The sequence below is a fragment of the Kitasatospora sp. NBC_01300 genome (assembly GCF_041435235.1).
GTDB lineage: Bacteria > Actinomycetota > Actinomycetes > Streptomycetales > Streptomycetaceae > Kitasatospora.
The window spans coordinates 5,380,172-5,437,842 of the sequence record NZ_CP108408.1 but is presented as its reverse complement, the minus strand read 5'-3'; the positions used below and the strand labels follow the sequence as shown (position 1 = coordinate 5,437,842).

The window sequence follows — 57,671 nt, the reverse complement described above, 5'->3', positions numbered from 1 at the left end:
TCCACCACGGTGTCGTACAGCACTCCGCCGTCGGCCAGCATCCGGGCCTGGGTGGCCAGGAACCCCTCGTCGGGGCTCCAGACGGGCCGGGCGAAGGACGGGATGTGGGTGAGCAGCGCGACCAGCGCGAGCACCGGCACCAGCCTCGTCCAGTACCCGGTCTGCACATGGGTACGGACGCGCTCGGGCAGGCGCTCGGCCAGTCCGGCGAAGCGGAAGCGGGTGGGGGTGGGCACGGATGACAACCTACCGGGCGGGATCGGCGCGGGCGGCGCCGGTCCCGCCTTTCGGTGCGATTGTCAGCTTGTTTCGTGACGAACTGTTACGAAGTTACGACGAACAGTCGTCGGTGGAACGCGTTCCGGGCCCGCTCTCAGGCCTCGACCCGAGCCGCGTCCAGGCTGGCGACCAGGGCCGTCACCTTTCGGGCGATGTCCGGGGCGTTCAGGCCGATCTCGGCCAGGATCTCGTTCCGGCTCGCGTGGTCCAGGAACTCCTGCGGAATCCCGAAGTCGCGCACCGGCAGATCCACGTCCGCGTCGCGCAGCGCCTGCGCCACCGCGGCGCCGACACCGCCCACCCGGCCGTTGTCCTCGATCGTGACGACCACCCGGTGCTCGGCCGCCAGGCCCGGCAGGGCGGCGTCCACCGGCTTGACCCAGCGCGGGTCCACCACGGTGGCGGTGATGCCCTGGGCGGCCAGCAGGTCCGCGACCTCCAGGCTGGTGGCGGCCATCGCGCCGACCGAGACGACCAGCACGTCCGCGCGGTGCGTGCCGCCCGGCTCCTCGGCGGCGCGCAGCACGTCCATGCCGCCGATCCGGCCGACCGCCGGGACGGCCGGGCCGACGGTGCCCTTGGAGTAGCGGACCACGGTCGGGGCGTCCTTGACCTCGACGGCCTCGCGCAGCTGGGCGCGGACCTGGTCGGCGTCGCGCGGGGCGGCCAGCCGCAGGGTCGGGACGATCTGCAGCATCGACATGTCCCACATGCCGTTGTGCGAGGCGCCGTCGTCGCCGGTGACGCCGGCCCGGTCGAGCACGAAGGTGACGCCCAGCTTGTGCAGGGCGACGTCCATCAGGACCTGGTCGAAGGCCCGGTTCAGGAAGGTCGCGTAGACCGCGAAGACCGGGTGCAGGCCGTTGGTGGCCAGGCCGGCGGCGCTGGTGACGGCGTGCTGCTCGGCGATGCCGACGTCGAAGATGCGGTCCGGGAAGGCCTCGGCGAAGGGCGCGAGGCCGACCGGGTGGAGCATGGCGGCGGTGATGCCGACGATGTCGTCCCGCTCGTGGCCGAGCGCGACCATCTCCTCGGCGAAGACCGAGGTCCAGCTCCGGCCGCCGGCGTTCTTGATCGGCAGGCCGGTCTCCGGGTGGATCTTGCCGACCGCGTGGAAGCGGTCCTCGTCGTTGTTCTCCGCGGCGTGGTAGCCGCGGCCCTTCTCGGTGAGGCAGTGCACGATCACCGGGCCGCCGAAGCCGCGCGCCTTGGTCAGCGCGGACTCCAGGGCGGTCAGGTCGTGGCCGTCGATCGGGCCGATGTACTTCAGGCCGAGGTCCTCGAACATGCCCTGCGGGGCGATGAAGTCCTTGAGGCCCTTCTTGGCGCCGTGCAGCGTCTCGAACAGCTGCTGGCCGACCACCGGGGTGCGCTGCAGCGCGTCCTTGCCCCAGGAGAGGAAGCGCTCGTAGCCCTGGGTGGTGCGCAGGGTGGCGAGGTGGTTGGCCAGGCCGCCGATGGTCGGCGAGTAGGAGCGCTCGTTGTCGTTGACGACGATGACCAGCGGGCGGTCCTTCGCGTCGGCGATGTTGTTGAGCGCCTCCCAGGCCATGCCGCCGGTGAGCGCGCCGTCGCCGATGACCGCGACGACCGGGTCCGGCTTGCCGAGGATCTTGTTGGCCTTGGCCAGGCCGTCGGCGTAGGAGAGCACGGTGGAGGCGTGCGAGTTCTCGATCACGTCGTGCTCGGACTCGGCGCGGGACGGGTAGCCGGACAGGCCGCCCTTCATCCGCAGCATCGAGAAGTCCTGGCGGCCGGTGAGCAGCTTGTGGACGTAGCTCTGGTGGCCGGTGTCGAAGAGGATGCGGTCGCGCGGCGAGTCGAAGACCCGGTGCAGCGCGATGGTGAGCTCCACCACGCCGAGGTTGGGGCCGAGGTGGCCGCCCGTCTTGGCGACCTCGGTCACCAGGAAGGTCCGGATCTCCTGGGCCAGTGCGGCCAGCTGTCCCGGCGTGAGCCGGTCGAGATCACGCGGTCCCCGAATGCGGGTCAGCAGGGCCACCCGTTCCTCCTCGTTCAGTGTTCGCGGACCGCGGGCGGTCCGACGGGCGTCGCTGCCCGGTCTGGCGGCGGGCCGGCGGTCGCGGCCGGTGCCGACCGGTCGAGTCTAATGTCCGCTTGCCGGACGCCGAGCGGCGCGCCCGGTGCCACCGACCCGTTACCGCCATTCCCGGAGGTCGGCCCGGGGGTCGCGCGTCACCCTGGATTGACGAATGGGCGTTCGAGAACGACCCGGGCCGCGGCGGCTCAGCCGCGCCCCAGCGCCCCGGACTCCCCCATCTCGCTCATCACCAGGGCCAGCGCGCCGAGCACCTCGGCCCGGCCGCCCAGCGTGCCGGGGACCACCGAGAGCTGGCGGGCGGCGCTCGGGATGGCGTAGCGGGCCACCGAGTCGCGGATCGGGGAGAGCACCAGCTCACCGGCCTCGGCGAGGTCGCCGCCGAGGATCACCCGGCGCGGGTTGAGCAGGTTGCACAGGGTGGCGACGCCGGTGCCGATCTGCCGGCCGGCGTCGGCGATCACCCGGCGGCAGCCGAGGTCACCCCGATGGGCCAGCTCGACCACCCGGGGCAGGGTGAGGTCCGGGCCGAGGGTCGGGGTCAGCAGGGAGAGCAGGTAGCGGGAGCCCACGAAGGTCTCCAGGCAGCCGCGGTTGCCGCAGCGGCAGACCGGCCCGGCCTCGTCCAGGGTGATGTGCCCGATCTCACCGGCGGTGCCGCCCGGCCCACGGTAGATCTGGCCGTTGACCACCAGTCCGGCGCCGACCCCGCTGGCGACCTTGATGTACGCGAGGTCGCTCAGCCCCCGCCCGGCCCCCCAGACCAGTTCGCCGAGCGCGCCCAGGTTGGCGTCGTTGTCCACGTGCACCGGCATGCCGAGCCGTTCGGCCAGCTCCCGGCCCGGGGCGATGCCCGTCCAGCCGGGCAGGATCGCGGTGGAACCCAGCGCGCCGGTCTCCACGTCGATCGGGCCGGGCACGCCGAGGCCGACGCCGATCACCTTCTCCGGGCGGAACCCGGCCTGCCGGAGCAGCCGTTCCACCATCGCCTCGGCCCGGTCGAAGCCCTGCGCCGCGGAGACGTCCACGTCGATCGGGGCGCTCTCCTCGGCGAGCACCCGGTGCGCGAGGTTGCCGACCGCGACCCGCAGGTGGGTGTGGCCGAAGTCGATGCCCACCACGATGCCCGCGTCCCCGCTGAGCGAGACGCTGCGCGCCCGCCGGCCGCCGGAGGAGGTGTCGGCGACCACGACGGTGCCGCTCTCCTTCAACTCCCGCACGATGTTGGAGACGGTGGCCGCGGACAGGCCGGTGCCGCGGGCGATCTCGGCCTGGGTCAGCGAACCGGCCGTCCGCACCGCGCGCAGCACCCGCTCCAGGTTCGCCCGGTGCAAGGACGACTGCGAGCCCGGTGTGTCCGTCGACATGATCCACCCTCCCAGGGCGGGGACCCCTCCGCCGGGACGTCCCCTTCAACTCCTGAAGGGTAGGGCCTGTGCCGCGGATCGGCGCTGATCGGGCCGGGACGGGGCGACGGGGACCGGCGGCGGGCCCGGGAGCGGCGGGGAAAAGTGGCGGGGGAGGTGGCGGGGGAACGGACGGAAACGGGCCGACGGAGTCCTGGGTTCGACCGAAAATCACCCGCCACTAGCATGGTGCCCTATCTCACGCGTCCCCCCGGACCGCGGTGCGGTATCGGCAGGGGGGCGCTTCCAGGAATGACGGGGAATCAGATGGCAGGGGATCACCCTACGCCGGGGGCAGGCGCAGTGCCGGGCAGCGGCCCGCAGGACAATCGGGGCGTCTCGTTCGGGCGCCCGCCCGGTGGCGTGGATCCGGCCGCCGTGGCGGACCAGGTGACACAGCTCGACGGCGCGGCGATCCCGGGCCCGGCCTCGCCCGCCGGGCCGCCGCCGGCCCAGCCGCCGGCTCCGCCCGCGCAGCCGCCCGTGCAGCCGCCCGCCGCCGGTGCCGGCTACCAGCCGTACGCGCCCACCGCGCCCGCCTTCCCCGGCCAGGCTCCGCCGCCGCCGGCCGGTGCGCCGGTCGGCCCGTACGACCCGATGCCCGGTGGCGCCTACGGCGCGCCGGACGGCGGGCAGGCCTACGGCGCCGGCTACGGGTACCCGCAGCAGCAGCCCGGGTACTACCCGGGTGCGCCGATGCCCCCCGCGCCCAAGCAGCGCAACCCCGTGATGCTGTGGGGCGGGATCATCGGCGGCGTCCTGGCGATCGCCATCGTCGCCGGGCTGGTCGTGCTCCTCAAGGGCAACGACCCCGACCCCACGCCGAACGCCGGCTCCGGCGGCACCACCACGTCCGGTGGCACCACGTCCGGAGGCACCACGTCCGGAGGCACCGTCACCAACGCCCCGACCGCCGACAGCACCAGCGGCAGCACCACCGGTGGCAACACCGGCGGGGCCGGCTACAACATCGCCTGGAACGCCGCCAAGGCCGCCAACGCGGACAGCGGCTCGCAGCTGCTCGGCATCTGGGGCAGCGACAAGGTCGCGGTGCGCGCCGACAGCACCGGCATCCGGGCGTTCAACACCTCCGACGGCAAGGAGGCCTGGAACATCCCGGTCCCGGCCGGCAGCAAGGAGGTGTGCACCGCCTCCTACTCGGCCAACTCGAAGAACATCGCCGCCGTCTCCTTCAACACCGGTGACAGCGACTGCTCCACCATCGGCGCCGTCGACGTCGGCCAGGGCAAGCTGCTCTGGAGCGTCAAGGTCTCCACCGACCGGATGTCCTCGCCGACGCTCAGCGTCACCGACAAGGTGGTCGCCATCGGCGGCAACGTGGTCGGCGGCCTGAACATCGACAACGGCTCGGCGGCCTGGCAGTTCCAGCCGCGCGACAAGAACTGCAGCCTCTACGGCCGCGCGGCCGGCAGCCAGATCGCGGTCAGCGACCGCTGCTACGGCAACTCCGGCCCGAAGTCGCAGCTGGTCATCGTGGACGCCGACAGCGGCAAGGCCGCCAGCACGCCGATCCCCCTCACCGGCAGCATCGAGCGGATCGACAAGGTCGTCCAGGACCAGCCGCTGGTGCTGCTGATGAGCAGCGGCCCCAACGGCGACTACATCCTGCCGTTCGACCAGGGCAACAAGCCCGGCAACCAGATGTCGGTCAAGGAGCCCGGAGCGGACAGCCTGCGGCTGTCCGGCCAGTCCGACGCCTACAGCCAGAACGTGGTCAGCGGCACCACCCTGTACGCCCAGATCACCGGCGCCAAGTCGGCCGTCAACGCGTACGACCTGACCACCGGCAAGCGGATCTGGTCCGCCGCCAGCGCCACGTCCAACCAGGACATCCGGCTGGTGTCCGGCACCGACAAGGACGGCAAGGTGCGCGCCATCGTCAGCCAGGGCTACAACAAGCCCGCCCGGCTGGTGACGCTCTCGCCGGCCGACGGCTCGATGACCGACCTCGGCACCATGGCCATGCCCAACGGCCTGGACATCGGGATGAGCATGTCCGAGTACGTCCTCTCCAACGACGGCAGCGCCGTGTACGCCTTCCGCCGCGGCAGCTCCGACGCGCCGCTGACCAAGTGGAAGAAGTGACACCGAGGGGCTGAGCACTCCTCGAACACGGGCCCTCGGGGCTCGTCCTGGCGGGGCGGGAACGGGCGATCTGTCCGGGCCCGCCCCGCCTGCGATTATTCCGGGAGCCCGTCCGTTGGGTCATGGGAGGATTCGCCCCATCAGCCTGACGAAGGAGTGCAGCGAGTGCCCGGCACCAACCTGACCCGCGAGGAGGCCCGCACCCGGGCCGACCTCCTCCACGTGGACGCGTACGACATCGAGCTCGACCTGAGTTCGGCCCGCGAAGGAGGCACCTTCCGGTCCACCACCGTGGTCCGGTTCACGGCCACGACCCCCGGCGCGGACACGTTCATCGACCTCGTCGCGCCGAGCGTCGAGGAGATCACCCTCAACGGCGCGCCGCTCGACCCGGAGAGCTTCGCCGACAGCCGGATCCCGCTGCCGAACCTGGCCGCCGAGAACGAGCTGCGCGTCGTCGCCAACTGCGCCTACACCAACACCGGTGAGGGCCTGCACCGGTTCGTCGACCCGGTCGACGGCGAGACCTACCTGTACACCCAGTTCGAGGTGCCGGACGCCCGCCGCGTCTTCGCCTCCTTCGAACAGCCCGACCTGAAGGCCGCGTTCGCGTTCACCGTGACCGCCCCCACCGGCTGGGTCGTGGTCTCCAACTCGCCCACCCCGACCCCGGTCGGCGAGGGCGCCTCGCAGGTCTGGACGTTCGAGCCCACCGGCCGGATCTCCACCTACATCACCGCGCTCGTCGCCGGCCCGTACGTCGGCGTCTTCGACACCTACGAGAACGGCGCGCAGAAGGTGCCGCTGGGCGTCTACTGCCGCCCCTCGCTGCGCGAGTTCCTGGACGCCGAGGACATCTTCGCCGTCACCAAGCAGGGCTTCGACTACTTCCAGGAGAAGTTCGACTTCCCCTACCCGTTCGCCAAGTACGACCAGCTGTTCGTCCCGGAGTTCAACGCCGGCGCGATGGAGAACGCGGGCGCCGTCACCCTGCGCGACCAGTACGTGTTCCGCTCCAAGGTCACCGACGCCGCCTACGAGGCCCGCGCGGCGACGATCCTGCACGAGCTCGCCCACATGTGGTTCGGCGACCTCGTCACCATGGAGTGGTGGAACGACCTCTGGCTCAACGAGTCCTTCGCCACCTTCGCCGAGGCCGTCTGCCAGGCCGAGGCCCCCGGCTCCAAGTGGCCGCACTCCTGGACCACGTTCGCCAACCAGATGAAGACCTGGGCCTACCGGCAGGACCAACTGCCCTCCACCCACCCGATCATGGCGGACATCAACGACCTGGAGGACGTCCAGGTCAACTTCGACGGCATCACCTACGCCAAGGGCGCCTCGGTGCTCAAGCAACTGGTGGCGTACGTCGGCCAGGACGCCTTCTTCCAGGGCGTGCAGGCCTACTTCAAGCGCCACGCCTGGGGCAACACCCGGCTCACCGACCTGCTCGGGGCCCTGGAGGAGGCCAGCGGCCGCGACCTGCGGACCTGGTCCCAGGCCTGGCTGGAGACCGCCGGCATCAACGTGCTGCGGCCCGCCATCACGCTGAACACCGACGGCGAGATCGAGTCCTTCGCCGTCCTCCAGGAGGCCCCCGCGCTGCCCGCCGGCGCCAAGGGCGAGGCCGTGCTGCGCCCGCACCGCATCGCCATCGGCCTGTACGAGCTCGCCGACGGCGCGCTGGTGCGCACCGACCGGATCGAGCTCGACGTCGACGGCCCGCGCACCGAGGTGCCCGAGCTCGTCGGCCGGCACCGCCCGGCCGTCGTGCTGCTCAACGACGACGACCTCTCGTACGCCAAGATCCGGCTCGACGAGGACTCGATGGCCGTCGTCACCGAGCACCTCGGCGGCTTCACCGAGTCGCTGCCGCGCGCCCTGTGCTGGGCCTCCGCCTGGGACATGACCCGCGACGGCGAACTCGCCGCCCGCGACTACCTGGCGCTCGCCCTCTCCGGCATCGGGCGGGAGAGCGACATCGGCGTCGTGCAGTCCGTGCAGCGCCAGGTCCGGCTCGCCCTCGACGCCTACACCGACCCCGACTGGCGCGAGCAGGGCCTCGCCCAGTGGGCCGCCGCCGCCGAGGAGCACCTGCGCGCCGCCGAGCCCGGCAGCGACCACCAGCTCTCCTGGGCCCGCACCCTCGCCTCCGTCGCCCGCACCGACGGGCAGCTCGGCCTGCTCGCCGGCCTGCTCGACGGCACCGCCGAGATCAAGGGCCTCGCCGTCGACACCGAGCTGCGCTGGACCCTGCTCACCCGGCTCTGCGCCACCGGGCGCGCCGACGAGGCCGCCGTGACGGCCGAGCTGGCCCGCGACAACACCGCGGCCGGCCAGGAGCACGCCGCCACCTGCCGCGCCGCCCGGCCCACCGCCGAGGCCAAGGCCGAGGCCTGGACCGCCGTCGTCGAGTCGGACACCCTCACCAACTACGTCCAGGAAGCGACCATCGCGGGCTTCCAGCAGTCCGACCAGCAGGAGCTGCTCGCGCCGTACGCGGCGAAGTACTTCGCCGCCGTCAAGGAGGTCTGGGAGACCCGCAGCCACGAGATCTCGCAGCAGATCATCGGCGGGCTGTACCCGGCCCTGCAGGTCACGCAGGCCACCGTGGACGCGACCGACGCTTGGCTGGCCGAGGCCGAGCCGGCCCCGGCGCTGCGGCGCCAGGTCGTCGAGGCCCGGGCCGGGATCGAGCGCGCGCTCAAGGCCCAGGCGGTCGACCGGGCGGCGGGTGCCGGGCGCTGACCTGCCTGACCTGCTGAGGCGTCTGTCAGGACCCCGACCGGGGTCCTGACAGGCGCTGTCGGGCGCCGTCAAGGTGCTGGAACGCCCGAAGGGGCACCGGAGATCTCCGGTGCCCCTTCGGGGTCGTGCAGGTCCTGGTGGACGCGGTGGTTACTTCTTCTTGCCCTTGCCCTTGCCGTACGGCAGGCCCGCGAGGGCGGCGATGATCACGAAGGCGGCGATCGGGATCAGCACGTACAGGCCGATCGTCTGGCCGACGCTCAGGCCAGGACCCGGGTCGTCGCCGTCGTCCCTGGTGAGGGCCATGGCGGGCGACGACAGCAGCATCATCAGCGTGACCGTTGCGGAGACCGCGCCGGCTCGCAAAGCGTTCCTCTTGTCCACGTTTCCAACTTACCCGCCGCTTATGACCCCCCGCGCGTCGGGGTCGGCCTTCCGGAAGGGGGCCGTCCGCGGTGCCGGGATCAGGTGCCGGGATCAGGCGGCGGGGCCGGACGGCGGGGTCAGACGGCCGGGTGGGCGCCGGGCGGGGCCAGCAGGTGGGCGAGCAGGCGGGCGGCCGGGGTGACGGCCAGCCGGTCGAGGGTCACCGGGTCGCCGGCGCCGTCGGCGACCGGCAGGCGCCAGTTCGGGTACTGGTCCCAGGTGCCGGGCAGGTTCTGCGGGCGCGGATCGCCGACCAGGTCCGGCAGCCAGACGCCGACCAGCTCCGCCGGGGTCGCGCGCAGGAATCGGTACAGCACCGGCATCGACAGCGGCTCGCCCGGCGCGAGCAGCCCCCGCGCGGTCAGCTCGGCCCGCCAGTCCGCCAGCTCGGCCACCGCCTCCTCCTGCTCCTCGCCCAGCGGACGGGCCAGCAGTCCGAGCCGGTGCCGCAACTCGACGTGCTCGCCGGAGAGCCGGGCGGCGGTGCTCGGCAGGTCGTGGGTGGTGAGGGTGGCCAGGCAGCCCGGGCGCCAGCGGTCCGGGGCGAGGATCTCCCCCGCCGCCTGCCAGTCCCGCTCGAACCAGAGCACGGAGGTGCCGAGGATCCCGCGCGCCGCCAGCTCCTCCCGGACGCCCGGCTCCACCGTGCCCAGGTCCTCGCCGATCACCGCCGTCCCGGCCCGGTGCGCCTCCAGGGCCAGCACGCCGAGCATCGCCTCGGCGTCGTAGCGGACGTACGCGCCCTCGGTCGGCGGGTGGCCGTCCGGCACCCACCAGAGCCGGAACAGGCCCATCACGTGGTCGATCCGGACCGCGCCCGCGTGCCGGGCCGCCGTGCGCAGCAGCTCCGCGTACGGGGTGTAGCCGGCCGCCGCCAGCGCGTCCGGGCGCCAGGGCGGCAGGCCCCAGTCCTGGCCGTGGGCGTTGAAGGCGTCCGGCGGGGCGCCGACGGAGATGCCGCCGGCCAGCACGTCCTGGAGCGCCCAGGCGTCCGCGCCGTCCGGGTGGACGCCGACGGCCAGGTCGTGGATCAGGCCGACCGGCATGCCGGCCTGCCGGGCCGCGCGCTGGGCCCCGGCGAGCTGCTGGTCGACCTGCCAGGCGAGCCAGCGGTGGAACTCGACCCGGTCGGCGAGCTCCCGGGAGGCGTGCCCCACCTGTGGGCCGTCCGGGTGACGCAGCCCCTTCGGCCAGCCGTGCCAGTCGGCGCCGTGCGCCTCGGCGAGCGCGTTCCACAGTGCGTTCCGGCGCAGCCAGTCGCCCTCGCGGCGCTGGTAGGCCTCGTACGCGGCCTGACGGCCGGGGCCGCGCGGCACCTCGTGCAGCAGTTCCAGCGCCTCGCGCTTGAGCGCCCAGACGGCGTCCCGGTCGATCAGGCCGTCGTGCCCCAGCACCTCGTCGCGCAGCCGGGCGGCCCGGCGGCCCAGCTCCTCCGCCTCAGCGCGCTGGTCACCCGTCAGATAGGCGTACTCGGGGACGGCCTCGACCCGCAGGTGCACCGGATCGGCGAAGCGGCGGGAGGAAGGGCGGTAGGGGGACGGGTCGGTGGGGGCGGCGGGCGCGGCGGGCAGCGCCTGGTGCAGCGGGTTGATCTGGACGAAGCCCGCGCCGAGGCCGGCGCCCGCCCACTGGGCCAGCTCGGCGAGGTCGCCGAGGTCGCCCATGCCCCAGGAGCGGTCGGACAGGACGGAGTACAGCTGGGCGAGGAAGCCCCAGCTGTAGCCGGGCAGCGGGGGCAGCTTCTCCGGTGCGACGATCAGCGCCGCCTGGGCCTTGCCCTCGCCGCACTCCGCCCTGAGCACGTGCCGCCCCAGCGGCAGGTCCGGCGGCAGCCAGTGCGAGTGGCCGCGCGGCAGCTCCCACACCCCGCCGTCCTCCAGCTCCACGTGCAGCCGCGCGTCGGCCGGCACGTCCAGCGCCGTCCGCCGCCCTTGCCGGACCACCACGCAGGGCGGCAGCAACCGGGCCTGCTGCGCGGCCCGGTGACGCTCCAGCGCCTCGCGCGCCTGCTCCGGCGTCCCCGCCGCCACCCCCAGGGCCGCCAGCACCGCGACCAGCGTGCGCGCCCCCACGGTCACACCCCCCGGCCCCGGGTACCGGGTGTCCACCCCGTACGCCTGCGCCAGCGCCACCAGTTCGGGCGGTGGCGGCGGCGCGTCCTGGCTCGGAACCCTCAGCCCGTCGGCTCCGTCACGGTCGAGATAAGCGGCCACTCGCGGCTCCTGCGATGTCTCGGCAACGCCTGGTCAGGACGACCACAGTCCTACCCGGGTGACGGCCCGACGACGCTGCGCGACACGACCGCGCGGGTGGATCGGCCTGGCGGCCGGGGGCTGCCGCGGCCCCGGAGCGAATTCTCGAACCGGGGCAGACCAGGCATACCGGGCGGTCGCGTTGACACCGGGTTGGGTAGCTGGTGGGGTTGCGGCGATGTGGTCCAGGCCTGGCGAGGAGGCTCCTGTGGAAGCCCGAGTGTCCGTTGTGGCCGGGCGGCGGCTGCGGCAGCGGTTGGAGCGGAGTGCGGCGCTGTGGGAGGTGCTGCACCACCCGGCGGCGCTGGCGGCGCGGCGGGCCACGGCGCGGACGTGCCGTCAACTGGCGCCCAGGACGGCGGACCGGCTGATCGCCGGGCTCAAGGGGACGGAACCGCTGCTGGCGCCGGGGCGGGCGGGGCGGCGGACGCTGCAGATCGCGGCGGGGGTCGCGGCGGCGGCGGTGGTCGGCGGGCTGCTGGCCGGGCCGGTGCCGTCGGCGGCGTACGCGGCGTCGGCGGGGCCGGAGGTGGTGAGCAGTGCGCCGCAGACGCCGCTGGGGAGCGTGACGAACCCGCAGGTGTTCCCGCGCCCGCAGGAGCAGACGGTGGCCGGCAAGCCGGTCGCGGTGCCGGCCGCGGTGACGCTGGTGCCGGCGCCGGACGCGGACCTGGGGGCGTTGGACGCCGTCCGGGCGGTGCTGGAGATCGCCGGGGCGACGACCGTGACCCCGGAGCCGGACGCGGACGCCGACGCGCCGGCCGCCGGGTCGCTGGTGGTGTACGTCGGCGGACCGGCCGAGGCCGCCGGCGGCGGGACGGACCGGGCGCTGCGCGCGCTGTCCGCCGCGGCCGGCGGCAAGGACGGCGCCGCCCCCTCGACGGCGGGCATGCCGGCCGGCGGGTACGTGCTGTCGGTCGGTCAGCTGCCGGCCCGGGGCGGCGGGACGTACGGCGCGGTGGTGCTGGCGGGCGCGGACGCGGCGGGCACCTTCTACGCCGCGCAGAGCCTGCGCCAGCTGCTCGCCGCCGTCCCGGCCGGGCAGGGGCAGGCGCCGGGCGCCGCCGGGCTGGGCCTGCCCGGGATCACGCTGCGGGACTGGCCGAGCGGCGCGCCGGTGCGCGGCACCGCGGAGGCGTTCTACGGCAGCCCGTGGACGGCGCAGCAGCGGCTCGACCAGGTGGACTTCCTCGGCCGTTCCAAGCAGAACTTCTACCTCTACGCCCCCGGTGACGACCCGTTCCGGCTCTCCCGCTGGCGCGACGCCTACCCCGCCGCCCAGGCCGACGAGCTGCGCGAACTGGGCGCCGCGGCCCGGCGCAACCACGTCACGCTCGGCTACGCGATCGACCCGGGGCAGTCCCTCTGCTTCAGCTCCGGCAAGGACGTGAACGCGCTGGTGGCCAAGCTGGACGGGCTGCGCAAGCTCGGCTTCACCGCCTTCCAGCTCCAGTTCCTGGACGTCAGCTACGACGAGTGGCACTGCGGCGACGACCGCGACACCTACGGCACCGGCCCGGCCGCGGCCGCCAAGGCGCAGGCCGCGCTGGTGACCAAGGTGCGGGACCGGCTGATCGCGCGCAACCCGGGCCTGGCGCCGCTGTCCGTGGTGCCCACCGAGTACCACAAGCAGGGCGTCACGCCGTACCGCAAGGCGCTCGCCGCGGCGCTGCCGGACGGCGTGCAGGTGGCCTGGAGCGGGGGCGGGGTGATCCCGGAGAAGATCACCGGCGCCCAGGCCGCCGAGACCGGCGACCTGTACGGCCACCCGCTGGTCACCATGGACAACTACCCGGTCAACGACGCCAGCCCGGACCGGCTCTTCCTCGGCGCCTACACCGGGCGCGAACCGGAGGTGGCCACCCGCTCGGCGGTGATGCTCACCGGCGCCATGCAGCAGCCGACAGCCTCCCGGATCGCCCTCGCCACGGCCGGCGACTTCGCCTGGAACCCGACCGGCTACCGGCCGGAGGACTCCTGGCAGGCCGCGGTGCGCTCGCTCGCCGGCCCGACCGGTGCCGGCAGCACGCCCGCCGGCACCGCCCTGTCCGCGGTCACCGCGCTGGCCGGCAACAGCTCCTCCTCGCCGCTGTCCAAGCAGGAGTCCGGCTACCTGACGCCGCTGCTCGACCGGTTCTGGGCCGCCGCCGAACCCACCTCGGGCACCGCGTCGGACCTCGCCAAGCTGATAGAGGCCGCCGCGCCCCTGCGGGAGGCCTTCGCCGCGATGGCCACCGCCCAGCAGACCCTCGCCGGCACCCAGGCCACCGCCCAGCTCGCCGCCGAGGCCGCGCCCTGGCTCGCCCCGCTGCACGACTACGGGCTGGCCGGGCAGTCCGCGCTGGACATGCTGCTGGCCCAGCACGGCGGCGACGGCGCGGCCGCCTGGAAGGCCCGGGTGGAGCTCAACCGGCTGCGCGAGCAGCTCGCGCAGAGCCCGGCCACGATCGGCGCGGGCGTGCTCGACCCGTTCCTGGAGCGGGCCGTCGGGGCCGCCGACAACTGGGCCGGGGTGGCCGGCGGCGGGATCACCCCGACCACCACCATGGGCACCGCGCACGACCACCTGCCCGCGCTGATGACCGACGGCGTGGCCGACACCTTCTACTGGAGCTCCGCTCCCCCGCAGCCCGGCGACGCGGTCGGCGTCGACCTCGGCGGCGGGCGCCCGGTCGGCGCCGTCACCGTGCTGATGGGCTCCTGGGGCAACGGGCCGGACGGCCGGAGCGCGGTCGACGACTACCTCCACGACGGCGTGCTGGAGTACAGCACCGGCGAGGGCGGCTGGAAGCAGCTCGCCGTGGTCAAGAACCAGAAGTCGGTCAGCGCCAAGCTGCCGGCCGGCTCGGTGGTGCGGGCCGTGCGGCTGCGGGCCACCGCCGCCCAGAAGACCGCCGTCGCGGTGCGCGAGTTCACCGTCACCGCGCCCGACGACGCCCCCGCCAGCGTCACCGGCGGCCCCGCCGCGCTGCCCGGCTCCTCGGCGTCCGCGGTGCTGGACGGCAATCCGGACACCGCGTACCGGGCCGCCAAGCCGCCCACCGCGCAGGACGAGCCGCTCACCGTCGAACTGGGCGCCGCCCGCCCGCTCGACCGGCTCACCGTGCTCACCGACCCGGGCGTGCACGCCACCGCCACCGTCTCGGTGCGCCGCTCGGACGGCGGCTGGGCGGACATCGGCACCGTGCAGCCCGGCTACAACGAGCTGCCGGCCGGCGGGCAGGCCGCCGACGCGTTCCGGCTGACCTGGAAGCCGGGCGGCGACCCGCCGGTGGTCAACCAGGTGATCCCCTGGTACGCGGACGTCCCGGCGGCCCGGCTCAGCCTGTCCGACCCGACCCTGGACGTGGTGACCGGCGCCGCCGCGCCCGCCCAGGCCCGGGCCACCGTCGAGGCCGGCCGCCCCGAGGGGACCAGCGGCGAGCTGCGCACCGAGGTGCCGGCCGCGGCCAAGGGCCTGACCGTGACCCCGGCGGCCGGGGTGACCGTGCCGCGCGGCGGCCGCATCGGCGTGCCGCTGCTGGTCAGCGCCGCTCCCGGGACGCCGTTCGGGACGTACCAGGTGCCGGTGGAGTTCGTGGCCGGCGCCACCACCGTGAAGCAGGTGCTCCAGGTGCACGTGGTGCCGCCGACCAGCGGTCCGGACCTGGCGCTCGGCGCGAAGGCCACCTCCTCGGGCGACGAGACGCCGAACTTCCCCGCCTCGGCGGTCACCGACGGTGACCCGAAGACCCGCTGGTCCTCCCCCGCCAAGGACGACGCCTGGGTGCAGCTGGAACTGCCGCAGGCGACCCACCTGGGCGCGGCGGTGCTGCACTGGCAGGCCGCGTACGCCGCCGCCTACAAGCTCCAGGTCTCGGCGGACGGCACCACCTGGACCGACGCGGCGACGGTGGACAACGGCAAGGGCGGCGACGAGACCGTGCGCTTCGACGCGCCGGGCGCGCGGTTCCTCCGGGTGCAGGGCGTGGCCCGGGCCAACAAGTACGGCTACTCGCTGTGGGGCGTCGAGCTGTACGCCGTCACCCCGCCCGCACCGCCGCAGCCGCCCACCGTCCCCCCGGCCCAGCCGGGCGGCGGCGCGACCACCGCGCCCACGGCCCCGCCCACGGCCCCGACCGCTCCGAGCGCCCCGGCCACGCCCCCGGCCACACCCCCGGCCACACCCCCGGCGGGTGGTACGACGGGCGGGACGACGCCGCCGAAGCAGTAGCCGCCGCGCCCCCGCCGGACAACGCGGCGGGCCGCCGTGCTCCCCGGTGGGGGGCGCGGCGGCCCATGAGGCGTACCGACGGTATGACGGGCTGGCCCTTGTGGAGCGGGGTCAGGCGGAGAGCGGTTCGGGCTGCTCACCGCGGCGGACGGGGGCGGAGTGGGCCGAGTGCGCCCGGCCGAGCGGGACGGGGAGGCCCTGCTCGGTATGGTCGTGGTGCTCGTACTCGCCCCACTGCGGGGCGCGCAGCTGGTCGGAGCCGCCGTACGGCTCCAGGTAGGGACGCCAGCGCGGGTCCTTGATGCCGGTGCCGATGATCCGCCAGGCGAGGCCGCTGGGCGGGGCCGGTGGCCGCTTCATCCGCCAGCCGAGTTCGGTGAGGTGGCGGTCGGCCTTGGTGTGGTTGCAGCGGCGGCAGGCCGCCACCACGTTGTCCCACCGGTGCTGGCCGCCCCGGCTGCGCGGGATGACGTGGTCGACGCTGGTGGCGGCGGCCCCGCAGTAGACGCAGCGGCCGTGGTCACGGGCGAACAGCGCCCGGCGGGTGAGCGGGACGGGCCCGCAGAACGGGACCCGGACGAAGCGGGTCAGGCGGACGACGGACGGCGCCGGGAGGGCGCTGGTGGCGCTGTGCAGAGTGACTTCCGAGTCCTCCAGGCTGACCGCCTTGTGGTTGAGGACCAGGATGAGTGCGCGGCGCATCGATACGACGCCGAGTGGCTCGTAGGACGCGTTGAGGACCAGGACATGCGGCACGGATGCCTCCTTGGACGCCTGCGGCGCGTGGCTCGCGCCGGGACGAGCGGTTGGATCGCACAACTGGTGCGCGATCTCCCCCAGTGTCGCCTTACGCCTTTGTACGGCGCCACCACTCCTGTGTAACGGACCTGGTGTGAACTTCGGGTGTGGCCTCTGTCATAGCCGGTATGCCCTGGGGAAGGTCGGGTTGCACCCGGGTGCCCCCGGGGTGCCGCCCGTGGCCCTCCCGGGGGAGCGCTCGGCCGGTCGGAGCAGCGGTCGACCCCGTCGTCCGGGGGAGCGCACCGGTGCGCTGACGGGGCGTTCGTGTTGCTCCGTACGCCCTTCGGCGTGTCCGGTCGGGTGTTCGGCGCCGGTTAGGCTGAGGCGGACGGTCCGCGGGCCGCGTGCCGCGGCGCGGGCCCGCCACGCCCCCTTGCAGGAAGGCCCGCACGTGTTCCGCTCCGGCGCCACCGGTATCGCCGACGCGTCCTCGACGCTCTCCACTCCGACACCGGCGCCCAGCCCGACCGCGCCGCAACTGCCGCAGCTGGACCTGAGAATCCCGACCAGCGCGCAGGAGGTCAGCGACACCACCAAGCAGGCCGCCAGCTGGTTCGACACGCACTGGCAGGGCTGGCTGGCCGGCGGGGTGCGGATCGTCTTCATCGTGCTGCTGGCCCTGGTGCTGCGCGCCGTGGTGCGCAAGCTGATCACCCAGCTGATCACGCGGATGGCGCGCTCGCACGACCACCACGAGGAGAGCCGGCTCGGCGGGCTGCTGGCCAACACCGGGGTGGTGAACCCGGAGCGGCGCCAGCAGCGGTCGGAGGCGATCGGCTCGGTGCTGCGCAGCGTGGCGTCGTTCTCCATCCTGGGCACGGCCGCGCTGATGGTGCTGTCCGCGCTGGGCGTGAACCTGGCGCCGCTGCTGGCCAGCGCCGGTGTGGCCGGTGTGGCGATCGGTTTCGGCGCCCGCAACCTGGTGACGGACTTCCTCTCCGGGGTCTTCATGATCATGGAGGACCAGTACGGCGTCGGCGACGAGATCGACACCGGGGTGGCCGCCGGCACGGTGCTGGAGGTCGGCCTGCGGGTGACCAAGCTGCGCGGGGCCAACGGCGAGATCTGGTACATCCGCAACGGCGAGGTGAAGCGGATCGCCAACATGAGCCAGGGCTGGTCGACCGCCTCGGTGGACGTGCAGGTCGGGTACAAGGAGGACCTGCTGCGGGTCGAGGACCTGATCCAGGAGACGGCCGAGGCGCTGTCCAAGGAGTCGCCGTACGACGAGCTGGTCTGGGCGCCGGTATCCGTCCTGGGCGTGGAGTCCGTCGCGGCGGACTCGGTGATGGTGCGGATCGAGGCGCGGACCGCGCCGGGCAAGGCGCCGACGGTGTCCCGGGCGCTGCGCCAGCGCCTGAAGACGGCCTTCGACCAGGCCGGGATCAAGGTCAAGGAGGAGGTCGCACCGGTGGCCGCCGCGGCGACGGCGGCCCCGGCCACCGGGGTGGTGATCTCCCCCGCGACCGAGCCGGCACCGCCGTCCGCGCTGTCCGACCCGACCTCTCCCCGGTACCGGGCGACCGAGCCGATACCGGCGCCGAGGCCGACCGACGACCTCGCCAAGCCGTAGGGCCCCAGGCCCGACAGCACGAAGCCCCGTTCCCAAGACCCTTGGGAACGGGGCTTCGTGCTGTCCGGTAACGCTTCGGCATCCTCCGGGCCACGGACCATTGACACCCCGCTGACGGGGCCCGTACGGTCCTTCCCAAGCGACTGGAAACTTTCCTAACAGTTCGGCTCCCCGAACCGCCGGGTTCACCCTCGTCGCTCCCCCCACCAGCCGGAAGAGGAGGATTTCGCGCGTGACCAAGACCACCGCCAAGGCCCCCCTCGCCGGCACCCCCAGCCTGCTGCGCGCCATCAACGACCGCGCCGCCCTCGAACTGCTGCTGGAGAACGGCCCGCTCTCCCGCACCCAGATCGGCACCCTGACCGGCCTCTCCAAGCCCACCGCCTCCCAGCTGCTGGCCCGCCTGGAGGCGGCCGGACTGGTCCTGCCGGTCGGCACCACCGCCGGCGGCCCCGGCCCCAACGCGCAGCTGTACGAGGTGAATCCGGCCGCCGGCCACGTCGCCGGGCTGGACGTCACCAACAGCGAGATCAGGGTCGCCGTCGCCGACATCACCGGCTCCACGCTGGCCGAGCACGCCGTGCCGACCAAGGGCGTGCCGGCCGCCGAGACCGTCGCCAAGGTCGCCGCCGCCGTCGCCGAGACCGTCCGCGCCGCCGGACTGGCCGCGGGCAGCCTGCGCACCGCCGCGATCGGCGTCGGCGGCGCCCCCGACCCGGTCACCGGCAAGCTGCGCTACGCCTCCCACCTGCCCGGCTGGCACTCACCGCGGCTGGTCGAGGAGCTGTCCGAGGCGATCGGCGCGCCCGTGTCGATCGAGAACGACGTGAACCTCGCCGCCGTCGCCGAACAGGCCTCCGGCGCGGCGCGGGGCTCCGAGGACTTCGTCCTGCTCTGGGCCGGTGCGGGCACCGGCGCCGCGATCGTCATCGCCGGCCGGCTGCACCGCGGCTTCACCGGCGGCGCCGGGGAGGTCGGCTACATGCCGGTGCCCGGCTCACCGGTCGCGCGGGACGTGCGCCGCCGCAAGTTCGGCGGGTTCCAGGAGCTGGTCGGCACACCCGCCGTCCGGACCCTGGCCCGCGAGCACGGGCTCGGCGCGCCCACCGCCGAGGACTCGATCGCCAAGGCCCTGGAGACCCCGGGCGCCGGCGACGCCTTCCTCGTCGAACTGGCCGGCCGGCTCGCCGTCGGACTGGCCGCGATCGTCGCCGTCGTCGACCCCCAGCTCGTGGTCCTCTCCGGCGCGGTGCCCACCGCGGGCGGCGAACGCCTGCGCGCCCTCGTCGAGGACGAACTGGCCAGGCTCTCCATCGCCCGGCCCGAGGTCCGCAGCAGTGCCCTGCCCGGCTCGCCCGTCCTGCTCGGCGCCCTGCAACGCGCGCTGGCGGACGCCCGCGAGGCGGTCTTCTCCACCCACTGACAGCAACCCCACTGACAGCCACCCACTGACAGCCGCCCACCGGCGCTCACCGAAGCCCACCCACCGACGCTCCCCGGTCGCCCGTCACCCCGCACGCACCCTGCACCCACCTCTCCCAACCCCCGAACGCGGGCCCCGAGGCAATGACGCCTGCCCGCGCACCCCCAGGAGGACCTCGAAGTGCACTCCACCACCTCCCGCAGAGGCCGTCGCACGATCGCCGCCGTCACCGGCACCGCCGTCCTGGCCCTGCTCGCCACCGCCTGCACCGGCGGCAGCGAGAGCAGCGGCGGCGACGACTCGGCCAGCGGCAAGGACGTCACCATCACCTTCTGGCACGGCTGGAGCCAGGACAACGAGGTGAAGGCGATCAACGACAACATCGCCGCCTTCGAGAAGGCCCACCCCAACATCCACGTCAAGGCCGTGGACAACATCGCGGACGACAAGGTCAACCAGGCCCTGCGGGCCGGCGGCGACGACGCACCGGACGTGGTCTCCTCCTTCACCACCAACAACGTCGGCATGTTCTGTTCGACCAAGGCGTTCACCGACCTCAAGCCGCTGCTGCAGAAGAGCGGCATCGACCCGGTCAAGACCTTCCCGGCCGCGATGCTCAACTACACGCAGTTCCAGGGCAACCAGTGCTCGCTGCCGCTGCTCGGCGACGCCTACGGCCTCTACTACAACAAGAAGGCCTTCGCCGACGCGGGCATCGCCAACCCGCCGAAGACCTTCAGCGAGTTCGCCGAGGACGCCAAGAGGCTGACCCTCGCGGACGGTGACGGCTACAAGCAGCTCGGCTTCATGCCGCTGTACCACGGCTACGAGTCGACCACCGAGCACTTCCTCGGCCAGTACGGCCCGACCTACTTCGGTGCCGACGGCAAGTCGAACATCGCCACCGACCCGAAGGTCGCCGCGATGCTCAAGTGGCAGAAGGACATGGTCGACCAGCTCGGCGGCTACACCAAGCTGGAGAAGTACCGCGCCACCTTCGGCGAGGAGTTCAGCGCCAAGAACCCCTTCCTCACCGGCCAGGTCGCGATGGCCATCGACGGCGAGTGGCGCACCGCCGCCCTCGCCGAGAACAAGCCGAACTTCGACTGGGCCACCGCCGCGTTCCCCGTCCCGGACGACCAGGCCGACACCTACGGCCGCGGCTACCAGACCGGCACCATCGTCGGCATCGCCAGCAGCAGCAAGAAGCAGGCCGCGGCCTGGGAGCTGGTCAAGTACCTGACCACCGACACCGACGCGGTGGTCAGCTTCGCCAACGCGATCCACAACGTGCCCAGCACCTTCGACGCGCTCAACTCGCCGAAGCTGACGAACGACCCGAACTTCAAGACCTTCATCGACGTCGCCAAGAACCAGCACTCGGGCACCACCCCGGCGGCCGTCAACGGCAGCGGCTACATCGCCTCCCTGCAGAACCTCGGCTACGACTACGAGTCCGGCAAGCAGCCCGATCTCGCGGCCGGCCTCGCGGCCACCGCCAAGGAGATCGACGCCGCCATCGCCCAGGCGAAGTAGCGGAAACGGTCCACGGAGCTCCCATGTCACTCGCGTTCGGCACCCGCAAGGGCACCGGATCGACCGACCCGGCGGCGCCCTCCACGCAGCACCTGCTGCGCCGGAAGCGCCGCCGGGAGGCGGCCCGCAACCTCGCCTTCCTCTCCCCCTGGCTGATCGGCTTCGGCGTCTTCTTCCTGTACCCGCTGATCTCCACCGTCTACTTCTCCTTCACCAAGTACAACGGCTTCGGCGCGCCCGCCTTCAGCGGCCTGAAGAACTGGGACTACGTCTTCAACGACCTCCCGGCGTTCTGGCAGGGCCTGCGCAACACCGTGTGGCTGGTCTTCATCATGGTGAGCCTGCGGGTCGCCTTCGGCCTCGGCATCGGCCTGCTCATCACCAAGGTCAAGACCGGCGTCGGCTTCTTCCGCACCGCGTTCTACCTGCCGTACCTGGCACCGCCGGTGGCCGCCACCGTCGCCTTCGCGTTCCTGCTCAACCCCGGCACCGGCCCGGTCAACCACTTCCTCGGCGAGCTCGGCCTCCCGCAGCCCGGCTGGTTCGCCAGCGCCGACTGGTCCAAGCCCGCGCTCACCATGCTCGCCATGTGGGGCATCGGCGACCTGATGGTCATCTTCATGGCCTCGCTGCTCGACGTCCCCAAGGAGCAGTACGAGGCCGCCGAACTGGACGGCGCCGGCCCCTTCCAGCGGTTCCGGTACGTCACGCTGCCGAACATCTCGCCGATCATCATGTTCGCCGTGGTCACCGGCGTCATCCAGACCATGCAGTACTACACCCAGGCGATCGTCGCCGGGAAGGTCGCCGGCGGCATCGCGGGCAACTCCGGCCAGCAGTTCGAGCCCGGCTTCCCGCAGGGCTCCACCTGGACCCTGCCGCAGATGGTCTACAACCTCGGCTTCCAGCGCTTCAACTACGGCGCGGCGTGCGTCGTCGCCCTGGTGCTGTTCGCCATCTCGATGGCCGTCACCTCGCTCCTGCTCCGCCGCAAGTCCGGCTTCATGGCGAGCGACGACTAGTCCGTGTGCTGCGGACCCAGCGGACCGATGAGGACCCGATCATGACTCTCAGCTCCACACTCACCAAGGCGCCCGCCCCGGCCGGCACCTCCCGCGCCTCCGGCCCGGCCGCCCGGGCGGCCCGCCGCCGCGCGGTGCTCAACTGGGTGGCCGTGCACTCGCTGGCCATCGCCGCCGCCCTGTTCTTCCTGCTCCCGTTCGTCTTCGCCTTCCTCACCTCGGTGATGACCGACCAGCAGGCACTCACCACCGACTACTGGCCCACCTCCTGGCAGTGGGGCAACTACGGCAAGGTCTGGGACACCCCCGGCTTCCTCACCTGGTGGCGCAACACCCTGCTCTACGCGGGCCTCGGCACCGTGCTGACCATCGTCTCCAGCCTGCCGGTCGCCTACGCGCTCGCCAAGTTCCGCTTCCGGGGCCGCAACCTGGCGCTGATGGCCGTCATCGCCATGATGATGCTCCCGCCGCAGGTCACCGTCATCCCGATGTACCTGTTCTGGGCCAAGCAGCTCGGCCTCGGCGGCTCACTCTGGCCGCTCATCATCCCGATGGCCTTCGGCGACGCGTTCTCGATCTTCCTGCTGCGCCAGTTCCTGCTGACCATCCCCAAGGAGTACATCGAGGCCGCCCGGATCGACGGCTGCGGCGACCTGCGCACCCTGCTGAAGGTCGTGCTGCCGATGGCCAAGCCGGCCATCGCCGCCGTCGCCCTGTTCCAGTTCTTCTACTGCTGGAACGACTACTTCGGCCCGCAGATCTACGCCAGCAACAACCACGAGGCCTGGACGCTCTCGTACGGCCTGGAGTCGTTCAAGGGCGCCCACCACACCAACTGGAACCTCACCATGGCCGCCACCCTCCTCGTGATGGCACCGGTGATCATCCTCTTCTTCTTCGCACAGAAGGCCTTCATCGAAGGCGTGACACTGACAGGGGTCAAGGGCTGATGTCCGCTCTCAAGTTGGCAATCGTCGGCGGCGGTTCGACGTACACCCCGGAGCTGATCGACGGCTTCGCCCGGCTCCGCGACACCCTGCCGATCGGCGAGCTGGTGCTCATCGACCCGGCCGCCGACCGGCTGGAGCTGATCGGCGGGCTCGCCCGGCGGATCTTCGCCAAGCAGGGGCACGGTGCCGTCGTCACCACCACCGGCGACGTCGAGGCCGGTGTCGCCGACGCCGACGCCGTGCTGCTGCAACTACGCGTCGGCGGGCAGGCCGCCCGCAACCGGGACGAGACCTGGCCGCTGGAGTGCGGCTGCGTCGGCCAGGAGACCACCGGCGCCGGCGGCCTCGCCAAGGCGCTGCGCACCGTCCCGGTCGTCCTCGACATCGCCGAGAAGGTCCGGCGCGCCAACCCGGACGCCTGGATCGTCGACTTCACCAACCCCGTCGGCATCGTCACCCGCGCGCTGCGCAACGCCGGCCACAAGGCCGTCGGCCTGTGCAACGTCGCCATCGGCTTCCAGCGCAAGTTCGCGACCCACCTCGGCGTCGACCCGGAGCTGGTCCGGCTCGACCACGTCGGCCTCAACCACCTCACCTGGGAGCGCGGCGTCACCCTGCTCGACGCCCCGGGATCGGCGACGGGCCGGGAGGTGCTGCCGGAGCTGCTCGCCGCGCACGGCAAGGCGATCGCCGAGGACCTGCACCTGCCGCAGCCCGTCATCGAGCGGCTCGGCGTCGTACCGTCCTACTACCTGCGCTACTTCTACCAGCACGACGCCGTCGTCGAGGAACTCAAGGTGCAGGGCTCGCGGGCCGCCCAGGTCGCCGAGATCGAGCGGCAGCTGCTGGAGATGTACGCCGACCCGGCCCTCGACACCAAGCCGGAACTCCTCGGCCAGCGCGGCGGCGCGTTCTACTCCGAGGCGGCGGTCCAGCTGATCGCCGCGCTGCTCGGCACCGGCGGCGGGACGTCCGTGCAGGTCGTCAACGCGCCGAACAACGGCGTGCTGCCGTTCCTGCCCGACGACGCCGTCATCGAGGTCCCGGCCGAGGTCGACGCGAACGGCGTCCGGCCGCTCCCCCAGCGGCCCGTCGAGCCGCTGTACGCCGGCCTCATCGCCGCCGTCACCGCGTACGAGCACCTCGCCCTCGACGCCGCCCTGCACGGCGGCCGCGACCGGGTCTTCGACGCCCTGCTCGCCCACCCGCTGGTCGGCCAGCTCGAACTCGCCGACCAGCTCACCGATCGGCTGCTCGCCCACAACCGCGAGCACCTCGCCTGGGCCTGACGGCCCGGGGCCCGGCTTCGCACCCGGGCCCCGTCCGGAAAGCTGCCCGGCCCGCGATATGAGGGTGTCGCGGGCCGGGCACTGCGAGGAGACCGATCACCCCCGGCCGGGGACAACGCCACGGCCGGGCCACGTACGAGCCGCGGGGACCTGATGACCCACCAGCCCGAACCGATCCTGCCCGGCGTCCTCGCCATCGACGCCGGCAACTCCAAGACCGACGTCGCCCTGATCGGCGCCGACGGCACCGTCCGCGGCACCGCCCGCGGCGGCGGCTTCGCACCCCAGAAGATCGGCGGCGCCGCCGCCGTCGCCGGCCTCGCCCCGCTCGTCGAGCAGGCCGCCGCCGCGGCCGGCCACCCCGCCTGGAGCGGCGTCCTCACCAGCCACGTCAGCGCCTGCCTGGCCAACGCCGACCTGCCCGTCGAGGAGGAGGCCCTGCGCGCCGCGCTGGAATCCCACCCCTGGGGCGCCAGCAACACCGTCGTCAACGACACCTTCGGCCTGCTGCGGGCCGGCACCGACGGCCCGCGCGGCGTCGCCGTCGTCTGCGGCGCCGGCATCAACTGCGTGGGCCTGCTGCCCGACGGCCGCACCGCCCGCTTCCCCGCCCTCGGCGAGCTCACCGGCGACTGGGGCGGCGGCGGGGGCCTGGCCGTCACCAGCATGTGGCACGCCGTCCGCCACGAGGACGGCCGCGGCGGCCCCACCGGGCTCTCCCGCGCCATCGCCGAGCACTTCGGCCTGCCCAGCGCCGGCGCCGTCGCCGAGGCCGTCCACCTCGGGCACCTGCCGACCAGCCGGCTGCACGAGATCGTCCGGGTGCTGTTCGCCGTCGCGGAGCAGGGCGACGAGGTCGCCCTGGGGCTGATCGACCGCCAGGCCGACGAGATCGTCCGGCTCGCCGTCGTCGCCCTGCGGCGGCTGGAACTGCTCGACGCACGGACCCCGCTGGTGCTCGGCGGCGGCGTGCTCGCCTCCCGGCAGCCGCTGCTGCTCGACAACCTGACCGCCCGTCTGGCCGAGGCCGCGCCGCTCGCCGAACCGCGGGTCGTCGTCGCGCCGCCCGTCCTGGGCGCGGCGCTGCTCGGACTCGACCACCTCGGGGCGGGCCCCGAGGCCCAGGCCCGGCTCCGCGAGGCGTACGAGGCACAACGGCCCGTCGCCGCCTGACGGTTGCACCGTTCCCCCAGACTCCCGCCGCCGCCGGATCCGCACATCCGGCGGCGGCGGGAACCACAGCCCGTGCACCAGTCGTGTAGCTGTGTGACGAGTTCCGCCGCTGTCCGGGGAGACTAGTGCCATGGCCGTGCCCCGAACCCTCATCGCCGCGCTGCTCTGCTGCACCGCCGCAGCCGCCCTCGCCGCCTGCACTCCCGCCGACTCCGCGCCCACCGTCGCCGCCGCCTCCGCCGCCGCCGTCGCCGACGGGGCGTACGACGACGAGGACGACCTGCTGGGCGACGACCTCGCCGACCCGGAGCCCAGCATGGACACCTCTCCCGCCGCCCCCGCCGCCGACTGCGCCACCCCGACCCCGACCGAACGCCCCGGGCACACCGTCCTCGTGGTCCTCGCCACCGAGGACGGCGACGTCACCGCCCAGCCCGCCCGCTACTCCTGCGACGAGGCCCGCTACGAGGGGACGGGGACGCCGGCCCGCTACGGCTTCGCGACCGCCGGGGTCGAGGCCACGCTCGTCGACCGCCCGCACGGCGACCCGACCAGAACCGTCCGGTTGGAGGACGTGCTCGGGCACCTGGAGGACTGCCTGGCCGAGCACGAACCCGACGCGCCGTACGGATGCTACGGCAACGTGTACGACGTGGTGCTGGACTCGCACGGGCGGATCATGCGGATCGGGGAGCTGGTCGAACCGTGATCCCGCCGTGGACCGGCTGAGCACGGAACCGGTTCGGGACCGGCTCAGGAGGGGGCGACGAGGCCGAACTCGTAGGCCTGGATGACCAGGTGGACCCGGTCCCGGGCGTCCAGCTTGGTGAACAGCCGGGCCACGTGCGCCTTGGCGGTGGCCACGCTGATGGTCAGCTCCTCGGCGATCTCGCCGTTGGACAGCCCGCGGCCGACCAGCGTCAGCACCTCGCGCTCGCGGTCGGTGATCCCGTCGACCGTCGCCCGGCCGGACCGGGCGGCGCGCTGCGGGCGGGCGGCGAACTCGCCGATCAGCCGGCGGGTGATGCTCGGCGCGATCAGGGCGTCCCCGGCGGCGACCACCCGGACGCCGTCGAGGATGGTCTCCAGGGCGAGGTCCTTGACCAGGAAGCCGGCCGCCCCGGCCCGCAGCGCGCCGTACACGTAGTCGTCGTCGTCGAAGGTGGTGAGGACGAGGACGTGGGTCGGCAGGCCGGGGTCGGCGGTGATCCGGCGGGTGGCCTCGATGCCGTCCATGCCGGGCATCCGGATGTCCATCACGGCGACGTCGGGGCGCAGCCGGGCGACCAGTTCCACCGCCTCGGCGCCGTTGCCGGCCTCGCCGACGACCTCCAGGTCCGGGGTGTCGGCGATGAGCACGCGCAGACCGGTGCGGATGAGCGGCTGGTCGTCGACCAGGACGACACGGATCACGGGGAGACCTCCACGGGGAGCGGCAGTCGGGCGGCGACCTGGAAGCCGCCCGCGGGGCGCGGGCCGGCGCTGAACTCGCCGTGCAGCAGGCCGACCCGCTCGCGCATGCCGGCGATGCCGTAACCGGAGCCGGCGGACGGCCCGGCGGCTCCGGCGCCGAGGTCGACGACGGTGACGGAGACCTCCTCGGGGCCGTAGTCGACGGTGACCCGGCAGTCCCGGGTGCCGGAGTGCCTGACCACGTTGGTGACCGCCTCCTGCACGATGCGGTAGGCGGCGAGGTCCACCTCGGGCGGCAGCGGGCGGGGCTCGCCGAGGCGGGTGAGCGCGACCCGCACGCCCGCGCCGGCCGTCTGCTCGACCAGCCGGTCCAACTCGCCCAGCCCCGGGGCGACCTCCATCGGCGCGGACTCCGGTTCGCCCTGGCGCAGCGCGCCGAGCATCCGGCGCAGCCCGGCCAGGGTCTCCCGGCTGGTCGCCTCGATGGCGTTCAGCGCGTTGCGGGTCTCGGCGGGCTGGGTGTCCATGACCCGGCTGCCCATCCCGGCCTGGATCGCGATGATGCCGATGCTGTGGGCGACCATGTCGTGCAACTCGCGGGCGATCCGCAGCCGTTCGGCGGTGATCGCCTGCTCGGTGACGCGGCTGCGCAGGGCCTCGGCGTGCACGCGGTTCTGCCGGACGGTGTTGCCGACCAGCCAGGCGATCGCGGCGGTCGAGGCGAACGCGGCCTGGGCGACGAAGTCGGTGTGGTAGTCGTTCGCCACCCGCCAGACCGCGAGGACGGCCACCATGGCGACCGGCATCGCGGCGGCGCACAGCGACACGGCCCGGGAGCGGGTGGCCGTGCAGTAGCCGATCGCCACCTCGGCGAGCAGCAGTTGCACCACGGCCGTCTCCTGGATCCGCATGCCGATCGTGAAGACGCACGCCGCCAGCGGGATCGCCACCGCCAGCAGCGGCAGCCGGACCAGCAGCGACGCCATCAGGATCGTGACCACCGCGGTGACCAGCAACGGCATGTCCTCGAAGTTGCCGTTGTAGCGGAACAGGTGGGCCAGCTCGTTGCTCCGCTGGAAGCCGCGGAACGTGATGACGGCCCCCCAGAACGCCGCCACCCAGACGCCCGGCGGCAGGCGCCTGAGCAGGGGCGGACGCGGGTTGGTGATCATCGCCCGATGGTAGCGGCGGCCCGTACGGCGGCACATCGGCCCGGGGGCGTAATCCCCCGGGCCGGTGCGGCGGCCGGCGGTTGTGGCCCGCGGCCCGATGCCCGGCCGGGGCCCCGGACGGCACCGTTGTCCCCGTGATCGAGATCGAGCGACTGACCAAGCGGTACGGCGCCACCACGGCCGTCGACCAGTTGACCTTCACCGTCCGGCCGGGCACCGTCACCGGCTTCCTCGGCCCCAACGGGGCCGGCAAGTCCACCACGCTGCGGATGATCCTGGGGCTGCACACCCCGACCGAGGGGACCGTCACGGTGGACGGCGTGCCGTTCGCGGACCGGCCGCGCGGACTGCGCCACGTCGGCGCCCTGCTGGACGCCCAGGACGTGCACGGCGGGCGCAGCGCCCGGGCCCACCTGTCGGCGCTCGCCCGCGGCAACCGCATCCCGCTCCGGCGGGTGGACGAGGTGCTCGCCGAGGTCGGCCTCGGCAAGGCCGCCGGGCGCCGGATCGGCGGCTACTCGCTGGGCATGAAGCAGCGGCTCGGGATCGCCGGCGCGCTGCTCGGCGACCCGCCGGTGCTGCTGTTCGACGAGCCGCTCAACGGCCTCGACCCGGAGGGCGTGCTGTGGGTGCGCGGCCTGTTCCGCCGCCTCGCCGAGGAGGGGCGGACGGTCTTCGTCTCCAGCCACATGATGGCCGAGATGGAGCACACCGCCGACCGGCTGGTGGTGATCGGGCGGGGCCGGCTGATCGCCGACGAGAGCCTGGCGGAGTTCTCCGCCCGCAACGCCGTCACCAGCGTGGCCGTCCGGACGCCCGAACTGCCGTCGCTCGCCGAGGTGTTGCGGGCCGAAGGGGCGGCCGTACGGCAGGCGGAGGAGCCGGACGGCGCGGTGGTGACCGGGCTGCCCGCCGCCCGGATCGGCGAACTCGCCCTGCGGCACGGCGTGGTGCTGCACGAGCTGGCCACCCGTACCTCGTCCCTGGAGTCGGCGTTCATGTCGCTGACCGCCGACAGCGTCGAATACCTGGCAGGAGATGCCCGATGAGTACCGCCGCCCTCGCCCCCGCCCGCCCCCGCACCGGCCCGGCCGGGCCGCGGCCCCGGTTCGGCGACCTGCTCGCCGCCGAGTGGATCAAACTGCGCTCGCTGCGGTCCACGTACTGGGTGCTGGCGCTGGCCTCGTTGGCCGCGATCGTGGTCAACCTGAACGCCGTCCACACCGACCTGACCTACATCGACCACCCCCGCCCGCCGGTGCCCGGCTTCCCGCCGTACCGGTACGACCCGCTCTTCCACGGCCTCAGCAGCATCTCCGGCGCCCTGATGGCCGTGGCGGCCGGCAGCCTCGGCGCGATCACCGTGTTCGGCGAGTACACCACCGGCATGATCCGCACCACCTTCGCCGCGGTGCCCGACCGGCGGGGCGTGGCCGTGGCCAAGGTGGTGCTGGTCGCCGGCCTCACCTCGCTCGCCGGGGCGGTGGTGTCCGCGGTGTCCTTCTTCGGCACCAACGCCATGCTGGCCTCCCGGCACGTCGGGCTCTCCGTCACCGACGCGGGCTGCCTGCGGGCCGTCCTCGGCTACGCGGCGATCGTGCCCGTCTGCGCGCTGATCGGGATGGCCCTCGGCGCCCTGCTGCGGCACGCCACCGCTTCGATCGTCTCGCTGGTCATGCTGCTGTTCATCGTGCCGATGCTGTTCGGCGGCGACCGCTACCGCTGGCTGAAGGAGATCGGCAACCACCTGCCGCTCGCCGCCGAGGGGAGGCTGACGATCAACCCCAGCTCCTCGACGACGATGGGCAGGTACGCGCCGAGCGTGCTCGACTCCTGGATCACCCTGGGCGCCTGGGCGGCCGTCGCGCTGGCGGCGACGGTGGTCCTGATGCGGCGCCGGGACGTCTGAGCCCGACGGAGCCGGGGCGTCAGGCGGCCGCGGCGGCCGCCTTGGCGCGGAAGGCCCCGAGGGTGGCGGCGGGGACGCCGCAGGCGGGGAGGAAGGCCTCGGCGCCGCCGTGGCGGGTGCGGACGCGGTCGAGGAAGACGGCCATGGCCTCGGCCGGGGCGTCGAGGAGCGGGGCGGGGATGGCGAGTTCGCGGCCCTCGGAGTCGGTGACCCGGGCGCCGCGGGCGTTGAGCGCGGTGCGGTGGCGCTCGGAGAGGCCGGCGAAGATCTGCGGCAGGGCGTCGGCGGTGCGGGCGTAGTCGGCGACGATCCGCTCGGCGGGCACGCCGAGGAGGTCCAGCAGCAGGGCGGTCAGCAGGCCGGTGCGGTCCTTGCCGGCGGCGCAGTGCAGGAGGACGGCGCCCGGGCGGGCGGCGGCCTCGACGGCGGCGGTGACGGCCTCGGGCGCGGACTCGGCCAGCAGCACGTAGTAGTCGCCGAGGTCGGCGGCGGTGGCCATGGTGCGCATCCGGGCGGCGAGGCCGTCGCCGGTGGGGTTCACCGGGGCCGCGACGACGGCTATCCCGGCGGCTTCGGCCGCGGCCCAGTCGGCGGGGTCGGTCTCGCGGGTGTCGCGCAGGTCGACGATGGTGCGGATGTCGCAGGCGCGCAGCTGGGCGACGGTCGCCTCGTCGGCGGCCGGGAACGGCTGGGCGGAGCGGTACAGCACGCCGGGGCGGATCCGCAGGCCCTCGGGGTCGCCGAGGACGGCGGAGTCGCGGAAGTTGACCAGGGACATGCGCGGGGCCTTTCGGTGGGGCCGTGGGGGGAGGGGCCGGACGTCCAGACGTGCATCGAGACATCTAGATGTCTAGTCCCTCCCCGGGGTGCGAGGCAAACCACGGTCGCCCGCACCCCTCCATCCCACCCCCGCCGACCGGTCCCGTCGAGCGGAGGGAGGGGGCGGGGTGGGCGGGCAGCGGGCCCCGCGGTGGCCGGGCCGCGGGCCCGGGGTTCGTAGGATCGGGCGTGTGGCGACGAACCCTCCCAGCACCCCGCTCTACCGACGGCTGGCCCGGCAGCTCCAGGAACGGATCGACGCCGGCGCGTACCCGGCGGGCGCCCGGCTGCCGAGCGAGCCCGAGCTGAGCGCCGAGTTCGGGGTGAACCGGCTGACCGTCCGGCAGGCGGTGGCGGAGCTGGAGCGGGCCGCCGTGGTGGAGATCCGGCGGGGCGTGGGCACGTTCGTCCGCCCGCCGGCCGTCCGCGTCTCGATCGCGGTGGATCCGCGCAGCCAGCGCTTCGACCTGGGCAGCGTGCACGCCGCGCTCCCCGACACCGGCGACGGCGAGTTCGTGCTGGGCACCCCGCCGGTGGCCGGATCGGTGGAGGACGAGGAGGCGGCCCGGCAGCTGGGCCGGGCGCCGGCCGAGCTGTCCCGGGTGGACACGGTGATCCGGCTCGGCGGGCAGGCCCGGGCCGTGTGCAGCTACTGGGTGCCGTTCGGCCCGCTGCCGGACGCCCTGGTGCGGCCCGGCCGGCCCGGGAACCTGGTGCTGGACCTGGCCCGCGCGGCCGGGGTGGAGCTGGAGTACGACTGGCGGGCGTTCGGCGCGATCGGCGCGGATCTGGCCGACGCCGAGCTGCTGGGCGTCCCGCCGGGCACCCCGCTGCTGGTCCGCGAGGGGGTCAGCTGCACCCCGGACGGTGCCCCGGCGCTGTACGTCCGGCGGCGGATCGACGGCAGCAGCGCGCGCTTCGTCCTGAACTTCCGCGAGCCCCGGCCGGAGGCGCCGTCCGGACCTGCGGCCGACGTGCCGCCCGGACCGCCGCCCGGACCTGCGCCCGGACCTGCGCCCGGACCGCGATAGCGCCAGGTCAGCCGCCCACCCCGCACCGTCCGGCGCCGTATCGATCCTGCTAATGTTCCGCGCCGGATCATCACGCGTCACGGGGGGCGGAGTACCGCGGTGTCCGAGTGGACCGAGCACGACATACCCACCGAACTCGCCGAGGCCTACCTCGGGCTGCTCGCCGACGCCTCCCGCACCGGGAGGCTGCTGCGCCGGGACGAACTGGAGTGCCTGCGCGCACTGGGCGAGCGCTGCGCCGAGGCCGGGTACGGGCTGCGCGACGTCGTCGCGCACTGCCTGTCGGCCACCCGGCGGGCCTGGCAGACGCTGCCCGGCATCACCGCGGCGGGCGGCGTCGGGGAACTGCGCCGGATCGGCGACGCCGTGCTCGCGGCGACCGAGGCCGCACTGGCCGCGCTCGGCGAGGGACACGAACGCGCGCAGCGCATGGCCGTGCGCCAACAGGAGTCCGCGCGGCGCGAGTTCATCGACGACCTGCTGTACGGCCGCAGCGACCTGGGCCTGCTGGCGGAGCGCGCGGAGCGGTTCGGGCTGCGGCTGGCGGGCGCGTACGCGGTGGCGGTGGCGGTCGGCGACACGCCGTTCGCGGACGTCCACCCGCTGGTGAACCGGGTGGAACGGGAGCTGGTCGGGCGGTTCGGCGAGCGGGACGTCCTGCTCGCCGGCAAGGACGGCCGGCTGGTGTGCATCGCCCCGGACACCGAACGCGCCGTCCTGGAGGCCTTCGCCGACCTGGCGCTGCGCCCCGGCCCCGGCTACCGCCCGGTGCTGCGGGTGGCCACCGGGCGCCGGCACTCGGGGGCCAGCGGGGTGCTGCGCAGCTACGAGGAGGCGCTGGGCGCGCTGGACTACGCGGACCGGCTGGACCTGCCGGCGCAGCAGCTGAAGGCCGAGGAACTGCTGGTCTTCCCGGTGCTGATGCGCGACCGGGCGGCGATGGCCGACCTGGTGCGCAGCGTGCTGGGCCCGCTGACCGAGGCGCGCGGCGGCGCCCGCCCCCTGCTGGACACCATCGCGGTGCAGGCGGAGGCCGCGTACGTGAACGCGGAGGCGGCCCGGCGGCTGGGGCTGAGCGTGCGCACGCTCGGCTACCGGCTGGAGCGGATCAAGGCGCTGACCGGCTACGACCCGTCGGACGCCCTGCAGCGGTTCACCCTGGAGACGGCGGCGATGGGGGCCCGGCTGCTGAACTGGCCGGAGCAGCCGCTGTAGGCGGCGGCCGAACGCCACCCGGGCGGTGCGTTCCAGGGTGTCAAAGGGCCGTAAAGATTGCCGGATCCTGGCAATGTGCGAACGCCCCCTCCGCTGTCACGATCTCCATGGCGCCGAAGTGCGGCGCCGTGGGAACAGCGGGGGAGCGTGGCCGGGATGGGGGGATTCGTCGCGGCCGCGCTGGCTTTTCCGACGGCGCTCTTCAGCTTCGCGCTGGTGGTGGTCGTCGGGTACTGGCTGCTGATGCTGGTCGGCGGCCTGGGCTTCGACGCCCTGCACGGGGGGCACGGCGTCGGACATGCCGGTCACGTCGGCCATGCCGGTCACACGGGCGACCTGGGGCACGGTGCCGGGGGGCACGCGGCCCACGGGGGGCAAGGGGCCCAGGACGGGCACGGCGCCGACGGCGGGGGCGCCCACCACCACGGAGGCGTGCTGGACGCGCTGGGGCTGGGCGGGGTGCCCGTGACGGTGGCGGTGTCGCTGCTGGTCGCGCTCGCCTGGTTCGTCAGCCTGGCCGGCACCGTCCTCACCTCGGGGGCACCGGCGCGCGGCGGCGTGTTCGCCGTCGCGCTGGTCGCCTCCTGGGCGGGCACCCGACTGCTGGTCCGGCCGCTGTCCCGGCTGTTCCCCGAGGACCGTCCGGCGACCCGGGGGGACTTCGTCGGCCGGGTCTGCGTGATCCGCACCGGCCGGGTGACGGCCGAATTCGGACAGGCGGAGGTCACCGCCGAGGACGGCTCCACCGCCACCGTCCAGGTCCGCACGCTCACCGAGGAGCCCGGGCTGGCGGCCGGCCGCACCGCCCTGATCTTCGACTACGACGCCGACGGCGAGCACTTCCTGGTGGCGCCGTTCGACCCGGCGCTACCGGGCGGCTGACTCCCCCGGGCGTCCCTTCCTCCCCCTTTACCCCCTTTGTCTCACTCGTTCCGCTTTCATCCGCTCGACTTCGCACCATCTCGTCATCTCGTCAAAGGACTCCGTGATGGACACCATCGCCGTGGGTTTCGGCATTCTCGTCGCCGTCGTACTGCTCATCGTGCTCGCCATGCTGCTGTTCGTGGGCCGCCTGTTCCAGAAGGTCGAGCAGGGCAAGGCGCTGATCGTCTCCCGCACCAAGAAGGTGGACGTCACCTTCACCGGCGCGATCGTCCTCCCGGTGCTGCACAAAGCCGAGTTGATGGACATCTCGGTGAAGACGGTGGAGATCCACCGCGCCGGCCGGGACGGGCTGATCTGCCGGGACAACATCCGGGCGGACATCCGGATCTCCTTCTTCGTGCGGGTCAACAAGACCGTCGAGGACGTCATCAAGGTCGCGCAGGCCATCGGCACCGCCCGCGCCAGCGACCCGTCCGCGATCCAGGAGTTCTTCGCGGCCAAGTTCGCCGAGGCGCTGAAGACCGTCGGCAAGCAGCTCGACTTCACCGACCTCTACACGCACCGGCACGAGTTCCGGGACCAGATCATCGCGGTCATCGGCACCGACCTCAACGGCTACACCCTCGAGGACGCGGCCATCGACCACCTCGAACAGACCCCGATGAACCAGCTGGACTCCGACAACATCCTCGACGCCCAGGGCATCCGCAAGATCACCGAGCTGACGGCGATCGAGCACGTGCGCACCAACGAGTACCAGCGCACCGAGGAGAAGGAGATCACCCGGCAGAACGTGGACGCCCGGGAGGCCGTCCTCGAACTCCAGCGCCGCCAGGCCGACGCCGAGATCCGCCAGCGCCGCGAGATCGAGACCCTGCGGGCCACCGAGGACGCGGTGATCGCCCGGGTCCAGGAGGAGGAGCGGCTGAACGCCCAGACCGCCTTCCTCCGGACCGAGGAACTGCTCGGCGTGCAGCGCGAGAACCAGGCCCGCGAGGTCGCGGTGGCGCAGAAGAACCGCGAGCGGGTGATCGCGGTGGAGAACGAGCGGATCGAGAAGGACCGCCTGCTGGAGGTCATCGGCCGCGACCGGGAGACCGAACTCGCCACCATGGCCAAGCAGAAGGAGGTCGAGTCCCGCCGGCGGGAGGTCGCCGACGTGGTCCGCGAGCGGGTGGCGGTGGAGCGGACCGTCGCCGAGCAGGAGGAGGCCGTCAAGACGCTGCGCGCCACCGAGGACGCCGAGCGCACCCGCCGCGCGGTGATCATCCAGGCCGAGGCGCAGGCACAGGAGAAGCTCGTCAAGGACATCAAGGCCGCCGAGGCCGCCGAGCAGGCCGCCTCGCACAAGGCCCGCGAGTCGCTGGTGCTGGCCGAGGCCCGGCAGAAGGCCGCCGAACTGGACGCCACCGCCAAGATCCGGATGGCCGAGGGCATCCGGGCGGAGACCGCCGCCGAGGGACTGGCCCAGGTGCAGGTGCGCGAGCAGGAGGCCGCGGCGGTGGAGAAGGTCGGCCGCGCCGAGGCCACCGTCCAGGCCGAGAAGGCGAAGGCCGCCGCGCTGGAGATCGGCGCCAAGCTGAAGGCCGAGGCCGAGGGCCTCACCGAGAAGGCCGCGGCGATGGCGAAGCTGGACGAGGCCTCGCGCGGGCACGAGGAGTACCGGCTGCGGCTGGCCGCCGAGAAGGACGTCCGGCTGGCCGGGCTGGACACCCAGCGGCAGATCGCCGAGGCGCAGTCCGCGCTGGTCGCGGCCGGGCTGGAGAAGGCGAAGATCGACATCGTCGGCGGGGACGGGGTGTTCTTCGACCGCCTGGTGCAGTCGGTGACGGCCGCCAAGAGCGTCGACGCCTTCGTCGGGCACTCGCAGACCGCCCAGGCCCTGGCCGGGCCCTGGCTCGACGGCAGCGCCAGCTTCACCGAGGACCTGACCCGAGTGCTGTCCTCGGTGTCCACGGCGGACGTGCAGAACCTGACGGTGTCCGCGCTGCTGATGCGGATGATCGGCGCCGGGGGCGGCGAGCAGGCCGGGCAGCTGCGGCAACTGCTCACCTCGGCACAGAAGTTGGGGATCGCCGAGACGTCGATCGGGACGCTGACGTCGGTCAACGGCTCCAAGTGACCACCTGACGCGCCCGAGTGCCTGACGCGCCTGAGTGCCTGACGCGCCTGAGTACCTGACGTGCCTGAGTGCCCGATCTCCTGAGCAGTCGAGAAACTGAGTAGTTGAGGAACTGACGTGGTGGACGCCGTCGACGCCCGGCTCGATGCCGGCACCTACGAGGTCCTGCGCGGCCGACTCGCCCGGTCCGCCGCCGAACTCGCGGACCGCGCGCAGGCGTTGAACGCCCGCCGGGTCGAGGAGTTCGGCGGCGGGGAGCTACGGCTGGTCGGCACCGGCCGGCTCACCACCGGCCGGGCCTGCCTCCCGCAGGACCTCACCGCCGCCGGCGGGCTGCTGCTGCTCGGCACCCGCCCGGGCAGCGCGCCCGACACCGCCGGCTCCGCCGCCTCCGCCTCCGGTTCCGGCGGCGGCCCGTCCGAGGGCTCCCCAGCCTTGGGCTCCCCAGCCTTGGGATCCCCAGGCGCCGGGCCGCTCGGGGAGGTCCTGAGCGTCCACCACCCCGACCTCACCCCCGCCCCCGCCGAGGGCACCCTGCTGGACGACCCGCGCCTGCGCCAGGACCTCGCCGACCTGCACCGCTACTTCCGCGACGCCCGACTGGAACGGCTGCGCCCCGTCGGCGGCCGCCTGCTCGCCGTCTTCCGCACCGGCCCCGCCGCCGCCGACGTCCGGGTGCTGCGCTGGCGCCCCGTCGACGACCTCGCCGACGACGGGCACCCGGCCTACCAGGACGGGCGCGGCGAACGCGACCACACCGCCGCCGACGGCCAGCAGCTCGCCTGGACCGCCCTCACCCGGGACGACCAGCTGCCCGCCGCCCCCGGCAGCCCGCCGCGCGCCGACCTCGGCGGCGAACTCCGGCTCGGCATCGACGGCGGCCGGCTGACCATCACCGCCCCCGACGGCCGCGAACTGCACCACGAACCCCTCGCCGAGGCCCTGCAGACCCTCGCCGACGCCCAGATCGCCCACGCCCGGCTCGGCACCCTGCTGCTGGTGCGCGTGCGCCCGTACCAGGAGGAGACCGTCCGGCACCTGGTCTGCCACCTGCCCACCGGCCGGGTCACCCGGATCGACGCGCTCGGCCAGGCCTGCCTGCGGCTGCCCGCCGACCAGGGCGTGGCCTTCCCCGGCGGCTGCCACCTCGCCGACGGCACCGTGCGCAGCTACGACCAGCCGGTGGACGGCCTGGCCTACGAGCGCACCCTCGTCTCACCCAACGGCGAGGACGTGCTGTACGAGTTCCGCTCCCCCGCCGACGGCCGCGCCCTGCTCCAGCCGTACAACAGCGTCCGCCAGGAGGCCGCCGCCCCGCTGCCCTGCCAGGGCTACGCGCTGCTCGCCGACGGCACCCTGATCGCCCTCCGCCCGGCCGAGGACGGGCCCACCCGGCTGCACCCCGTCCAGCTGTGGCAGACCCCGTTCACCAGCGAGCGCCACGCCGCCGCGCAGCCGCCCGGCACCGGCCCGCTCGCCCGGATCGGCAACGCCGACCTCGTCCGCGGCCTCGCCGACTGCCTCTCCCTGGCCCGGCTCGCCGCCGCCGGCGCCGACACCCCGGCCGGCCACCAGGCCGTCCTCGCCGCCTGCACCCGCACCGCCGACCGGCACCACTGGCTGGGCCAGCCCGGCCTCGGCGACCTCGCCGCCCCGCTCGCCGAGATCCGCGACACCGCCCGGCAGGTCATCGCCGAGTACGAGGCCGTCGCCGAACTCACCGCGCACGCCGCCCGGCAGACCGAACAGGCCACCGAGCACGTCGAAGGCCTGCTGCGCACCGCCCGCGGCGAGACCCTCGCCGACGCCGCCGAATGGGTCGACCGGCTCGCCGGGCTGCGCCGCGCCCAGGGCCGGGTCGAGGCGCTGCGCGACCTGCCGCGCGCCGACCCCGCCCGGATCGACGCGCTCGCCGCCCACCTCGCCGAGGGCCTGACCGAGGCCGCCGCCCGCGCCGTCGGACACCTCGCCGAACCCGAGGCCTTCGCCCCGCACCGGCGGCGCGCCGGCGAACTCGCCGACCGCTGCGCCGCCCTCGCCACCGCCGCCGAGGCCGAGCCGCTGGGCCTGCGGATCTCCGAGCAGAGCGAGGCGTTGCAGACCGTCTCGGAGCTCGTCGGCACCCTCGACCTGGCCGACGCCACCACCCGCACCGCCATCCTCGACCGGCTCGCCGACGTCCTCGGGCTGCTCAACCGCGCCCGCGCCGCCCTCACCGTCCGCCGCCGCGACCTGCGCACCCGTGAGGCCGCCGCCGAGTTCGCCGCCGAAACCGCCCTGCTCGCCCAGGCCACCACCGCCGCGCTCGCCGCCGCCGACACCCCCGAGGCCTGCGACGACCAGCTCGGCCGACTCCTGCTGCGGATCGAGCAGTTGGAGACCCGCTTCGCCGACGCCGACCCGGCGCTGGGCGAACAACTCACCGACCGGCGCACCGCGATCCACGACGCCCTCACCGCCCGCCGCCAGCACCTGCTGGAGGAACGGGCCCGCCGCGCCGACCGGATCGCCGCCTCCGCCGAACGCATCCTCGACACCCTGCACCGGCGGCTCACCGCCCTCGACACCGCGGCCGAGATCGACACCGCCCTCGCCGCCGACCCGACCGCCGTCAAACTCCGCGACCTCGCCGCCCAGTTGACCGCGCTCGGTGACCGGGTCCGGGCCGAGGAGCTGACCGGGCGGCTGCGCGCCGCCCGCAGCCGCGCCCACCGGGCCCGGCGCGACCGCGCCGAACTCGCCGGCGACGGCCCCGGCACCCTGCGGCTGGGCCGCCACCTGTTCGCCGTCACCACCCAGCGGCCCGAACTCACCCTCGTCCCCTGGCGCGGCCGCCCCGCCTTCACCCTCACCGGCACCGACTACCGCTCCCCCGTCACCGACCCGGCGTTCGCCGCCACCGAGCGCTACTGGGGCCGGCCGCTGCCCTCCGAGACCCCCGCGCTCTACCGGTCCGAATACCTCGCCGCCGGCCTGCTGCTGGCCGCCGAACCGGACGGGCTGGACGCCCTGCGCGCCGAGGGCGACCTGCTGGAGTTCGTCCGCCGCGCCGCCGAACAGCGCCCGGACGAGGGCTACCAGCGCGGCGTCCACGACCACGACGCGGCGCTGCTGCTCCGCGCCCTGCTCGAACTCCACGCCGAGGCCGGGCTGTTGCGCCACCCGGCGGCCGCCCGGGCGGCCGCGCAGCTGTACTGGGCGCACGGCGCCGACGAGCGGCAGCGACTGGTCTGGCACACCCGGGCCCGCTCGCTCGCCCTCGCGCTCACCCTCGCCCGACAGGCCTTCGGCGGCGCACCGGACTCGGGCGCGCCGGCGGCCCTGACAGCCCTGGACTCGCTGGCCGACGAACTGAGCTCCGCCGTCACGGAGTTCACCTCGTGCCCGCAGCCCGCCGGCCCGTACCTGGTGGCCGAACTCGCCGCCGCCACACCCACGTTCGCGTACGCGCCCGGGGCCGCCGCTCTGCTCGACAAGTTCCACGCCGCACCCGAGTCCGCCGGCCTCACCGAAGCGCTGGCCGCACTGCCCGCCGAGCCCGACCTGCTGCCCGCCCGGCGTCAACTCGCCCAGGCCTGGCTGGAGTCCAGCGCCGTCGACGCCGACCCCGGCGACCTCACCGAGGCCGCCGCCGCGCTCCTCTGCCCGTCCCTGCCCCGCCGGCCCGCCGAAGGCGCCACCACCACCCGCCTCACCGGCCTGCTCGGCGACCATCCCCGGCTCCCGGGCGGCGAGCTCGACCTGCGCCTCGACGAACTCCTTTCCCGTGTGGCCGAGTTCGCCGCCGCCGAGGCCCCCGGATACCGCGCCTACCAGCGGCTGCGCGCCGACCTGCTGGCCGCCGAGCACACCCGGCTGCGACTCGACCAGTACCGGCCGGCCCCGCTCAACGGCTTCGTCCGCAACCAGCTCATCGACCAGGTCTACCTGCCGCTGGTCGGCGACAACCTCGCCAAACAGCTCGGCACCGCCGACGCCGGCGGACCGGTCGACCGCAGCGGCCTGCTGCTCCTGGTCTCCCCGCCCGGCTACGGCAAGACCACCCTCGTCGAGTACCTCGCCGAACGGCTCGGCCTGCTGCTGGTCACCGTCAGCGGCCCCGCACTCGGCCACCGGGTCACCTCCCTCGACCCCGCCGAGGCCCCCGACGCCACCTCCCGCCGCGAGATCGAGAAGCTCAACTTCGCCCTGCACGCGGGCGACAACGTGCTGCTCTACCTCGACGACGTCCAGCACACCTCGCCCGAGTTCCTCCAGCGCTTCATCCCGCTCTGCGACGCCCAGCGCCGGATCGACGGGGTGTGGGACGGCGAGGCCCGCGAGTGGGACCTGCGCGGCAAGCGCTTCGCCGTCGTCATGGCCGCCAACCCGTACACCGAGTCCGGCCGCCTCTTCCGGCTGCCCGACATGCTCGCCAACCGCGCCGACGTCTGGAACCTCGGCGACGTCATCGCCGGGCGCGAGGACCTCTTCGCGCTCAGCTTCGTCGAGAACGCGCTGCCCGCCAACCCGCACCTGGCTCCGCTCGCCACCGCCGACCGCGCCGACCTGGACACCCTGCTGGCCCGCGCCACCGGCACCCCGGGCGGCACCCTCGCGGGTGCCTGGCCCGCCGCCGAGGTCGAACGGATGACCGCCGTCCTCGCCGGACTGCTCCACCTGCGCGGCACCGTCCTCGCCGTCAACCGCGCCTACCTGGCCTCCGCCGCCCAGGACGACCGAACCCGCACCGAACCCCCGTTCCTCCTCCAGGGCTCCTACCGCAACATGGCCAAACTCGCCCAGCGCCTCGACCCGGCCCTCACCCGCCCCGAACTCGACGCCCTCCTGACCGACCACTACCGCGCCGAAGCCCAACCCCTCGGCGCCGACGCCGAAGCACAGCTGCTGAAGCTGGCCGAACTCCGGGGCTGCCTCACCCCCGCCCAGGCCACCCGCTGGGAGGAGCTCAAGCACACGTGGCGGGGCTGACGGGCCCGGCGGCCGACCCGGATCCACCGGAGTCGGCCGCCGACGAGGACCGGCCGGCTACGCCCGCCCGAGGACGTCGTCCACGAGCTCCAGCCACAGGTCGAGTTCAGGCGCCGCGAGCTTGAAGATGTGCTTCGAGCCGCGCAGCCGCTCGTAGGAGGCGACCAACTGGTGGACGACCCGCTCGGTCTCGGCCGGTAGGACACCGTGGATCAGGTCGGTCCAGCGCGGCGCGTTCCTGCCGCCGTCGTAGAGCTTCTCCAGCGGAAGGACCCGGCAGGCCGTCCAGGTCACGAGCTCGGGCGCGTACTCCAGCAGCTTGTAGCAGCCCGTGTTGTGACGCTTCCGGACGCGGGCGATGGCTTTCTGCGTCTCGCGCCTGGCCTCCACCGCGACCTGGACGCTGGTCGCCCGCAGGTGCTCGTGCACGATGCTCCGGTAGGAAGCACCGGCGATGTCCGACCAGAGCGCATCCAGGCCTTCAGTGGTGTGGAGTTGATGGCTCAGATAAGGGCGCGGCGCGGCCGACAGCGCCGCGAGCGACCGGAACACGTCCGCGGGCGTGAATCCCACCGGGTGCGGCCCGGCCACGATGCCTCGCCGGGGGTCGAAGTAGCTCCCTTCCGCCTGGAACTCAGCCTGCACCGCGAGCAGGTGCGGACAGCGGGCGAGGTTGTCCTGCGGCACAGCGGAGTTGACGTAGCGATCGGTCTGGTCGCAGAACTCGCGGATCCGGTGGCGACCGTCGCCGGTCACGACGATGACCGACAGGACGGCCTTGGCCAAGTCCGCGGGCGGCAGTTCGCGGGAGATGTGGGCGATCGTGACGAGTCGCTGGAACCCGTCGAAGCACTGCACCCCCGCCAGCCCGAGCCGCCCCGCCCCGGCCGCCCGGTCCGGTTCCCAGTGCAGGCTCTGCGCACCGAGGATGATGGGGCCGACCAGCCCGAACTCCTCTGGCCGTTCGCGCAGCAGGGTCGCCAGGGCCTGGTTCCCCGGGCTGTCCGCCAAGTAGCCGCGTCGGCTTCCGAGCACGACGGCCGCATCGGGCATGGCGGCCAGGCCCGCCAGCTCGGTCGCGCTGATCTGGGTGAACCACCGGTTGCCGAACGTCGCGGCATGAAGCGCCCTGAGGATGTGGCGGTCGGGAACCCAGCCGGTCTCTGCCGCCAACGAGAGTCCTCGCCAAGCACCGAACGGTGCGGCATTGTTGTCCATGCCCGGTTCAACGTCGTAGTGGCGACCAGGTTGCGGCGCAGGACGCCCCTGTGCGGGAGAGTTTCGATCGAGTCGGACCGCGCCGGTTCGGCGACCCGGCGAGATGGCTCAACCTCCGTTCCACGATGCACGCCGGCGGCGGGGCCTTTTTACTCCCGGGAAATATGTAGACCGGTCTAGATATGGCTGCTCGATGGAGCCTGCGCACAGGAAGTCGGCTGGTCCGACTTCCTGTGCGCAACCGGTTCAGATTAAGTAGACCGACCGACATATTCTTTCGTGCCGACCAGCGCCGACCCGCTGCCCGCCTACCGTCGGCGGGCGGCCGCCAGCAGGGCGGGGACGGTGGCGAGCTTCACGCGGGGGCGGCCCTCGGCCTCGCCCCGGGCGCGCTCCGCCCGCTCCACGGCACGCAGTTCCCTGAGCCCGACGGCGTCCGGGCGACGGTGGCGGACGAGGCGGTCGAAGTCCGTGCGGCTCACCGCCGGGGCGGGCAGCGCGTGGGCCGCCGCGTCGTCCAGGAGCGCGTCCACGGTCTCGCGGGCGCACGCCCGGTTGGCACCGATCCCGCCGGACGGCCCGCGCTTGGCCCACCCCACCACGTACGTCCCGGGCAGCGGCCGCCCCGTCGCCGGGTCCACGACCCGGCCGCCCCGGTGCGCGACCGTCGCCGTCCGCTCGTCGAAGGGCAGCCCGGGCACCGGTACGCCCCGGTGTCCGATGGAGCGCACCACCAGGCCGGCCAGCAGCGTGTCCGTCTCGCCGGTCGGCTCGGCTGCCCGGCCGCCCGCGAGGGTGGTCCGGGCGACGGTCAGGCCCGTCACCCGCCCGTCCCCGGCAGAGGTGCCGGGCGCGCCGGGTTCACCAGGCTCACCGGGTTCGCCGGGTTCGCCGGGCGGGGTGGACGCGGTGAGCGCGGTCGGCGCGGACAGGAAGCGCAGCACGATCCGCCGGCCCGGCGCCGGCTCGGCGGCCCCGTCGAACGGCACCAGCGGCAGCCCGCCAAGCAGCGCGGCCCGCGACTCCGACGCGTCCGGCGCGGCGATCGTCCCGGCCGCCGCCTCGATCGCCGCCCGCACCTCCGGGTGGTCCTCGACCACCACCTCGACGCCCGGCAGTTGCCGCAGCGCCAGGAACTCCGCCTTGGTCCAGGCGGCTTCGGCGGGCCCGCGCCGGGCGAGCAGCACGACTTCCCGCACCCGGCTGCGGCGCAGCGCGGCGAGGGCGTGGTCGGCGATGTCGGTGGTGGCGAGCCGGTCGGGGTCGGTGAGCAGGATGCGCGCGATGTCGACGGCGACGTTGCCGTTGCCGATGACGACCACCCGTTCGGCGCCGGGCCCGGTCAGCTCCACCGCGTCGGCGGGCACGGTCGGTTGGGCGTTGTACCAGCCGACGAAGGTGGTCGCGGGCAGGCTGCCCGGCAGGTCCTCGCCGGGGATGCCGAGCCGCCGGTCGGCGGCCGCGCCGACGGCGTACACGACGGCGTGGTGGTGGGCGGCGAGTTCCTCGTGGGTGAGGTCGGTACCGACGTCCACGTTGAGGTGCATCCGCAGCCGGGGGTCGTGGAAGACGCCGGCGAAGCTGTCCGCGATGCGTTTGGTGGACTGGTGGTCGGGCGCGACCCCGTGCCGCAGCAGGCCGCCGGTGACGGGCAGCCGGTCGATCATGGTGATCTCGGCGCCGGTGCTGCGCAGCAGTTCCTGCGCGGTGTACCCGGCGGACGGGCCGGTGCCGACGATGGCGACGCGCAGCGTGCCGATCCCGTCGGGCAGGCTGCGCGGGAAGGTGGGCGCGCCCCAGGCGTGGTCGTTGGGGTGGTCGCGGTACCAGTCGCGGTTGAGGTCGCCGAACACGGTGTCGGGCCCGCGCAGCCGGTCGACGGGGAACACCGCGTCCACGGGGCAGGCGTCCGCGCAGGCGCCGCAGTCGATGCAGGCCGCGGGGTCGATGTACAGCATGTCGGTGGTGCCGAACTCCGGTTCGCCCGGGGTCGGGTGGATGCAGTTGACCGGGCAGACGGACACGCACGAGGCGTCGTTGCAGCAGGTCCGGGTGATCGCGTAGGCCATGGCCGGGGTGGGGTCCCTCGCTACAGGTGGTGAAGTGCGGGAATCGGAGCCTTTGTTGACGTGTCGCCTTCGACTTGTCGCTTTTGACACAACGCCTTTGACGTTTCGTCAGAGCATGTGGATGCGCCGGTAGATGGCGGCCGAGCGGCTGGTGAGCAGTCCGGTCTCGGCGAGGAACGCGATCAGGTGCCGGGAGCTGGTGCGCATCATCGCCTTGCGGTGCTCGTTGGCCCGCACTTCGGCGATCGCCCGCTGGATGTCGAGCCCGGCGGCCCGGTAGACCCCGGGGTGCACCATGCTGGAGACGATGACGTACGCGCCGACGGCGATGCCGGTGGCCGAGGCGCGGCGGCGGGCGGGGCCGGCGTGGCGCACCCGTTCGCGGATCTCCTGCCGGGCGAACTTCATGTGCCGCGACTCCTCGACGACGTGGATCCGGGAGGTGCCGCGGACGATCTCCAGGACGTTCTCGCCGCGCATCCAGTCGCGCTGCATGACGTCGAGCACCTCTTCGGCCACCAGGATGCCGCCGTAGGCGAGTTCACCCTTCGCCAGGGCCTTGAACGCGCGTCCGGCCTGGGCGATGACCTTGTTCGGCCGGTACGCGGGGACGCCCATCTTCTCGCAGGCGCGGGCGAACATGATCGAGTGGCGACACTCGTCGGCGATCTCGGTGAGCGCGAACTGGAACTCGGCGTTGGCGGGGTTCTTCAGGTACTGATCGCGCAGCACCATCTGCTGGAGGATCATCTCGAACCATATCCCGGTGTTCATGATCGAGCAGACCTCGTGCCGGGTGAGGGTGACCCGCTGCTGCTCGGTCATCTCGTCCCACAGCCGGGTGCCGTAGAGGGTGCTCCACTCGGGGTTGAGGCCGTAGTGGTCGGCTGGGAGCGGTGCGTCCCAGTCGATCTCGGTCGAGGGGTCGCAGGAGAGGGTCGCGGCGGACTCCAGCAGCCGCTTCGAGACGTCGTCGTCGGCCACGGTGTGGCCGTGCGCACCCGACGCCCGCCCTGCCGCCGCGTTGGTGAGAGCCATGGCTGCCTCCAGATGCCTGCCCCTACGGGTGCCCGCTCACCCGCTTATTAGACGGACAGTACAATAAGAGCTCGCCGCCGAGAACCCCCTGCGCAGCACCGGACGGCGCACGACCACAACTCCCGCGCCCCTTCCCGTCCGTGGCCTCCGCCCGGCCGCCCCCTCCACCCCCCGGATACAGTGAGGCGTGATCACCAACCAGCCCGGCGCGGGTCCGGAGCGCGTCGCCCCCACCGGCATACGGAACTTCCGCGACGCCGGCGGCGTCGGCTCCCTGCCGCGCGGTGTGCTGTACCGCTCCGCCGCCCTACACGCCCTGCACGGCCTGCACGGCCTCTCGGCGGAGGGCACGGACACGCTGCGGCGCCTCGGCCTGCGGACGGTCGTCGACCTGCGCAGCGACCCGGAGGTGGCGGAGCGCCCGGATACCGTCGACCTCGTCGACGCCCGGTACCTGCACGCACCGGTATTCGCCGAACGGCGATGGCCCATCGATCAGTTGGAGCTGTACCCGCTGATGGCCGAGCGCGCCGGCACGGCGGCGGTGGCCGTCCTGCGCCGCCTGCTCGCCGACGGGGGCGAGGCCGCGCCGGTCCTGGTCCACTGCGCCTCGGGCAAGGACCGCACGGGCGTCGTCGTCGCCGTCCTGCAGACGCTGCTGGGCGCCTCCGAGGCGGAGGTCCTCCAGGACTTCCTGCGCTCGAACGACGAACTGGGCCTGACCGACCCGCCGCCGGCCGGGGCCGCGCACAACGCCCTGCCCGTACGCGAAGTGCATCTGCGGCGCGCGCTGCTGTCGATCCGGAGTCACCACGGATCGGTGGCGGAGTACTTCCTCGCACACGGCGCGCGGGCGTCGGAGCTCGCCGCGGCACGGCGGATCCCGGCCTGAACGAGCGCCCGGGCAGGGGCCGTTGAGTCCTCCGAACGCCCCCGCCCGGTCCTGCGCCTAGCGCCTCCGGCCGCACCGCCCCTGGTTGCGCGCTACGCGGCGCCCAGCGCCTGCCGCAGTGCCTCGGCCGCCTCCGCCGTCGCCTCCCGGAAGCGGTGGCCGATGCCGAGGTAGCTGGCGTAGCCGTGAATGAGGTCCGGCTGCCGGCTCAGGCGCACCGTCACCCCGGCCGCCTTCAGCGCCTCGGCGTACGCCTCGCCCTCGTCCCGCAGCGGGTCGAAGCCCGCGGTGCCGACGTACGTGGGCGGAAGCCCGGACAGGTCGGCGGCGAGCAGGGGCGACAGGCGCGGGTCCGTCCGGTCGGCCGGCGCAGGCGCGTAGCGGTCCAGGAACCAGTCCATGTCCGCGCTGGTCAGGAAGAACCCGTCGGTGAACAGGTCGCGCGAGGGCCGCCGTACGGAGGCGTCGACCGCCGGGTACAGCAGCAACTGGAACACCGGCGCCGGACCGCCCCGCCGCACCGCCACCTGCGTGGTGACGGCCGCCAGGTTCCCGCCCGCGCTGTCGCCGCCGATCGCGATCCGCTCCGGATCCGCGCCCAGGTCGGCCGCCTTGGCGTACGCGAAGTCGAACGCGGCCAGCGCGTCGTCCGCGGCCGCCGGGAACGCGTGCTCGGGCGCGCGCCGGTACTCCACCGACAGCACCCGTACCTGCGCCCGCTGCGCCAGGAACCGCACCACGTGGTCGTGGCTGGCCCGGCTGCCGACCACCCAGCCCCCGCCGTGCAGGTACACCAGCAGCCCGGAACCCGCCGCCAGCCCGCCCGGCGTGTACAGCGTGGCCGCCAACTCGCCGTACTCCTGCGGGATTCCGACGTTCCGGACGGATACCGGCTGGATCGTCGCCCCGCCCACCAGGTACCGCGCGTGCTCCATCGCCTCCCGCGACGGTCCGACCCCGGCGGGCAGCACCAGGGCGGCCTTCGACAGGCGCTGCAACTTGAGGATCAACTGTGCGTCCAGCGAGAGTACTTGACCGTCCCGCACCACCGGCGCGCCCGCGATCGCCCGCCGCAGCCCCTCCGGCAGCGCGTACGCGCCCCGGACGACGGCGGACTGGATCCGGACAGGGAAGGGAATCGCCATCTCTGCTGCCTCCTGGAGCCTCACCCGGAGCCCTCGACCGGGGGCTCGGACCGGGAGCCCATGATGGGCCCGGCCCACCCCGGGCGGAAGCCCCCCTCGACGCCCCCTTCACCCACCCTCGACCGCCGACGCCCCCTCCGGCAAGGAATATGTAGACCGGTCTACATTTTCTCCACCGCTGCCACTTCCACCGCCTCCGTCCGCACAGGAAGTCGGCCAGGCCGACTTCCTGTGCGCGCACCACTCGGGCGGCGGCAAGGAATCAGTAGACCGACCGACATATTCTGCTGCGGCACTCGCTACGGCCGCACAGAAAGTCGACCGAATCGACTTCCCATGCTTCCCGCGCCTCGTCACAAAATCAGTAGACCGACCGACATATTCTTCCCGAACGCCCAACCCACCCTTGCGCTGTCCCCCTTCGGTCAGAGTCGGCGACGGGCCCTCCACATGGGCGAGCGACTTTCTTCAGGAACCTTTCCGCGCCCGACCGGCCTGACCAACCCGACCGCTCAGCCCCTCAGTCCCTCAGTCCCTCAGCCCGTCAGCCCGGACCGGCTCGTCGGCGAGCGCCGGTCCTCGGCGTCGAACGCCACCAGGGAGCGCGCTCCGGGCCCGAGGGCGGCCTCCAGCGCGCGCAGGACGTCACCGTCCAATCCCCCCAGCGCCTCGGCGAGCTCCTCCGCCACGTCCCGGGTGAGCTCCGCCGCCACGACGTCCTCGGGCGCACGCGGACCGAGCTTGCTGACGGCGGCGGCCGCGCGGGCGGGGGTGAGGAGTGCGGCGGCCTGGACCAGGAGCCAGGCGGGGACCCCGGCCGCACCCTGCGGCGGCGGCAGGTACGGGCGGGCGCCGTCGTAGCGCTCGTCCTCGGCGAAGGCCTGCTGCTTCACCTTCACCACCGGACGCGCGCCGACCCCCTCGGGGCCCGTCTCCCGCCAGGTGCCGGCGGGTTTGAGGACGTAGCCCTCGGCGAGGTTGTCGGCGATTTCGGGGAGCCCGAGGAGCGCGGGGACCAGGGTGGGGAAGGCGGCCGGCAGTTCCTGGAGCACGGTGAGCGCACCGCGCCCGATCGCGGGGGCGCAGGCGAGACCGGCGGCGCCCGCAACGTCACGCAAGTCACGGTCGGAGATCCAGAACCGGCCCTCGGCGGTGTCGACTGTGGCGTCGAAGAGCAGCCACTCCAACCCCGGCGCGTACCAGACGCCGGTCTGCACGGGCTCGACCCCGGCGACGGCGGGCACGTCGGGGTGCGGGTAGCAACCACCGGCCAGTTCACCGTAAACAGTCACCACAGCGCCCGCACCCGCGCCCCCACCCACCGCCTCGCGCACCGCCGAGGCGAACCGGGCGGCCGCCACCGCCAGCGCCGGCCAGACCCGGCTGACGCCGAAGAAGCCGTCCAGCGCGTCCTCCCCCAGGAGCTCCCGCCGCTTGGCCGGACGAACCGCACCCCCCTCGCACACCACCGCGAAGTGCGCCCCGTGCACCTTCTCCACGGCAACCCACTCCCGGTTCCCGGACGCGGAGAGCCGCCCCCTCGCCGAGATCTTGGGGTACGGCCGCAACGCGGAGCCTTCGAACCTGGTGTCAGCCACACCCGAAATCATCGCCGCGAGCCCCACCCCCGGACAACGGAGTTTCACCTCCCCCCACAACCCCCGCCACGCACAGCCCCCGCCGCCGCAGAGCGTCCGCACCGGGACAGTCCTTGGAGCAAACGGCAACGTCGGCAGACGAATGCCGCACAAGGGTGGCGGATTGACCACGCCCGCCCTACCAGCACGGGGATGAGCCACCGTGGCCGCACTGGAACCGTCACCCGGGTAGTCAGCGCCAACGTAAAGGCGATCCAGGAAGTGCAGTAGCCACCATCGAAACCCGAGGGTCACTGAGCCCAGGCGGGGTTCAGGGTTCGTGTGTCTACAGCATCGGGGGGGGAACCGCCAGCAGGCGCCCGGAGTCGGAGGCGCGGCCGGTGGGAGCGCCGATGCGCCGCAGGATGGGTGGGTCCGCTGGGGCGGCCAACTGTGCGCAAAGATGGGCGATTTGCGCAAGGGCGGGCAGGTGGAGGTGGGGTCGTCCGGGAGGGGGGTGGGGGCGGCGTGGCGGGTGCGACCTGGGGTGGAGGGGGTTAGGTCGTGGGCAGGACGCGGTGGGGGTGGGGGCGGGCCTAGCGTGGCGGTATGTCGACAACTTCTCGGTGGCGGAGTGCTGTTCTGCTCGCCGTGCCCATTGCCGTCCTGATTTCACTGGCCGGTCCGCAGGCCGCGCTGGCGGCTTCCCCGACAGCCGGAACGCTCTCGTTGAGTGCGGCGACGGAGGTGCCGCAGGTACCGCAGGTGCCCGCGCCGACGACGCGACGGACGATCGGCGCGACGTCGGTGCACCTGGTGGACAAGACGCGGCACGACCCCTGGCGGGCGGACGCCGCCAGTCGCGAGCTGATGGCCACCCTCTGGTACCCGGCGCAGTCCGCGCGCGGGGAGCACGGGGAGCAACTGCCGTACGTCTCGCCCGAGGTGTCGACCGCGCTGTTCGGCACCCCGGCTGTCAGCGAGGTGCGGACGGGCGTGAAGGCCCGTACGGTGCCCGCGCCCGGGCGGCACCCCGTGGTGGTGCTCTCCCCCGGTTACGGCTACAGCCGCACCTCGCTCACCGCCCTCGCCGAGGACCTCGCGGCCCGGGGCTACGTGGTGGCCGCGCTGGACCACACCTACGAGACGGTCGTGCAGTTCCCCGACGGGCGGGTGGAGACCTGCCTGATCTGCGATCACGTGGACGACCAGCGGGCGGCCGAGGTTACCCGCAGTCGGGCGAAGGACATCAGTTTCCTGATCGACCGCCTGACCGCGCCCGGCCCCGGGCTGGTCCGCGGGTTGCAGGTCGACCGCTCCCGGATCGGCGCGGCCGGCCACTCGATCGGCGGCGCGAGCGCCGTCGAGGCGATGAGCGAGGACCGGCGGATCCGTGCCGCCGCCAACCTGGACGGCGACTTCTTCGCCCCGCTGCCGGCCGACGGTCTCGCCCGCCCGGTGCTGCTGCTCGGCGCCCAGCGGCACGCCGGCAGGCCCGCGACGGCGAACTGGGACGAGACCTGGCAGCACCTGACCGGCTGGAAGCGCTGGCTGGACCTGCCGGAGGCCGGCCACCTGTCGTTCTGCGACATGCACTGGCTGGTGGACTCCCTAGGAGTCCGCGACCAGTTGCCGCCCGACACCACCCCGGAGCAGTACGGCACCATCAAGGGCGACCGCGCGCTCGCCGCCACCCGGGCGTACGTCGGCGCATTCTTCGACCGGCACCTGCTCAACCGCCCGAGCCGACTGCTGGACGGCCCCTCGGCGGCCTTCCCGGAGGTCCGCTTCGCCAAGTAGCAGGTGGCGATCGGCGAGTAGCGAGTGGCAGGTAAGGAGTGGCGAGTGGGCCGCCGACCGGACGGCGGCGGCCCGGGGCGCCCGATCAGGTGATTCGGCCGCCGCAGGGCTGTGACCTGCGGCGGATCGGGGCAGTCCTCCGGCGCAGCCGCCATCCGCGGCGGCTCCCCGGACACTCTGGAGTGACGACATGCGACGGATCAGCAAGGCGCTCGGCGCGGTGGCCATGGCCGCGGCGGTGGCAGTGGCGGTGCCCGGTTCGGCCCAGGCGGCCACCGGTCAGCTGCGGGTCGGGTTCAAGACCTACAACAACCCCTCGGGCTGCTACCAGAGCGACATCTGGCCCCTCATCGTCGAGAACCTCACCGACAAGCCCGCCGACGTCCACGATCGGCCGGGCTGCGAGGGGCCCGTCATCGGCGTGGTGAACCCGGGCGAGACCAAGACGTTCGAGTTCGGCGCGAGCGTGAGAATCGCCTGACCCTCCGGACGGCGAAGAGGCCGGTCGGCCCGACGTGATGTCGGGGCGGCCGGCCTCTTCGGTTCGCTGCCGTCGCCAGGGCGCACAAGGGGATGACGTGTTCATGCGAATGGGTCGATACGCAGGTGGACTGCAAGGGAACTGTCTGCGGAGCCCCATCCCCCACCAAGGAGGTTTCCTCATGAAACGACTGCTCTTCGTCGCCGGCATGGCCACCGCCGTCCTGAGCCTGACCGGTGTCGGCGCCGCCGGTGCGGCCGACGGGAGCGCTCACGGCGTCCCCGGCAAGCGGGTCGGTGAAGTGATCCGGTGCAACGAAGTGAACGCCGACCTGCCGAACGCGATGGGCCGCGACTGCGACAGCACCACCTGGGGGCCGCTGAGCAACTTCACCCTCATCGACCGGGGTTCGGGCGGGGCGTACCAGTGTCAGAGCGGCTGGGCCGAGGGCGGCCTGTGGGTGAACGGGCAGGGCTGTCGCCCCATCCCCGCCTGATCGGCGGCCGGCTCCGGGTGTCGGTGCGATCGACACCCCGCCGCCGCTGTGGAACCAGAACGGCCGGTCGACTGTCGAGTCGACCGGCCGCTCCTGTGTGGCGAACCGACACAGTCCCAGGCGAAGGAAGCCGTCCCGGAGCTGAACCGGCTGCCACGGTGAGCTCCCTACGGCAGGAGCGCCGGATCAGCCGGCCAGGGTGTCCTTCAGCCAGGGCGCGATCACGGCCATCGCCTCGCCGAAGCGCGAGATGGCGCAGTGGCCGGTGTCCGGGATCAGTTCGACCCGGGTGTCCCGGCGCCCCTCGAACACCAGGGTGTCGTCCATCGGGACGTGGACGTCCTCGGTGCCGTTGACGACCAGCATCGGCCCGTTGGCGTCCTGGTCCAGCAGCGGGCGCAGGTCGAATGCCGCGAAGGCCTTCTCGAGCTCGGCCCCGCTTGGCGCGGCGTCGAAGCCCAGGGCGTTGCCGACGATGCCGTCCATGCCGAAGGCGAAGCCGCGACCGGGAGCGAAGGAGCGTTCCACCGGGCCGCCGAGCACCACGGAGGCGTCCACCGACCCGGTCAGTCCGGTCCGGGCGGAGTAGTAGCCGCCCATCGAGATGCCGAAGTGCCCGACCTTCCCGTTGCCGGCCGCGCGGGCGAAGGAGACCAGCCCGGCGATCACCTCGGCCCCGCCGTCCGGGGTCATCGGCAGGTGGGCGGTCTCGCCGGTGCCGGGGAGGTCGAACAGCAGCAGCCGCGCCGGCAGGGTGAACGCGAGCTGCTCCCACATGCCGTGCAGGTCGGTCTTCCAGGAGTCCACGCCGCCGCTGGCCAGCACGACCGGCGCGTCGGCGGGCAGGCCCGGCGCGGCCATCAGGTGGATCGGCAGGGTGGCGTCGCCGCCGCGGTACGGCACAGTGAGCGTGCGGCGCTCGAACTCCACCGGGAAGCCGGGGGCCGCGAGGACGTACTGCTCGACCTGGCGGGCGAGCGCGGTTCGCTTCGAATCGTCGGCGAGCGAGGGGAACTTGGCCCAGCCGTACGCCTGCGCGGCCAGACGGTGGCGCCCGGCCTCGGCGTGCCGGGCGGCGAGGGCGGACCACTCGTGCACCCAGCTGCCGGGCCGGTCGGGCCACATCTCGGTGACGGCGGCGCGGACGGCGTCCACCTCGTCGGCGGGGAGGCCGAGGGTCATCTGCGGGTACCGCTCGACGAACAGGTCCTGCGGGTCCAGGGGCCAGGTGAAGGACATAGTGGTGCCTCCTGCTGCACTTAAAGCCGGGACGCTTGCATTAACGACTATGCGCCCGAGCAGCACCTAATGCAAGCGCCCTTGCGTTAATGTGGTGGCCGAGGTGATCAACACATGACCGACGAAGAGCCGGAGCCAGCGCAGAAGCCAGCGCCAGCGCAGGAGCCGGCGCCGGACACGATCCGCCGCCGCCCGGGCGGCCGTGCCGCGCGCGTCCGCCAGGCCGTCCTGGCGGCCGCCACGGAGCTGCTGGCCGAGGAGGGCATCGACCGGCTCAGCATCGCCGGGGTCGCGGCCCGCGCAGGGGTCAACGAGACCACGGTGTACCGGCGTTGGGGAAGTCGGGAGAAGCTCGTACTGGACGCCATGCTCACCGGCAGCAACGAAGGCATCCCCGTCCCCGACACCGGAGCCGTCCGCACCGACCTGGCCGCCTTCGCCCGCGCGCTGGCCGAGTACCTCGCCACCCCGACCGGCCGTTCCGTCGCCCGGGCGGCCGCGCTCAGCTCCGACGACCCCGACCTCGCCGAGGCCTGGCAGACCTTCTGGCAGTCCCGCCTCGACCAGGCCGGCGTCATCGTCAGCCGGGCCGTCGAACGCGGGGAACTCCCGACGGGCACCGACACGGCCCTGGCCCTGGAACTGCTCTGCGCCCCGCTCCAGACCCGCTGCCTGCTCGGCCACCGCCCGATCGAGCCGGATCTGCCGGAGCGCCTGACGGACATGGTGCTGAACGGCCTCCGAGGGACGGCCTGAAGGAAGGAGCCCAGGGAACCGCCCCTCAGCACCCCACCCGGGCGCCGTAGATACCAAGGACCCGTGCGGCCGCTGTCACGTCACGGGGCGAGGTGCGTCGCCCCGGTCTGCATCTGGCAGAGGTAGAACAGTTCGGGGTCGCCCTCATCAAGGCCATGGAGAAGGCCGGCCGCCCTCCACCCGGCTCGTTCCAGCAGCCGCTGCATGGGGTGGTTGGAGACGTTGGTCGAGGTGAACAGCTTCGGGGTCTCGCACGAGGCCGCTACGGCGTCCAGCAGCCGAAGGCCGACGCCTCTGCCACGGGCGGACGGTGCGACCATCAGCATGGTGACGAAGCCCTGATCGAAGAACGTGTACTCAACCACGCAGTAGCCGAGCAGGCCAGACGCGCCTTCCGCTACGACCACCACGCCCTGCTGGCACCACCTTCGGATACTCGCCACTCGCTCCCGGCCACCCGCAGCCGCGACCGAGTCGATACCGACCAGCGCGTCCGCTTCCGACTCCTTGGCGCGACGCACAACGAATTCGCCGGGGTCCACTGCGTCCATGGGGCCATGCTGCCAGTCCGCACCAAGGGCCTGCGCCGCCTCTGGCCCCCACCGCGGGCCAGGCCCTAAGCGGCCACATCCGCCCTGAACAGGCGGGGCGGCTCCTGCTTCACCAGCACAAGCGCCGAAACGGTGCCTCCGGACAACAGAACGGCCGGTCGACTGTTGAGTCGACCGGCCGTTCACATGTGCGCGAGGGGGGAGTTGAACCCCCACGCCCTTTCGGGCACTGGAACCTGAATCCAGCGCGTCTGCCTATTCCGCCACCCGCGCATCTGGGTGATGTGGAATAGCTTAGCCCATCCGCGGGGGTGCTCCGAACCAGGTGGGAGGGGTCAGTGGGCGAGCTGCTCGACGAGCCAGTCGACCAGCACGCGGGAGACGTGGCTGTGCTCGGTGTTGGCGTCGTCGAACTTCACGGCGTCCAGGTGGCCGCTCGCCAGGGCGGCGTCGGTGATCGCGGCGGCCGGGTCGACGTCCCACTTCACCGGGTCGAAGGCCAGGGCCGCCGCGCTGACGGCCGGCACGAAGGTGCCGCTGCGGTAGTCCTCGGAGATCTTCGCCTTGAGCGCGTCCGCGACCTTGCCGAAGGAGTCCAGGGTGCCGCCGGGCACGGCGTCCAGCGCCGGGACGTCGCTGGTGGTGCTGCGGCGGACGGCCAGGCCGAGGTGCATGCCGCCGACCGGCTGCTTCTCGCCCTTGTTCGGCTGGAAGCGGGCCGTGGCGCTGGCGATCAGCGCCTGCCAGTCGAACGCCACCTCGCCCACCGGCAGCGGGAGGCCGACGCCGTCCCGCCGGCCGTTGGAGACGCCGAGCTTGCGCGGGATCTGCGGGAAGTTGCCGACCCGCTCCAGGTCGGCGAGGAACTCCTTGCGCAGGTCGCTGGAGGTGGCCACCGGGCCCGAGTACTTGGCGTTCTCGACCCAGGCCCAGAGCAGTTGCTGAGCAGCGGGGCTGCGGATCAGGTCGGCCTGCTTGGCGCCGTCCGGCCCGGCCGGGGTGTAGTCCTCGAAGAAGTACGCCATCTGCTGGAGGACGAGCGGGATCCAGGCGCCGTTGTGCGGCGAGTCGAAGGACAGGTACGTCCCCGTCTCGTGGTCCACGGTTGCGGACTCCAGCTTGGCGAGCGCGTAGCGGGTGACGATGCCACCCATGCTCACGCCGCCGACGGTCAGCCGCTCGTCGCCCTTGCGCTCCGCGACGGCCCGGAGGATGGCCGCGATCGCGACCTCGGCGTTGGCCTGGATGTGGGTGTGGCGCTCGGTGAAGCCGACCAGGACGATGTCGTAGCCCCGGCCGAGCAGTTGGTCGAAGAGGCCCGGCCCACCGTCGGCAGCGGTGCTGAAGTAGGCAAAGAGGCCGGGGAGGTCGCTCGGGCCGTAGTTGAAGCCGTCCGCGAAGACGAAGGGCTTCCGCAGGCCGAACTTCGGGTTGGCGTAGTAGACCGCCGCCTGCCCGGTCGCCACCTGCCCCTTGTACGGCGAACCGGTCAGCTCCCACGTCACGTCGGCATCGCGGCCGGCCCGCTCACCCGACAGCGCGCTGGTGAACCAGGCGCCGGGCGAGATCGACTTGGCGATCTCCGCCAACTCGGCCTTGCTGGGCTCGGACTGGCCCTCCTTGAGAGCCGTCAGAGCTACGTCGATACGGGGTTCTTGTGCCATGGAGGTACCGCCTCGGTCGATGCGAGCAGGATCATGTGCGCACAGTGATGGACCGTAGTGGTTCGGTTACTCACGGCACTGTCGCCGCACCGGAGCTGATCGAAATCGCTCGGTTGCGGTGCCGGTTGATCGGCATCAAGTGAGCGGATCGGCTGATCATTCGCAGGCAGGATGGCCCACACGGCGAGTGCCGCCGCGGCACCAGGGAGATCCACATGACTGACTGCTACCCGTACCGAATCGTCACCCGGAGAGGGGACCTGACTGTGATCTGGCGGCCCGGAGAGGGCGACGCCCCGGCCGAGCTCGCCGTTGACGACCTCGGGAGGCTCATCGCGTTCCATGACCTCGAAACACTGCAGGAACACTGCGATCGCAACGGCTCGGAACTCGTCCGGGAAGGCGAAGCCACGCTCGATCCGGCCGTCGTACGGCGGTGGGTCGAGCACCCTGGTCTCGGTTCGGCGCCGGCGGGAGAGCTGCTGGACGCGTGGAACTTCTTCGAAGATCTCGCCCACAGCCTGAAGGCCCGCCCACTTCTCCCCCGCCTCCCACCTCAAGGACCGATCCACGACGCCGCCTACGAAAAGATCTTCGGCGGCGAAGCCCTCGACCCGACCGCCGGCGAGGGAGCCTGGACGGACGAGGAGGCCGCGGCCGTGCGCGAACTCCTCCGCGCGGGACTGGACCTCTGGGAACAGGCCGCGCACGGGTCCGGCACCGACTGGTCGGAGCCACGGGCCTTCCGCCCGCGGTGAAACGGACCTGGCAGGCGAGTCCCGGCACCGCCAGCGGGGTGACGCGGCCGACAGATGCGCTGGGACGGGATCCAACTGGCGCCCGCACCAGTGCCTTGGGGGTCCGGTCAGCCCTCGACGGGGAAGTCGCCGGTGCGGACGGCGGCGATGAAGGAGCCCCAGGAGGCGGCAGGGAAGACGAGGACCGGGCCGTCGGGATCCTTGGAGTCACGCACCGGAACGGCGTCGGGAAGGAACCCGGGGGCCACCTCGATGCAGTTGCCGCCGTCGTCGTGGCTGTAGCTGCTCTTACGCCAGGCGAGGGCCACCTCGATGCAATCGCCTCCATTGCCGCCGCTGTAGCTGCTCTTGCACCAGGTCAACACAGCCGCCTCCTTGGAGACTTACGCTGGAAAGTCGCCCTCACGGACGGCCGACACGAAGGCTTCCCAGGCGGCCGCAGGGAAAACGAGGACCGGGCCATGCGGGTCCTTGGAGTCACGCACCGGGACCGCCCCCGGAAGGTATCCGGGGGCTACCTCGATGCAGTTGCCACCATTGGTGCCGCTGTAGCTGCTCTTACGCCAGGTCACCATCGCCAGCTCCTCGGGGGTCTTACGTCGGGAAGTCGCCCTCACGGACTGCCCGCACGAATGCTCCCCAGGCAGCCGCAGGGAAAACAAGAGCCGGGCCGTACGGGTCCTTGGAGTCACGCACCGGGACGGCGCCCGGAAGGGATGCGAGGGCGACCTCGATGCAGTCGCCGCCGTTGTTGCCGCTGTAGCTGCTCTTGCGCCAGGTCAACACAGCCGCCTCCTTGGAGACTTACGCTGGAAAGTCGCCCTCACGGACGGCCGACACGAAGGCTTCCCAGGCGGCCGCAGGGAAAACGAGGACCGGGCCATGCGGGTCCTTGGAGTCACGCACCGGGACCGCCCCCGGAAGGTATCCGGGGGCTACCTCGATGCAGTTGCCACCATTGGTGCCGCTGTAGCTGCTCTTACGCCAGGTCACCATCGCCAGCTCCTCGGGGGTCTTACGTCGGGAAGTCGCCCTCACGGACTGCCCGCACGAATGCTCCCCAGGCAGCCGCAGGGAAAACAAGAGCCGGGCCGTACGGGTCCTTGGAGTCACGCACCGGGACGGCGCCCGGAAGGGATGCGAGGGCGACCTCGATGCAGTCGCCGCCGTTGTTGCCGCTGTAGCTGCTCTTGC

46 protein-coding genes and 1 tRNA gene (2 of these 47 running past the window's edge) are annotated in these 57,671 nt (G+C 73.3%); 24 read left to right on the top strand and 23 right to left on the bottom strand.

Features of this window, described 5'->3' with window-relative positions; genetic code table 11:
- From OG556_RS24120 to OG556_RS24110, 3 genes are all read right to left on the bottom strand, one after another.
- A protein-coding gene (locus OG556_RS24120; RefSeq protein WP_371519210.1) for an ArnT family glycosyltransferase crosses the window boundary here: on the bottom strand, window positions 1-236 show its 5' portion. Its footprint begins 1,294 nt before the window's first position; the window shows 236 of its 1,530 coding nt (coding positions 1-236); it begins with the start codon at window positions 234-236; its stop codon lies beyond the left edge, outside the window.
- Window positions 237-373: 137 nt separating this feature from the next.
- Entirely contained in the window at window positions 374-2,281 is a 1,908-nt protein-coding gene (dxs, locus tag OG556_RS24115) for a 1-deoxy-D-xylulose-5-phosphate synthase (protein ID WP_371519208.1), read from the bottom strand.
- Window positions 2,282-2,526: 245 nt separating this feature from the next.
- Complete coding sequence (locus tag OG556_RS24110; RefSeq protein ID WP_363618753.1) at window positions 2,527-3,705, bottom strand: ROK family transcriptional regulator; 1,179 nt, start codon at window positions 3,703-3,705, stop codon at window positions 2,527-2,529.
- 417 nt (window positions 3,706-4,122) lie between these two features.
- Here OG556_RS24110 and OG556_RS24105 point away from each other — a divergent pair, with 417 nt between their 5' ends.
- Together OG556_RS24105 and pepN are read left to right on the top strand one after the other, a co-directional pair.
- On the top strand, window positions 4,123-5,850 hold the full coding sequence (locus OG556_RS24105) for a PQQ-binding-like beta-propeller repeat protein (RefSeq protein ID WP_371519206.1): 1,728 nt from the start codon (window positions 4,123-4,125) through the stop codon (window positions 5,848-5,850).
- A 165-nt stretch (window positions 5,851-6,015) separates the two neighbouring features.
- Window positions 6,016-8,598, top strand: a complete 2,583-nt coding sequence (pepN, locus tag OG556_RS24100) for an aminopeptidase N (RefSeq protein WP_371519204.1) — start codon at window positions 6,016-6,018, stop codon at window positions 8,596-8,598.
- Window positions 8,599-8,748: 150 nt separating this feature from the next.
- Here pepN and OG556_RS24095 read toward each other — a convergent pair whose 3' ends face one another.
- Both OG556_RS24095 and malQ read right to left on the bottom strand, forming a co-directional pair.
- Window positions 8,749-8,982, bottom strand: a complete 234-nt coding sequence (locus OG556_RS24095; protein ID WP_079135908.1) for a hypothetical protein — start codon at window positions 8,980-8,982, stop codon at window positions 8,749-8,751.
- Between the two features lie 119 nt (window positions 8,983-9,101).
- Complete coding sequence (gene malQ / locus OG556_RS24090; RefSeq protein WP_371519202.1) at window positions 9,102-11,237, bottom strand: 4-alpha-glucanotransferase; 2,136 nt, start codon at window positions 11,235-11,237, stop codon at window positions 9,102-9,104.
- 247 nt (window positions 11,238-11,484) lie between these two features.
- Here malQ and OG556_RS24085 point away from each other — a divergent pair, with 247 nt between their 5' ends.
- Complete coding sequence (locus OG556_RS24085; protein ID WP_371519200.1) at window positions 11,485-15,489, top strand: beta-N-acetylglucosaminidase domain-containing protein; 4,005 nt, start codon at window positions 11,485-11,487, stop codon at window positions 15,487-15,489.
- Between the two features lie 111 nt (window positions 15,490-15,600).
- On the opposite strand, the gene OG556_RS24080 is transcribed toward OG556_RS24085, so the two are convergent.
- Entirely contained in the window at window positions 15,601-16,245 is a 645-nt protein-coding gene (locus tag OG556_RS24080) for an HNH endonuclease (protein ID WP_363580364.1), read from the bottom strand.
- A 436-nt stretch (window positions 16,246-16,681) separates the two neighbouring features.
- On the opposite strand from OG556_RS24080, the gene OG556_RS24075 reads away from it, so the two are divergent.
- The 8 genes from OG556_RS24075 to OG556_RS24040 all read left to right on the top strand — a co-directional run bounded on the left by OG556_RS24075 (window position 16,682) and on the right by OG556_RS24040 (window position 25,965).
- The gene (locus tag OG556_RS24075; RefSeq protein WP_371519198.1) at window positions 16,682-17,863 is read left to right on the top strand and encodes a mechanosensitive ion channel family protein; all 1,182 of its coding nucleotides are present in this window, start codon (window positions 16,682-16,684) and stop codon (window positions 17,861-17,863) included.
- 232 nt (window positions 17,864-18,095) lie between these two features.
- Window positions 18,096-19,286, top strand: a complete 1,191-nt coding sequence (locus OG556_RS24070) for an ROK family transcriptional regulator (protein WP_244293469.1) — start codon at window positions 18,096-18,098, stop codon at window positions 19,284-19,286.
- Window positions 19,287-19,466: 180 nt separating this feature from the next.
- Window positions 19,467-20,822 carry an ABC transporter substrate-binding protein gene (locus OG556_RS24065; protein ID WP_371519196.1) on the top strand — a complete coding sequence of 452 codons (1,356 nt, stop codon included), beginning with the start codon at window positions 19,467-19,469 and terminating at the stop codon, window positions 20,820-20,822.
- Between the two features lie 23 nt (window positions 20,823-20,845).
- Entirely contained in the window at window positions 20,846-21,844 is a 999-nt protein-coding gene (locus tag OG556_RS24060) for a sugar ABC transporter permease (RefSeq protein ID WP_363618759.1), read from the top strand.
- 41 nt (window positions 21,845-21,885) lie between these two features.
- Window positions 21,886-22,794 carry a carbohydrate ABC transporter permease gene (locus OG556_RS24055; protein WP_371519194.1) on the top strand — a complete coding sequence of 303 codons (909 nt, stop codon included), beginning with the start codon at window positions 21,886-21,888 and terminating at the stop codon, window positions 22,792-22,794.
- The gene (locus OG556_RS24050; RefSeq protein ID WP_371519192.1) at window positions 22,794-24,083 is read left to right on the top strand and encodes a 6-phospho-beta-glucosidase; all 1,290 of its coding nucleotides are present in this window, start codon (window positions 22,794-22,796) and stop codon (window positions 24,081-24,083) included. Before OG556_RS24055 ends, OG556_RS24050 begins: the two co-directional genes overlap by 1 nt.
- Before the next feature lie 153 nt (window positions 24,084-24,236).
- Window positions 24,237-25,256, top strand: coding sequence for an N-acetylglucosamine kinase (locus OG556_RS24045; protein ID WP_371519190.1), 1,020 nt, complete (start codon window positions 24,237-24,239; stop codon window positions 25,254-25,256).
- Window positions 25,257-25,386: 130 nt separating this feature from the next.
- Complete coding sequence (locus OG556_RS24040; protein ID WP_371519188.1) at window positions 25,387-25,965, top strand: hypothetical protein; 579 nt, start codon at window positions 25,387-25,389, stop codon at window positions 25,963-25,965.
- Between the two features lie 44 nt (window positions 25,966-26,009).
- Here the strand turns inward: OG556_RS24040 and OG556_RS24035 are convergent, their stop codons facing one another.
- Both OG556_RS24035 and OG556_RS24030 read right to left on the bottom strand, forming a co-directional pair.
- Window positions 26,010-26,669, bottom strand: coding sequence for a response regulator (locus OG556_RS24035; protein ID WP_371519186.1), 660 nt, complete (start codon window positions 26,667-26,669; stop codon window positions 26,010-26,012).
- Window positions 26,666-27,841 (bottom strand): sensor histidine kinase, encoded by a 1,176-nt coding sequence (locus OG556_RS24030; RefSeq protein ID WP_371519184.1) that lies wholly within the window; start codon window positions 27,839-27,841, stop codon window positions 26,666-26,668. The genes OG556_RS24035 and OG556_RS24030 overlap by 4 nt, the downstream gene beginning before the upstream one ends.
- A 134-nt stretch (window positions 27,842-27,975) precedes the next feature.
- Between OG556_RS24030 and OG556_RS24025 the strand changes: the two genes are divergently transcribed.
- A complete protein-coding gene (locus OG556_RS24025; RefSeq protein ID WP_371519182.1) occupies window positions 27,976-28,890 on the top strand; it encodes an ABC transporter ATP-binding protein in 915 nt (304 codons plus the stop codon).
- Entirely contained in the window at window positions 28,887-29,750 is an 864-nt protein-coding gene (locus tag OG556_RS24020) for an ABC transporter permease (RefSeq protein ID WP_371519180.1), read from the top strand. The genes OG556_RS24025 and OG556_RS24020 overlap by 4 nt, the downstream gene beginning before the upstream one ends.
- 19 nt (window positions 29,751-29,769) lie before the next feature.
- Here OG556_RS24020 and OG556_RS24015 read toward each other — a convergent pair whose 3' ends face one another.
- Complete coding sequence (locus tag OG556_RS24015; RefSeq protein WP_371519178.1) at window positions 29,770-30,528, bottom strand: tyrosine-protein phosphatase; 759 nt, start codon at window positions 30,526-30,528, stop codon at window positions 29,770-29,772.
- Window positions 30,529-30,760: 232 nt separating this feature from the next.
- Here OG556_RS24015 and OG556_RS24010 point away from each other — a divergent pair, with 232 nt between their 5' ends.
- The 5 genes from OG556_RS24010 (at window position 30,761) to OG556_RS23990 (ending at window position 40,793) form a co-directional block, all read left to right on the top strand.
- Window positions 30,761-31,600: a GntR family transcriptional regulator gene (locus OG556_RS24010; protein WP_371519175.1), complete on the top strand. Its 840-nt coding sequence runs from the start codon at window positions 30,761-30,763 to the stop codon at window positions 31,598-31,600.
- Window positions 31,601-31,699: 99 nt separating this feature from the next.
- Complete coding sequence (locus tag OG556_RS24005; protein WP_371519173.1) at window positions 31,700-32,815, top strand: PucR family transcriptional regulator; 1,116 nt, start codon at window positions 31,700-31,702, stop codon at window positions 32,813-32,815.
- Between the two features lie 156 nt (window positions 32,816-32,971).
- Entirely contained in the window at window positions 32,972-33,697 is a 726-nt protein-coding gene (locus OG556_RS24000) for a hypothetical protein (RefSeq protein WP_371519171.1), read from the top strand.
- Window positions 33,698-33,803: 106 nt separating this feature from the next.
- Entirely contained in the window at window positions 33,804-35,822 is a 2,019-nt protein-coding gene (locus OG556_RS23995) for a flotillin family protein (protein WP_371519169.1), read from the top strand.
- 117 nt (window positions 35,823-35,939) lie between these two features.
- Window positions 35,940-40,793: a DNA repair ATPase gene (locus OG556_RS23990; protein WP_371519167.1), complete on the top strand. Its 4,854-nt coding sequence runs from the start codon at window positions 35,940-35,942 to the stop codon at window positions 40,791-40,793.
- 57 nt (window positions 40,794-40,850) lie between these two features.
- Here OG556_RS23990 and OG556_RS23985 read toward each other — a convergent pair whose 3' ends face one another.
- The 3 genes from OG556_RS23985 to OG556_RS23975 all read right to left on the bottom strand — a co-directional run bounded on the left by OG556_RS23985 (window position 40,851) and on the right by OG556_RS23975 (window position 45,118).
- Window positions 40,851-42,011, bottom strand: a complete 1,161-nt coding sequence (locus OG556_RS23985) for a hypothetical protein (RefSeq protein WP_371519165.1) — start codon at window positions 42,009-42,011, stop codon at window positions 40,851-40,853.
- A 308-nt stretch (window positions 42,012-42,319) separates the two neighbouring features.
- Window positions 42,320-44,080, bottom strand: coding sequence for an FAD-dependent oxidoreductase (locus OG556_RS23980; RefSeq protein ID WP_371519163.1), 1,761 nt, complete (start codon window positions 44,078-44,080; stop codon window positions 42,320-42,322).
- A 108-nt stretch (window positions 44,081-44,188) separates the two neighbouring features.
- Window positions 44,189-45,118: a diiron oxygenase gene (locus OG556_RS23975; protein ID WP_371519161.1), complete on the bottom strand. Its 930-nt coding sequence runs from the start codon at window positions 45,116-45,118 to the stop codon at window positions 44,189-44,191.
- 187 nt (window positions 45,119-45,305) lie between these two features.
- Here OG556_RS23975 and OG556_RS23970 point away from each other — a divergent pair, with 187 nt between their 5' ends.
- A complete protein-coding gene (locus OG556_RS23970) occupies window positions 45,306-46,010 on the top strand; it encodes a tyrosine-protein phosphatase (RefSeq protein ID WP_371519159.1) in 705 nt (234 codons plus the stop codon).
- Window positions 46,011-46,102: 92 nt separating this feature from the next.
- Here OG556_RS23970 and OG556_RS23965 read toward each other — a convergent pair whose 3' ends face one another.
- Together OG556_RS23965 and OG556_RS23960 are read right to left on the bottom strand one after the other, a co-directional pair.
- Window positions 46,103-47,155 carry an alpha/beta hydrolase gene (locus OG556_RS23965; protein WP_371519157.1) on the bottom strand — a complete coding sequence of 351 codons (1,053 nt, stop codon included), beginning with the start codon at window positions 47,153-47,155 and terminating at the stop codon, window positions 46,103-46,105.
- Window positions 47,156-47,691: 536 nt separating this feature from the next.
- Entirely contained in the window at window positions 47,692-48,753 is a 1,062-nt protein-coding gene (locus OG556_RS23960; protein ID WP_371519155.1) for an RNA ligase family protein, read from the bottom strand.
- Window positions 48,754-49,461: 708 nt separating this feature from the next.
- Here OG556_RS23960 and OG556_RS23955 point away from each other — a divergent pair.
- The 3 genes from OG556_RS23955 to OG556_RS23945 all read left to right on the top strand — a co-directional run bounded on the left by OG556_RS23955 (window position 49,462) and on the right by OG556_RS23945 (window position 51,509).
- Window positions 49,462-50,532 (top strand): alpha/beta hydrolase family protein, encoded by a 1,071-nt coding sequence (locus OG556_RS23955; protein ID WP_371519153.1) that lies wholly within the window; start codon window positions 49,462-49,464, stop codon window positions 50,530-50,532.
- A gap of 190 nt (window positions 50,533-50,722) precedes the next feature.
- The gene (locus tag OG556_RS23950; protein WP_371519152.1) at window positions 50,723-51,013 is read left to right on the top strand and encodes a hypothetical protein; all 291 of its coding nucleotides are present in this window, start codon (window positions 50,723-50,725) and stop codon (window positions 51,011-51,013) included.
- Window positions 51,014-51,194: 181 nt separating this feature from the next.
- The gene (locus OG556_RS23945; protein WP_371519150.1) at window positions 51,195-51,509 is read left to right on the top strand and encodes a hypothetical protein; all 315 of its coding nucleotides are present in this window, start codon (window positions 51,195-51,197) and stop codon (window positions 51,507-51,509) included.
- A gap of 186 nt (window positions 51,510-51,695) precedes the next feature.
- Here the strand turns inward: OG556_RS23945 and OG556_RS23940 are convergent, their stop codons facing one another.
- Window positions 51,696-52,748, bottom strand: a complete 1,053-nt coding sequence (locus tag OG556_RS23940; RefSeq protein WP_371519148.1) for an alpha/beta hydrolase — start codon at window positions 52,746-52,748, stop codon at window positions 51,696-51,698.
- Window positions 52,749-52,862: 114 nt separating this feature from the next.
- On the opposite strand from OG556_RS23940, the gene OG556_RS23935 reads away from it, so the two are divergent.
- Window positions 52,863-53,504 (top strand): TetR/AcrR family transcriptional regulator, encoded by a 642-nt coding sequence (locus tag OG556_RS23935; RefSeq protein ID WP_371519146.1) that lies wholly within the window; start codon window positions 52,863-52,865, stop codon window positions 53,502-53,504.
- Between the two features lie 80 nt (window positions 53,505-53,584).
- Here OG556_RS23935 and OG556_RS23930 read toward each other — a convergent pair whose 3' ends face one another.
- The 3 genes from OG556_RS23930 to OG556_RS23920 all read right to left on the bottom strand — a co-directional run bounded on the left by OG556_RS23930 (window position 53,585) and on the right by OG556_RS23920 (window position 55,719).
- Complete coding sequence (locus tag OG556_RS23930) at window positions 53,585-54,055, bottom strand: N-acetyltransferase family protein (protein WP_371519144.1); 471 nt, start codon at window positions 54,053-54,055, stop codon at window positions 53,585-53,587.
- A gap of 189 nt (window positions 54,056-54,244) precedes the next feature.
- A tRNA-Leu gene (locus OG556_RS23925) sits at window positions 54,245-54,328 on the bottom strand.
- Window positions 54,329-54,390: 62 nt separating this feature from the next.
- On the bottom strand, window positions 54,391-55,719 hold the full coding sequence (locus OG556_RS23920; protein ID WP_371519142.1) for a hypothetical protein: 1,329 nt from the start codon (window positions 55,717-55,719) through the stop codon (window positions 54,391-54,393).
- A 266-nt stretch (window positions 55,720-55,985) separates the two neighbouring features.
- On the opposite strand from OG556_RS23920, the gene OG556_RS23915 reads away from it, so the two are divergent.
- The gene (locus OG556_RS23915; RefSeq protein WP_371519140.1) at window positions 55,986-56,477 is read left to right on the top strand and encodes a hypothetical protein; all 492 of its coding nucleotides are present in this window, start codon (window positions 55,986-55,988) and stop codon (window positions 56,475-56,477) included.
- A gap of 107 nt (window positions 56,478-56,584) precedes the next feature.
- Here OG556_RS23915 and OG556_RS23910 read toward each other — a convergent pair whose 3' ends face one another.
- The 5 genes in view from OG556_RS23910 to OG556_RS23890 are tightly spaced (at most 21 nt apart) and all read right to left on the bottom strand, a layout consistent with a single transcriptional unit that may run on beyond the window.
- Window positions 56,585-56,839 carry a DUF397 domain-containing protein gene (locus OG556_RS23910; protein WP_371519138.1) on the bottom strand — a complete coding sequence of 85 codons (255 nt, stop codon included), beginning with the start codon at window positions 56,837-56,839 and terminating at the stop codon, window positions 56,585-56,587.
- 21 nt (window positions 56,840-56,860) lie between these two features.
- On the bottom strand, window positions 56,861-57,052 hold the full coding sequence (locus OG556_RS23905; RefSeq protein WP_371519136.1) for a DUF397 domain-containing protein: 192 nt from the start codon (window positions 57,050-57,052) through the stop codon (window positions 56,861-56,863).
- A 19-nt stretch (window positions 57,053-57,071) separates the two neighbouring features.
- Window positions 57,072-57,263, bottom strand: a complete 192-nt coding sequence (locus tag OG556_RS23900; RefSeq protein WP_371519135.1) for a DUF397 domain-containing protein — start codon at window positions 57,261-57,263, stop codon at window positions 57,072-57,074.
- An 18-nt stretch (window positions 57,264-57,281) separates the two neighbouring features.
- Complete coding sequence (locus OG556_RS23895) at window positions 57,282-57,473, bottom strand: DUF397 domain-containing protein (RefSeq protein WP_371519136.1); 192 nt, start codon at window positions 57,471-57,473, stop codon at window positions 57,282-57,284.
- A gap of 19 nt (window positions 57,474-57,492) precedes the next feature.
- A protein-coding gene (locus tag OG556_RS23890) for a DUF397 domain-containing protein (protein WP_371519135.1) crosses the window boundary here: on the bottom strand, window positions 57,493-57,671 show its 3' portion. Its footprint extends 13 nt past the window's final position; the window shows 179 of its 192 coding nt (coding positions 14-192); the start codon falls outside the window, past its right edge; it ends in the stop codon at window positions 57,493-57,495.

What these genes read in the sequence shown, in the direction of transcription:
- OG556_RS24110 (WP_363618753.1), bottom strand. Translation starts at nt 3,705, where the DNA reads ATGTCGACGGACACACCGGGCTCGCAGTCGTCCTTGCACCGGGCGAAC.
- OG556_RS24060 (WP_363618759.1), top strand. Translation starts at nt 20,846, where the DNA reads ATGTCACTCGCGTTCGGCACCCGCAAGGGCACCGGATCGACCGACCCG.
- OG556_RS24055 (WP_371519194.1), top strand. Translation starts at nt 21,886, where the DNA reads ATGACTCTCAGCTCCACACTCACCAAGGCGCCCGCCCCGGCCGGCACC.
- OG556_RS24050 (WP_371519192.1), top strand. Translation starts at nt 22,794, where the DNA reads ATGTCCGCTCTCAAGTTGGCAATCGTCGGCGGCGGTTCGACGTACACC.
- OG556_RS24045 (WP_371519190.1), top strand. Translation starts at nt 24,237, where the DNA reads ATGACCCACCAGCCCGAACCGATCCTGCCCGGCGTCCTCGCCATCGAC.
- OG556_RS24040 (WP_371519188.1), top strand. Translation starts at nt 25,387, where the DNA reads ATGGCCGTGCCCCGAACCCTCATCGCCGCGCTGCTCTGCTGCACCGCC.
- OG556_RS24030 (WP_371519184.1), bottom strand. Translation starts at nt 27,841, where the DNA reads ATGATCACCAACCCGCGTCCGCCCCTGCTCAGGCGCCTGCCGCCGGGC.
- OG556_RS24020 (WP_371519180.1), top strand. Translation starts at nt 28,887, where the DNA reads ATGAGTACCGCCGCCCTCGCCCCCGCCCGCCCCCGCACCGGCCCGGCC.
- OG556_RS24015 (WP_371519178.1), bottom strand. Translation starts at nt 30,528, where the DNA reads ATGTCCCTGGTCAACTTCCGCGACTCCGCCGTCCTCGGCGACCCCGAG.
- OG556_RS24000 (WP_371519171.1), top strand. Translation starts at nt 32,972, where the DNA reads ATGGGGGGATTCGTCGCGGCCGCGCTGGCTTTTCCGACGGCGCTCTTC.
- OG556_RS23995 (WP_371519169.1), top strand. Translation starts at nt 33,804, where the DNA reads ATGGACACCATCGCCGTGGGTTTCGGCATTCTCGTCGCCGTCGTACTG.
- OG556_RS23985 (WP_371519165.1), bottom strand. Translation starts at nt 42,011, where the DNA reads ATGGACAACAATGCCGCACCGTTCGGTGCTTGGCGAGGACTCTCGTTG.
- OG556_RS23980 (WP_371519163.1), bottom strand. Translation starts at nt 44,080, where the DNA reads ATGGCCTACGCGATCACCCGGACCTGCTGCAACGACGCCTCGTGCGTG.
- OG556_RS23975 (WP_371519161.1), bottom strand. Translation starts at nt 45,118, where the DNA reads ATGGCTCTCACCAACGCGGCGGCAGGGCGGGCGTCGGGTGCGCACGGC.
- OG556_RS23965 (WP_371519157.1), bottom strand. Translation starts at nt 47,155, where the DNA reads ATGGCGATTCCCTTCCCTGTCCGGATCCAGTCCGCCGTCGTCCGGGGC.
- OG556_RS23950 (WP_371519152.1), top strand. Translation starts at nt 50,723, where the DNA reads ATGCGACGGATCAGCAAGGCGCTCGGCGCGGTGGCCATGGCCGCGGCG.
- OG556_RS23945 (WP_371519150.1), top strand. Translation starts at nt 51,195, where the DNA reads ATGAAACGACTGCTCTTCGTCGCCGGCATGGCCACCGCCGTCCTGAGC.
- OG556_RS23940 (WP_371519148.1), bottom strand. Translation starts at nt 52,748, where the DNA reads ATGTCCTTCACCTGGCCCCTGGACCCGCAGGACCTGTTCGTCGAGCGG.
- OG556_RS23935 (WP_371519146.1), top strand. Translation starts at nt 52,863, where the DNA reads ATGACCGACGAAGAGCCGGAGCCAGCGCAGAAGCCAGCGCCAGCGCAG.
- OG556_RS23930 (WP_371519144.1), bottom strand. Translation starts at nt 54,055, where the DNA reads ATGGACGCAGTGGACCCCGGCGAATTCGTTGTGCGTCGCGCCAAGGAG.
- OG556_RS23920 (WP_371519142.1), bottom strand. Translation starts at nt 55,719, where the DNA reads ATGGCACAAGAACCCCGTATCGACGTAGCTCTGACGGCTCTCAAGGAG.
- OG556_RS23905 (WP_371519136.1), bottom strand. Translation starts at nt 57,052, where the DNA reads ATGGTGACCTGGCGTAAGAGCAGCTACAGCGGCACCAATGGTGGCAAC.
- OG556_RS23895 (WP_371519136.1), bottom strand. Translation starts at nt 57,473, where the DNA reads ATGGTGACCTGGCGTAAGAGCAGCTACAGCGGCACCAATGGTGGCAAC.